Annotated in this window: 44 protein-coding genes and 6 pseudogenes; 26 read left to right on the top strand and 24 right to left on the bottom strand. The window is 65.2% G+C overall.

Going from position 1 to position 41,860, the window contains the following annotated elements:
• The 3 genes and pseudogenes from A5625_RS29700 to A5625_RS20040 all read right to left on the bottom strand — a co-directional run.
• Nucleotides 1-140, bottom strand: a pseudogene (locus tag A5625_RS29700) (alpha-amylase); the annotation flags it as partial.
• A 10-nt stretch (nucleotides 141-150) separates the two neighbouring features.
• Nucleotides 151-687 (bottom strand): alkyl hydroperoxide reductase, encoded by a 537-nt coding sequence (locus tag A5625_RS20045; protein ID WP_066997912.1) that lies wholly within the window; start codon nucleotides 685-687, stop codon nucleotides 151-153.
• 27 nt (nucleotides 688-714) lie between these two features.
• Nucleotides 715-1,302, bottom strand: a complete 588-nt coding sequence (locus tag A5625_RS20040) for a peroxiredoxin (protein ID WP_066997909.1) — start codon at nucleotides 1,300-1,302, stop codon at nucleotides 715-717.
• Between the two features lie 101 nt (nucleotides 1,303-1,403).
• Here A5625_RS20040 and A5625_RS20035 point away from each other — a divergent pair, with 101 nt between their 5' ends.
• From A5625_RS20035 to A5625_RS20020, 4 genes are read left to right on the top strand one after another with little or no spacing between them, the layout of a single operon-like run.
• Nucleotides 1,404-2,339 carry a hydrogen peroxide-inducible genes activator gene (locus A5625_RS20035; protein ID WP_066997907.1) on the top strand — a complete coding sequence of 312 codons (936 nt, stop codon included), beginning with the start codon at nucleotides 1,404-1,406 and terminating at the stop codon, nucleotides 2,337-2,339.
• 36 nt (nucleotides 2,340-2,375) lie between these two features.
• Nucleotides 2,376-3,077, top strand: a complete 702-nt coding sequence (locus tag A5625_RS20030) for an EthD domain-containing protein (protein WP_066997904.1) — start codon at nucleotides 2,376-2,378, stop codon at nucleotides 3,075-3,077.
• Nucleotides 3,078-3,086: 9 nt separating this feature from the next.
• Nucleotides 3,087-3,530, top strand: a complete 444-nt coding sequence (locus A5625_RS20025) for a PPOX class F420-dependent oxidoreductase (protein ID WP_066997902.1) — start codon at nucleotides 3,087-3,089, stop codon at nucleotides 3,528-3,530.
• An 18-nt stretch (nucleotides 3,531-3,548) separates the two neighbouring features.
• A complete protein-coding gene (locus A5625_RS20020) occupies nucleotides 3,549-4,298 on the top strand; it encodes an enoyl-CoA hydratase/isomerase family protein (protein ID WP_066997899.1) in 750 nt (249 codons plus the stop codon).
• A gap of 30 nt (nucleotides 4,299-4,328) precedes the next feature.
• Here A5625_RS20020 and A5625_RS20015 read toward each other — a convergent pair whose 3' ends face one another.
• Nucleotides 4,329-4,514 carry a bacterioferritin-associated ferredoxin gene (locus tag A5625_RS20015; protein ID WP_066997895.1) on the bottom strand — a complete coding sequence of 62 codons (186 nt, stop codon included), beginning with the start codon at nucleotides 4,512-4,514 and terminating at the stop codon, nucleotides 4,329-4,331.
• A 339-nt stretch (nucleotides 4,515-4,853) separates the two neighbouring features.
• On the opposite strand from A5625_RS20015, the gene bfr reads away from it, so the two are divergent.
• From bfr to A5625_RS28555, 8 genes are all read left to right on the top strand, one after another.
• The gene (gene bfr, locus A5625_RS20010) at nucleotides 4,854-5,333 is read left to right on the top strand and encodes a bacterioferritin (protein ID WP_066997892.1); all 480 of its coding nucleotides are present in this window, start codon (nucleotides 4,854-4,856) and stop codon (nucleotides 5,331-5,333) included.
• A gap of 89 nt (nucleotides 5,334-5,422) precedes the next feature.
• Nucleotides 5,423-7,495: an MDR family MFS transporter gene (locus tag A5625_RS20005; protein ID WP_066997889.1), complete on the top strand. Its 2,073-nt coding sequence runs from the start codon at nucleotides 5,423-5,425 to the stop codon at nucleotides 7,493-7,495.
• A 65-nt stretch (nucleotides 7,496-7,560) separates the two neighbouring features.
• Complete coding sequence (locus A5625_RS20000; protein ID WP_066997886.1) at nucleotides 7,561-8,055, top strand: carboxymuconolactone decarboxylase family protein; 495 nt, start codon at nucleotides 7,561-7,563, stop codon at nucleotides 8,053-8,055.
• A 110-nt stretch (nucleotides 8,056-8,165) separates the two neighbouring features.
• Complete coding sequence (locus A5625_RS19995) at nucleotides 8,166-9,047, top strand: TIGR03854 family LLM class F420-dependent oxidoreductase (RefSeq protein ID WP_066997883.1); 882 nt, start codon at nucleotides 8,166-8,168, stop codon at nucleotides 9,045-9,047.
• Between the two features lie 65 nt (nucleotides 9,048-9,112).
• Entirely contained in the window at nucleotides 9,113-10,465 is a 1,353-nt protein-coding gene (locus A5625_RS19990; RefSeq protein ID WP_066997921.1) for a glutamine synthetase family protein, read from the top strand.
• 9 nt (nucleotides 10,466-10,474) lie between these two features.
• A complete protein-coding gene (locus tag A5625_RS19985; protein ID WP_066997880.1) occupies nucleotides 10,475-11,608 on the top strand; it encodes an amidohydrolase family protein in 1,134 nt (377 codons plus the stop codon).
• Nucleotides 11,605-13,659, top strand: coding sequence for an adenylate/guanylate cyclase domain-containing protein (locus A5625_RS29695; RefSeq protein WP_197516165.1), 2,055 nt, complete (start codon nucleotides 11,605-11,607; stop codon nucleotides 13,657-13,659). Before A5625_RS19985 ends, A5625_RS29695 begins: the two co-directional genes overlap by 4 nt.
• Before the next feature lie 122 nt (nucleotides 13,660-13,781).
• Nucleotides 13,782-14,030 carry a DUF3761 domain-containing protein gene (locus A5625_RS28555; RefSeq protein ID WP_082984481.1) on the top strand — a complete coding sequence of 83 codons (249 nt, stop codon included), beginning with the start codon at nucleotides 13,782-13,784 and terminating at the stop codon, nucleotides 14,028-14,030.
• 110 nt (nucleotides 14,031-14,140) lie between these two features.
• Here A5625_RS28555 and A5625_RS19975 read toward each other — a convergent pair whose 3' ends face one another.
• Both A5625_RS19975 and A5625_RS29245 read right to left on the bottom strand, forming a co-directional pair.
• Nucleotides 14,141-14,584 (bottom strand): nuclear transport factor 2 family protein, encoded by a 444-nt coding sequence (locus A5625_RS19975; protein WP_066997918.1) that lies wholly within the window; start codon nucleotides 14,582-14,584, stop codon nucleotides 14,141-14,143.
• A 92-nt stretch (nucleotides 14,585-14,676) separates the two neighbouring features.
• A pseudogene (locus tag A5625_RS29245) lies at nucleotides 14,677-14,778 on the bottom strand (hypothetical protein); the annotation flags it as partial.
• On the opposite strand from A5625_RS29245, the pseudogene A5625_RS30250 reads away from it, so the two are divergent.
• From A5625_RS30250 to A5625_RS19965, 3 genes and pseudogenes are all read left to right on the top strand, one after another.
• Nucleotides 14,770-14,920 (top strand): annotated as a pseudogene (locus A5625_RS30250) (amidohydrolase); the annotation flags it as partial. The pseudogenes A5625_RS29245 and A5625_RS30250 overlap by 9 nt on opposite strands.
• Nucleotides 14,921-14,960: 40 nt before the next feature.
• Nucleotides 14,961-15,794 (top strand): lysophospholipid acyltransferase family protein, encoded by an 834-nt coding sequence (locus A5625_RS19970; protein WP_066997874.1) that lies wholly within the window; start codon nucleotides 14,961-14,963, stop codon nucleotides 15,792-15,794.
• The gene (locus A5625_RS19965; protein WP_066997871.1) at nucleotides 15,794-16,231 is read left to right on the top strand and encodes an SRPBCC family protein; all 438 of its coding nucleotides are present in this window, start codon (nucleotides 15,794-15,796) and stop codon (nucleotides 16,229-16,231) included. The genes A5625_RS19970 and A5625_RS19965 overlap by 1 nt, the downstream gene beginning before the upstream one ends.
• Before the next feature lie 149 nt (nucleotides 16,232-16,380).
• On the opposite strand, the gene A5625_RS19960 is transcribed toward A5625_RS19965, so the two are convergent.
• The 7 genes from A5625_RS19960 to ag85B form a co-directional block, all read right to left on the bottom strand.
• Nucleotides 16,381-17,703, bottom strand: a complete 1,323-nt coding sequence (locus A5625_RS19960; RefSeq protein ID WP_066997867.1) for a cytochrome P450 — start codon at nucleotides 17,701-17,703, stop codon at nucleotides 16,381-16,383.
• Between the two features lie 56 nt (nucleotides 17,704-17,759).
• Nucleotides 17,760-18,182 (bottom strand): lipoprotein LpqH, encoded by a 423-nt coding sequence (locus tag A5625_RS19955; protein ID WP_066997865.1) that lies wholly within the window; start codon nucleotides 18,180-18,182, stop codon nucleotides 17,760-17,762.
• Between the two features lie 12 nt (nucleotides 18,183-18,194).
• Entirely contained in the window at nucleotides 18,195-19,028 is an 834-nt protein-coding gene (locus A5625_RS19950; RefSeq protein ID WP_066997862.1) for an SDR family oxidoreductase, read from the bottom strand.
• Nucleotides 19,025-19,507 (bottom strand): SRPBCC family protein, encoded by a 483-nt coding sequence (locus A5625_RS19945; protein ID WP_197516166.1) that lies wholly within the window; start codon nucleotides 19,505-19,507, stop codon nucleotides 19,025-19,027. The genes A5625_RS19950 and A5625_RS19945 overlap by 4 nt, the downstream gene beginning before the upstream one ends.
• Nucleotides 19,508-19,542: 35 nt before the next feature.
• A complete protein-coding gene (gene rpfC / locus A5625_RS19940; RefSeq protein ID WP_066997857.1) occupies nucleotides 19,543-19,980 on the bottom strand; it encodes a resuscitation-promoting factor RpfC in 438 nt (145 codons plus the stop codon).
• A 105-nt stretch (nucleotides 19,981-20,085) separates the two neighbouring features.
• Nucleotides 20,086-20,667: a chorismate mutase gene (locus A5625_RS19935; protein WP_066997854.1), complete on the bottom strand. Its 582-nt coding sequence runs from the start codon at nucleotides 20,665-20,667 to the stop codon at nucleotides 20,086-20,088.
• An 82-nt stretch (nucleotides 20,668-20,749) separates the two neighbouring features.
• A complete protein-coding gene (gene ag85B, locus A5625_RS19930; RefSeq protein WP_066997851.1) occupies nucleotides 20,750-21,742 on the bottom strand; it encodes a diacylglycerol acyltransferase/mycolyltransferase Ag85B in 993 nt (330 codons plus the stop codon).
• 698 nt (nucleotides 21,743-22,440) lie between these two features.
• Between ag85B and A5625_RS19920 the strand changes: the two genes are divergently transcribed.
• On the top strand, nucleotides 22,441-23,586 hold the full coding sequence (locus tag A5625_RS19920; RefSeq protein ID WP_066997845.1) for a hypothetical protein: 1,146 nt from the start codon (nucleotides 22,441-22,443) through the stop codon (nucleotides 23,584-23,586).
• A gap of 30 nt (nucleotides 23,587-23,616) precedes the next feature.
• Here the strand turns inward: A5625_RS19920 and A5625_RS19915 are convergent, their stop codons facing one another.
• The 3 genes from A5625_RS19915 to A5625_RS19905 are packed head-to-tail and all read right to left on the bottom strand — an operon-like array spanning nucleotide 23,617 to nucleotide 26,514.
• Nucleotides 23,617-24,177, bottom strand: a complete 561-nt coding sequence (locus tag A5625_RS19915; RefSeq protein ID WP_066997841.1) for a YceI family protein — start codon at nucleotides 24,175-24,177, stop codon at nucleotides 23,617-23,619.
• Between the two features lie 12 nt (nucleotides 24,178-24,189).
• A complete protein-coding gene (locus tag A5625_RS19910; protein ID WP_066997838.1) occupies nucleotides 24,190-25,203 on the bottom strand; it encodes an alcohol dehydrogenase in 1,014 nt (337 codons plus the stop codon).
• A 12-nt stretch (nucleotides 25,204-25,215) separates the two neighbouring features.
• Nucleotides 25,216-26,514: a cytochrome P450 gene (locus tag A5625_RS19905; protein WP_066997835.1), complete on the bottom strand. Its 1,299-nt coding sequence runs from the start codon at nucleotides 26,512-26,514 to the stop codon at nucleotides 25,216-25,218.
• A 211-nt stretch (nucleotides 26,515-26,725) separates the two neighbouring features.
• Between A5625_RS19905 and A5625_RS19900 the strand changes: the two genes are divergently transcribed.
• Genes A5625_RS19900 through A5625_RS19890 form a run of 3 tightly spaced genes read left to right on the top strand, consistent with a single transcriptional unit; the run spans nucleotide 26,726 to nucleotide 27,725 of the window.
• Nucleotides 26,726-27,124: a hypothetical protein gene (locus tag A5625_RS19900; RefSeq protein ID WP_066997832.1), complete on the top strand. Its 399-nt coding sequence runs from the start codon at nucleotides 26,726-26,728 to the stop codon at nucleotides 27,122-27,124.
• Between the two features lie 11 nt (nucleotides 27,125-27,135).
• Nucleotides 27,136-27,456, top strand: a complete 321-nt coding sequence (locus A5625_RS19895; RefSeq protein WP_066997829.1) for a hypothetical protein — start codon at nucleotides 27,136-27,138, stop codon at nucleotides 27,454-27,456.
• A 47-nt stretch (nucleotides 27,457-27,503) separates the two neighbouring features.
• Complete coding sequence (locus A5625_RS19890; RefSeq protein WP_066997826.1) at nucleotides 27,504-27,725, top strand: hypothetical protein; 222 nt, start codon at nucleotides 27,504-27,506, stop codon at nucleotides 27,723-27,725.
• Nucleotides 27,726-27,742: 17 nt separating this feature from the next.
• Here the strand turns inward: A5625_RS19890 and A5625_RS19885 are convergent, their stop codons facing one another.
• Nucleotides 27,743-28,873, bottom strand: coding sequence for a nitronate monooxygenase (locus A5625_RS19885; protein WP_066997823.1), 1,131 nt, complete (start codon nucleotides 28,871-28,873; stop codon nucleotides 27,743-27,745).
• 112 nt (nucleotides 28,874-28,985) lie between these two features.
• The gene (locus tag A5625_RS19880) at nucleotides 28,986-29,450 is read right to left on the bottom strand and encodes a hypothetical protein (RefSeq protein ID WP_066997915.1); all 465 of its coding nucleotides are present in this window, start codon (nucleotides 29,448-29,450) and stop codon (nucleotides 28,986-28,988) included.
• Between the two features lie 202 nt (nucleotides 29,451-29,652).
• Here A5625_RS19880 and A5625_RS19875 point away from each other — a divergent pair.
• From A5625_RS19875 to A5625_RS19865, 3 genes and pseudogenes are all read left to right on the top strand, one after another.
• Nucleotides 29,653-31,045: pseudogene (locus A5625_RS19875) on the top strand (HNH endonuclease signature motif containing protein).
• A gap of 93 nt (nucleotides 31,046-31,138) precedes the next feature.
• Nucleotides 31,139-33,088: an NAD(P)/FAD-dependent oxidoreductase gene (locus A5625_RS19870; RefSeq protein WP_066997820.1), complete on the top strand. Its 1,950-nt coding sequence runs from the start codon at nucleotides 31,139-31,141 to the stop codon at nucleotides 33,086-33,088.
• 10 nt (nucleotides 33,089-33,098) lie between these two features.
• Nucleotides 33,099-34,218: pseudogene (locus A5625_RS19865) on the top strand (alcohol dehydrogenase family protein).
• Here the strand turns inward: A5625_RS19865 and A5625_RS19860 are convergent.
• The gene (locus A5625_RS19860) at nucleotides 34,129-35,040 is read right to left on the bottom strand and encodes a class I SAM-dependent methyltransferase (protein ID WP_066997814.1); all 912 of its coding nucleotides are present in this window, start codon (nucleotides 35,038-35,040) and stop codon (nucleotides 34,129-34,131) included. The pseudogene A5625_RS19865 and the gene A5625_RS19860 overlap by 90 nt on opposite strands.
• Nucleotides 35,041-35,110: 70 nt before the next feature.
• Nucleotides 35,111-35,542: a D-aminoacyl-tRNA deacylase gene (gene dtd, locus A5625_RS19855; protein ID WP_066997811.1), complete on the bottom strand. Its 432-nt coding sequence runs from the start codon at nucleotides 35,540-35,542 to the stop codon at nucleotides 35,111-35,113.
• Nucleotides 35,543-35,593: 51 nt separating this feature from the next.
• Between dtd and A5625_RS19850 the strand changes: the two genes are divergently transcribed.
• Nucleotides 35,594-35,899 (top strand): MTH1187 family thiamine-binding protein, encoded by a 306-nt coding sequence (locus A5625_RS19850; protein WP_066997809.1) that lies wholly within the window; start codon nucleotides 35,594-35,596, stop codon nucleotides 35,897-35,899.
• On the opposite strand, the gene A5625_RS19845 is transcribed toward A5625_RS19850, so the two are convergent.
• Nucleotides 35,896-36,390: a macro domain-containing protein gene (locus A5625_RS19845; protein WP_066997806.1), complete on the bottom strand. Its 495-nt coding sequence runs from the start codon at nucleotides 36,388-36,390 to the stop codon at nucleotides 35,896-35,898. The two genes, A5625_RS19850 and A5625_RS19845, sit on opposite strands and share 4 nt — an antisense overlap.
• Before the next feature lie 35 nt (nucleotides 36,391-36,425).
• On the opposite strand from A5625_RS19845, the gene A5625_RS19840 reads away from it, so the two are divergent.
• The gene (locus A5625_RS19840; protein ID WP_066997803.1) at nucleotides 36,426-37,718 is read left to right on the top strand and encodes a competence/damage-inducible protein A; all 1,293 of its coding nucleotides are present in this window, start codon (nucleotides 36,426-36,428) and stop codon (nucleotides 37,716-37,718) included.
• Between the two features lie 2 nt (nucleotides 37,719-37,720).
• Here A5625_RS19840 and A5625_RS19835 read toward each other — a convergent pair whose 3' ends face one another.
• Complete coding sequence (locus A5625_RS19835) at nucleotides 37,721-39,073, bottom strand: MFS transporter (RefSeq protein WP_369830025.1); 1,353 nt, start codon at nucleotides 39,071-39,073, stop codon at nucleotides 37,721-37,723.
• Here A5625_RS19835 and A5625_RS19830 point away from each other — a divergent pair.
• Both A5625_RS19830 and A5625_RS19825 read left to right on the top strand, forming a co-directional pair.
• A complete protein-coding gene (locus A5625_RS19830; RefSeq protein ID WP_066997797.1) occupies nucleotides 39,072-40,139 on the top strand; it encodes an amidohydrolase family protein in 1,068 nt (355 codons plus the stop codon). The two genes, A5625_RS19835 and A5625_RS19830, sit on opposite strands and share 2 nt — an antisense overlap.
• 54 nt (nucleotides 40,140-40,193) lie before the next feature.
• A complete protein-coding gene (locus A5625_RS19825; RefSeq protein WP_066997794.1) occupies nucleotides 40,194-40,583 on the top strand; it encodes a phage holin family protein in 390 nt (129 codons plus the stop codon).
• 2 nt (nucleotides 40,584-40,585) lie between these two features.
• Here the strand turns inward: A5625_RS19825 and A5625_RS19820 are convergent, their stop codons facing one another.
• The gene (locus tag A5625_RS19820; protein WP_066997789.1) at nucleotides 40,586-41,548 is read right to left on the bottom strand and encodes an FAD-dependent oxidoreductase; all 963 of its coding nucleotides are present in this window, start codon (nucleotides 41,546-41,548) and stop codon (nucleotides 40,586-40,588) included.
• 57 nt (nucleotides 41,549-41,605) lie between these two features.
• A pseudogene (locus tag A5625_RS19815) lies at nucleotides 41,606-41,860 on the bottom strand (hypothetical protein); the annotation flags it as partial.

Raw genomic sequence — 41,860 nt, 5'->3', positions numbered from 1 at the left:
AGCCGCCGCAACCGGTGTTCCTCCGGTTGCGGCGGCTCGTTTGACTGCGGTCTGGGGAATGCCCCCACGAATCCCAGCGGGTAGACCTGCCACCAGATGGCGTGCTGGACCCAGGCGGGTCTCGTCACGGCACTGGTCACGGCGGCGCGGTCAGCCGACGGTTGCCAGCGTCTGGGAGGCGACGATCGCTTGCGCCACACCGGAAATGATCGCCGCGGCCTTCAACGCCTCCTGAATGGTTTCCCGGCTGACACCGGCCTCGCGCAGCGTGTGCTCGTGGGCGGCCACGCAGTCCGGACATCCGTTGATCGACGACACCGCGAAGGACCACAGCTCGAAGTTCGCCTTCTCTACGCCGGGATTGGCGATGATGTTCATCCGCAATCCCGCGCGCAGATCGTCGTACTTGCCGTCCAGAAAGCCCCGGCCACGGTAGAACACGTTGTTCATGCCCATGATCGACGCGGCTCCCAGCGCGGCGTTGTACGCCTCGGCGGACAGGATGTCAGCCGCCTCGGCGCCAATCTCGCTGAGCACCTGGGTGTTCCGGGTCGCTGCGGCGCTGGCCAGCAGGGTGCCCCACAGCTGCTCCTCGTTGAGCTCGGTGGTTCGAGTAATCGAGCCCAGGTTGAGCTTGAGGTCCTTGGCGTACTCCGGTAGCGCTTCTTTGAGGTTTTCTACGCTCATCTCGCCTCCTACACCGACCTTAGGGGATCAGGCCGACTGCTTGAGCAGTTCGGTCGCGTCCAGCGTCGGGTCACCCTTGCGCCAGTTGCACGCGCACAACTCGTCGGACTGCAGTGCGTCCAGCACGCGCAGCACTTCTTCGACGTTGCGGCCCACGGAACCCGCGGTGACCGAAACGAACTGGATCTCGTTGTTCGGGTCCACCAGGAAGGTCGCCCGGTCCGCCACGCCCTCGGCGTTGAGCACACCGGTGGCCAGGCTGAGCTCGCGTTTGATGTCCGAGAGCATCGGGAAGGGCAGCTTCTTGAGGTCGTCATGCTGTGCCCGCCAGTTGAAGTGCACGAACTCGCTGTCGATCGAAACACCCAGCACCTGCGCGTCACGGTCTTCGAATTCGTCGTTGAGCTTGCCGAACGCGGCAATCTCGGTCGGGCACACGAAGGTGAAGTCCTTCGGCCAGAAGAACACCACCCGCCACTTGCCGGCGTGGTCCTCGTTGGTGATGGTGGTGAAGTAGTCCCCAGGCTGCTTGGCGTCGACCTTGGACAGATCGCCCGCAATCAATGCAGTCAGCTCATAGGCGGGGAACTGGTCGCCGATGGTCAGCAGAGGCATGTCGCTCCTTATCTGGAATTACTCAAGATTAGCTTTCGTTCACCATGTTGCCGCGTACCCTTGATGAAGTAAAGGTGATATTTCCCACTAGGTTTATAGGTATGACCGATAAGAGTTATCAGCCCACTATCGCCGGCCTGCGGGCGTTTGTCGCGGTCGCGGAGAAGCGCCAATTCAGCAGTGCTGCAGCCGATCTCGGGGTAAGCCAATCGACGTTGTCGCAGGCGCTGGCGGCGCTGGAGGCGGGCTTGGGCACCCAGTTGGTCGAGCGCTCCACTCGGCGAGTCTTCTTGACAGCGGAGGGCATCGAACTGCTGCCGCACGCCCAGGCCGTGGTCGAGGCGGCGGACGCATTCAGTGCCGCGGCGGCGGGCTCATCGGATCCGCTGCGGGCCGGTATCCGGCTGGGACTGATTCCCACGGTGGCGCCCTATGTGCTGCCGACCGTGCTGGCCGGAGTGGCCGAAGAACTCCCAGGGCTGACGTTGCGGGTGACCGAAGACCAGACCGAGCGGCTGCTCGCGGTGCTGCGTGAAGGCGCACTGGATGCGGCCCTGATCGCGCTGCCCGCCGAGGGCACCGGCCTCACCGCGATCCCGATCTACGACGAAGATTTCGTGCTCGCCCTACCGCCCGGCCATCCGCTGGCGGGCAAGCGCCGGGTGCCGGCGACGGCTCTGGCTGACCTGCCGCTGCTGCTCCTGGACGAGGGGCACTGCCTGCGCGATCAAGCACTCGACGTCTGCCATAAGGCGGGGGTACGAGCGGAGTTGGCCAACACCCGGGCGGCCTCCCTGGCGACCGCGGTGCAATGTGTGACCGGCGGTCTGGGCGTGACGCTGATTCCACAGAGCGCGGTACCGGTCGAGGCGGCAAGAAGCCGGCTGGGCCTGGCGCAGTTCGCCGCGCCCCGCCCGGGACGGCGGATCGGTTTGGTTTTCCGCTCATCGAGCGGGCGCGACGAGTCCTATCGCCGGCTGGCCGCGCTGATCGGCACATTGATCAGTAGCCAGCACCAGGTCCGGCTGGTGAAGTAGGCCTGCACCACAACCCGCCACAGGTAAGTTCTGCCTATGGAAAAGGTGATCGTGGTGCTCCGGCGTGCGGAGCCGGATGACGCGTGGTGCGCCCGGCAACGCGGTCATGTCGCTGATGCGCTGCTGCAACTGGGCGTCGCCGGGCTGCAGATGAACGTTCGTGACAGCACCGTGCGTCACTCGCTGATGACATTGACCACCTTGGACCCGCCGGTGGCCGCGGTGGTGAGCCTGTGGACCCAGCAGTGCTACGGCGACCAAACGACGGCGGCATTCAAGTTCCTCGCCCAAGAATGTGAGCAGCTCGCCGCATACCTGGTGACCGAATCGGTTCCACTGTGTCCGCCCGCCGTCCAATTCGGTGCTCGCACACCAGGTTTGGCCAATATCGCGCTACTGCGCCGGCCCCCTGACATGGACCAGGCGACCTGGCTGACCCGCTGGCAGCGTGATCACACCTCGGTGGCCATCGAAACGCAGTCGACGTTCGGCTACACCCAGAACTGGGTGGTGCGGGCCCTCACCCCGGATGCGCCGGGAATCGCGGGCATCGTCGAGGAGTTGTTCCCACAAGAGGCCATCACCGACCTCCACGCTTTTTTCGGAGCCGCCGATGACGACGACCTACAGGATCGGTTGGGCCGAATGGTCGCCAGCACCACTGCTTTTGGTGCCAACGAGAACATCGACACCGTGCCGACGAGCCGGTATGTCTTCGCAACACCGTTCAACTTTTGAGGAACTCAGATGACAACATTGCGCGAAGCCGTGGCGCTGGCCACGGCGGAAAGCGGTCTGGCGGTGGTGTCCACCGTCCGCGCCGACGGCACGGTGCAGGCTTCGCTGGTCAACGTGGGGCTGCTGGCGCACCCGGCGAGTGGTGAAGAAGTTCTCGGTTTCACCACTTACGGCAGGGTCAAGCTGGCCAACCTGCGGGCCCGCCCACAGTTGGCGGTGACCTTCCGCAACGGGTGGCAGTGGGCGACTGTCGAGGGCCACGCGGAGTTGGCCGGCCCGGACGACACCCAGCCCTGGCTCGCGGACGCCGATCAGTTGCGGTTGCTGCTTCGCGACGTGTTCACCGCCGCGGGCGGCACCCACGACAACTGGGACGAGTACGACCGGGTGATGGCCCAGGAGCGACGCGCGGTGGTGCTGATCGCCCCAACCCGCGTCTACAGCAACGGCTGAGCTGGTTAGGCTGCTGGCGTGACGCTGCAGATCGATGACGATAAGCGAGTACGCACCCTCACGCTGAACCGGCCGGAGGCGCTCAACGCGTTCAACGAAGCCCTCTACGACGCCACCGCCGAGGCGCTGCTGGAAGCCGCCGATGATCCCGAGGTCGCGGTGGCGCTGCTGACCGGCGCGGGGCGTGGCTTCAGCGCCGGCACCGACCTGGCCGAGATGCAGGCCCGGATCACCGACCCGGACTTCACCCCGGGAAAGCATGGCTTCATCGGACTGATCAATGCGCTCAGCGCGTTTCCCAAGCCGTTGATCTGTGCGGTCAACGGTGTCGGCGTGGGAATCGGCGCCACCATCCTCGGCTATGCCGATTTGGCGTTCATGTCGTCGACCGCCCGGCTGAAGTGCCCGTTCACCAGTTTGGGTGTGGCACCCGAAGCGGCTTCGTCATACCTGCTGCCCCAGCTGATGGGCCGACAGAACGCGGCCTGGCTGTTGATGTCTTCCGAATGGGTCAGCGCCGAGGAGGCGTTGCGGATGGGACTGGTCTGGCGGGTCTGCGAACCCGACGAACTCTTGGCGCAGGCCCGTCATCACGCCGAAATCCTTGCCTCCCGGCCGATTTCGAGCTTGATGGCCGTCAAGCACACCATGATGGAGCCGGTGCGCCCGGAGATCGCGGCGGCCACCGCTCGGGAGAACGCCCATTTCGCCGAACTGATGGGCGCACAAGCCAACGCCGCGGCCCTGGCCGACTTCAACAAGGGCTGACGCAACAAGGGCTGAGACGGCCGGCCGATATCAGGCCGACGGGGCTGTTTCCATCTTCGCCGAGGCGGCGAGAATGGCTCGCAGCGTGCGCCGGCAACGACCGCAGTCACCGCCTGCTCCACACGCAGCGGCGATTTCCTTCGAGGTCGATGCGCCCTGTGCGACGACGTCGCACACGGTCTGGTTGGTGGCCCCGACACACAGGCACACGTACATCAGCGCACCTCCCGCACGTCGGCGTCCCCTTCGTCGAAAGCTCGGTGTGGCGTCTGCGATCCGTCCCAAATCCGGGCGTCCCGAGTCAACGAACGCCATGGCGATGGGGCTGAATACACATGCCGCATATTAGTGGAGTCTAACCTAAGTTCCTTAGCCCAGTCTAACCTAACCAAGGGGCGACTTAGGTCACTCAGGGACCCAGTGAGTGCAGCCAAACCTTGCTGGAAGATTCGTAATTCGCGTGGCAAAGTGCTGCTACAGCCCAAGAATGGTGCGCTTCAGCCCAGTGCACCACCGCGGCCACACATGACAGCCGCTCACACCATAGGAGTGACTATGCAAGGGGATTCGGAAGTTTTGCGTCTGCTCAATGAGCAGTTGACCAGCGAGCTCACCGCCATCAACCAATACTTCCTGCACTCCAAGATGCAGGACAACTGGGGTTTCACCGAGTTAGCTGAGCACACGCGTGCCGAGTCTTTCGACGAGATGCGACACGCCGAGGCGATCACCGACCGCATCCTGTTGCTGGACGGTTTGCCGAACTACCAGCGGCTCTTCTCGCTGCGCATCGGCCAGACGCTGCGCGAGCAATTCGAAGCCGACCTGGCCATCGAATATGAGGTGATGGATCGGCTCAAGCCCGCCATCATCCTGTGCCGGGAAAAGCAAGATTCCACCACCGCCACCCTTTTCGAGGGCATTGTCGCCGACGAGGAAAAGCACATCGACTACCTCGAGACGCAGCTCGAGTTGATGGACAAGCTGGGCGTGGAGCTGTACTCGGCGCAGTGCGTGTCGCGGCCACCCAGCTGAGACTCGGGCGCCGCCTTGCGCGCGAGGTTTTGGTTGCCACCGGTTGACGGTGGGCACTCATTACCATCGAACGCCGAGAGAAGGTAGGCATGACGAGGGCGACACCAGCAGCGGCTCCGGCCGGCCACGCTTCGAATTCGCAACCCGGCGATGTCGCCGTCGACTCGCAGCGACGCAATTTCATCTTCGTGGCGATCCTGCTCGGCATGCTGATGGCCGCACTGGACCAAACGATCGTAGCGACGGCTTTGCCGACCATCGTCGCCAATCTTGGTGGCGCAGGCCATCAATCGTGGGTCGTCACCAGCTACCTGCTCGCGTCGACGATCATCACCGCCCTGGTAGGCAAATTCGGTGACATGTTCGGCCGCAAGCGCATTTTCCAGGCGGCCGTCGTGTTCTTCGTCGCCGGATCCGTGCTGTGCGGGCTCTCGAGTTCGATGAGCATGCTGGTCGCGTCGCGTGCGCTGCAGGGCATCGGCGGCGGCGGGCTCATGGTCACCGCCATGGCCCTGATCGGCGAGGTGATCCCGCTGCGGGACCGCGGCCGCTACCAAGGGGCGATGGGGGCGGTGTTCGGTGTCACCACCGTGATCGGCCCCTTGCTCGGCGGCTACTTCACCGATCACTTCACCTGGCGGTGGGCCTTCTGGATCAACGTGCCGATCTCGGTCGCGGTCTTCTTCGTGGCGGCCGCCGCCATCCCGGCGCTGACCGAACGCACCAAACCGGTCATCGACTACACCGGAATCCTGTTCGTCGGCCTGGGCGCCGCCGGCCTGACACTGGCCACCAGTTGGGGCGGAACGACCTACCCCTGGGGATCGCCCGTGATCATCGGCCTGTTCGTCGCGTCGGTGATCGCGTTGTGCATCTTCGCGTGGGTAGAGAACCGCGCCGCCGAGCCGATCCTGCCGATCCGGCTGTTTCGGAGTTCGGTATTCACCGTCTGCTGTGTGCTGTCCTTCGTGGTCGGGTTCGCGATGCTGGGCGCCCTGACGTTCCTGCCGACGTACATGCAGTTCGTCGACGGTGTCTCGGCCACCGCATCGGGCCTGCGCACGTTGCCGATGGTGATCGGGATGCTGACCACCTCGATGGGTAGTGGTGTCATCGTCGGCCGCACGGGCAGATACAAAGTCTTCCCGATCGCCGGCACCGCCGTCATGGCGGTGGCGTTCTTTCTGATGTCACGGATGGACCCGTCGACATCAGCTGTCGTCCAATCGTTGTTCCTCGTCATCCTCGGCGCCGGGATCGGGATGTGCATGCAGACCCTGGTTTTGATCGTGCAGAACACGTCGAGCTTCGACGACCTCGGCGTCGCGACCTCCGGCGTGACCTTCTTCCGCACGATCGGCAGCTCGTTCGGAGCCGCCATCTTCGGTTCGCTGTTCACAAACTTTCTGCACAGCCGAATCGGCCCGGCGATGGTGGCCAGCCGCGCGCCCGCCGCGGCCGCCGCGTCGCCGGAGGCGTTGCACCGGCTGCCCCGAGAGGCGGCCGCCCCGATCGTCGCCGCCTACGCCGACTCGCTCACCCAGGTTTTCCTTTGGGCGGTTCCGGTGGCGCTGGTGGGGTTCGTGCTCGCATTGTTCTTGCGCGAGGTCCCGCTGCAGGAATTCCACGACAGCACAGTCGATCTCGGCGATGCGTTCGGGATGCCAACCAGCGAGACACCGGACCAGATGCTGGAGAACGCGATCGCACGGATGATGCGTGGCCAAACCGGCATGCGGTTGCGCAGCATCGCGATGCGGCCCGATTGCCGGCTCGACGTCGCCGGGCTGTGGGGAGTCCTGCGGATCAATCGGTACACGCAGATGTACGGGACCGCCCGGCTCACCGATATGGCCGACTATCTAAGGATACCGTTCGAGGTTCTCGAGCCCACCTTCGCCCGCCTGGTTTCCGGCGGCTACGCGCAGCGCGACGGTGAACAGTTGTGGCTCACCCCGGCCGGGGGGCAGCAAGTCGCCTACGTGCAGTCGCTGCTACTGGCGTGGCTGGTCGACAAGCTCGCCCGGTCACCGGGTTTCGAGGGGCGCCCGGACCGTCGGGCGGTGGAGGCCGCACTGGAACGTGTCGCGCATCGCGTTCTGGCCCAACGTGATTGGCACGACGAGCAACCAACAGTGGCGATTCCGTCGGCCGCTCGCTAGCGGGCACCAATCCGCATTCGCCGACATCCCCGACCGGGGTCCCGCCCCGGGCGTACCATCACGCCATGAGCCGAATCGGAACATTTGCTGACGACGACCTGGCCGGCTGGTTTGCGAAGTCTCCTGACATCGGCGGCGCGCTCGGCGGCTTCAGCCAGGCGGTCTACACCAAGAACCGGTTGCCGTTGCGCACTCGCGAATTGGCCCGCGCGGTGATCGCCCACCGCAACGAATGCGTCGTCTGTGTCAACACCCGCGACGAAGACGGGCCCGCCGCGGGTGTCGACGAAGAGTTGTACGACCACGTCCACGAGTGGCGCACCTGGCCCGGCTACAGCGAACAGGAACGGCTGGCGGCCGAGTTCGCGGATCGCTTCGCCACCGAGCACACCGCCCTGCGCGACGACGAAGACTTCTGGAGCCGTTGCGCTGCGCACTTCTCCGATGAGCTGCTGGCCGATCTGGTGCTGTCCTGCGCATTGTGGGTCGGCATGGGGCGAGTGCTGCGGACCCTCGACATCGGCCAGGCCTGCAAGCTCACCATCCCCAGCCGCGGCTAGCCGGCGCATTTCCCGCTCTCCAACCCGGGCAACCGGCAATGACGGGCGCCCGGGCACAAATGGTGGCACGGCGATGTTGCTGCACGAGTGAGCACTCGGAGGGAAGCAACGTGAAAATTCGTTTCGGCGTCGGCCTGGGCGCCGATACCGCCCCGGACCAGCTCGCCGCCATCGTCGATCAGCTCGAGACCGGCGGGGTGGACTCGCTGTGGTTTTCCGAACTGGTGTATTCCCCGGCGGTCGACCCGGTGGTCGGTATGGCGTATGCGCTGGCGCGCACGACCCGGTTGAAGGTGGGCACCTCGGTGGCCGTGCTTCCGGGGCGGCATCCCGTGCTGGTGGCCAAACAGTTGGCCTCGTTGGCCGCACTCGCGCCCAAGCGTGTGCTACCCGTCTTCGGTCTGCGCTCGGCGATACCCGCCGAACGCGAGGTGTTCGTGGTCCCCGACGGTGAACGGGCGGCGGTGTTCGACGAGGCACTGCGGGTGTTGCGCGCGGCGCTGGTGCAGGATTCGGCGACGTTCACCGGCCGGTTCTTCAGCGTCACGGACGCGGCTGTCGCCCCGAGACCGACACCCCCGCTGGACATTTGGCTGGGTGGCTCGGCGCCGGCGGCGTTTCGGCGCATCGGCGCGCTGGGCGACGGCTGGCTGGGTAGCTTCCTCACCCCGGCGGAAGCGCGCGCGGGGCGCGAGGCGATTGAGCGCGCCGCGGCGCAGGCCGGCCGCAGCATCGAGCCCGATCACTTCGGCATCTCACTGGCCGTCGCGGATCGCGAATTGCCCGCGGAATTGGCCGCGGCGGTGCGCCGCCGCCGCCCGGACCGCGAACCCGGCGAGTTGGTCGCCGCCGGGTGGGATCACCTGCACCGGCAACTCGACGCCTACATCGAGGCGGGCTTGACGAAATTCGTGATCCGGCCGGTGGGCCAGACACCGGTGGACGGGTTCCTCGATCGGTTCGTCACCGAGCTCGTCAGCCGGCAGAACTGATCGGTCATACAGGTGAGGACACGTTTGCCGTACCGGGACAGCGCGAGGTTGGGAGAATGGCAGCCATGACCGGCACGCCCCTTGCCGCCGCAGCGATTGCCCAGTTGGAGGCCGAGGGAGTTGACACGGTCATCGGCACCGTCGTCAATCCCGCCGGTCTCACGTTGGCCAAGGCCGTCCCGATCCGGCAAACGAACACCTTCGCAGACCCCGGTCTGGGCGCCAGCCCCTCCTGGCACGCGTTCGCCATCGACCAGACTGGCATCGCCTTCACCGCCGATGTCGGGGTGGTGGGGGATCAACGTCTTCGTATCGATCTGTCGGCGTTGCGCATCGCCGGTGATGGTCTGGCATGGGCGCCCGCTGCGTTCTTCGAACAGGACGGCTCACCGGTTCCCGCCTGTAGCCGGCAGACGTTGCGGCGGACCGAGGCCGCCCTGGCCGAGGCCGGTATCGAGGCGGCGATCGGACATGAAATCGAATTCCTTCTGGTGGGTCCGGACGGTGGTCGGCTGCCGTCGACAATGTGGGCCCAGTACGGTCTGGCCGGCGTGCTGGAACACGAAGCCTTCATTCGCGATGTGATCGGATCGGCGACGGTGGCCGGCATCTCGATCGAACAGTTTCACCCCGAGTACGGCGCCAACCAGTTCGAGATTTCGCTGTCACCGCAACATCCAGTGGCCGCCGCCGATCAGCTGATCCTGATGCGGCTCATCATCGGCCGCGCGGCACGCCGATACGGGCTTCGGATCAGCTTGTCGCCCGCACCTTTCGCCGATGGCGTGGGATCCGGTGCACACCAACACTTTTCACTGACAACGTCGGATGGACCACTGTTCTCCGGCGGCACGGCAACAGCCGGCATGACGCCGGCAGGCGAGAGCGCGATAGCCGGTGTGGTTCGTGGTCTTCCGGAAGCCCAGGCGGTACTGTGCGGGTCGATTGTTTCCGGATTACGGATGCGGCCCGGCAACTGGGCCGGCGCCTACGCGTGTTGGGGAACCGAAAACCGGGAGGCGGCGGTGCGTTTCATCACCGGCGGGCCCGGAAGTCCGCGCGGCGGCAATGTCGAGGTCAAAATCGTTGATCCATCGGCGAATCCCTACTTGGCGTCGGCGGCGATCCTCGGCCTGGCCCTGGACGGAATCAAGTGTCAGGCGACACTTCCAGCACAGATCACGCTCGACCCGGCGGTGCTATCCGATTCCGAGCGCGACCGCGACGGCATCGTGCGCCTGACCGATTCGCAGACCGAGGCGGTTGCGGCCCTTGATGCTTCGGAGGAGATGCGGCGCATCCTGGGCGATCCGGCGGTCGACATGGTCGTCGCAGTTCGCCGCATGGAGCAGGAGCGCTACGGTGACCTGGGCCCCGAGCAATTGGCGGATAAATTCCGCATGGCCTGGAGTCTGTGACGGCTGATTATGGTCTCCGACATCAGCGCCCTCGCCCAGCACATTGGCGAAGTGGCGCTGATCGATCAGCATGTCCACGGTTGCTGGTTATCGCCCTGCGACCGCCGCCGATTCGAGAATGCACTCAACGAGGCCAACACCGAACCCATCGCTCACTCTGGCTTTGACTCCCAGCTCGGATTCGCGGTGCGAGCGCATTGCGCACCCGTGCTGGGGCTACCCAAACATGCCGAGCCGCAGGACTATTGGGAGCGCCGCTGTCAATTCGACGAGGATGCACTGGCGCGGCTGTTCCTGACGGCCGCCGGCGTGAGCGACTGGCTGGTGGACACCGGCATCGGGAGCGGTGCGGTCGCCGACGTCGAGGACATGGAGCGGCTGTCCGATGGTCATGCGCACGAGGTCGTTCGTCTCGAGCAGGTCGCGGAGCAGGCCGCGCAGGCGACGGGTGATTATGCGACCGCCTTTGCGGACATCCTGCACCGTCGCGCGGCCCACGCGGTCGCTACCAAATCGATTCTCGCTTACCGGGGCGGATTCGATGGCGACCTGAGCAAACCGTCGCCGGCGGAGGTAGCCGAGGCCGCGAGTCGCTGGCGCCAGCAAGGCGGCACCCGGCTGCAAGACCGGGTCCTGCTGCGCTTCGGGCTGCACCAGGCGTTGCGGCTTGGCAAGCCGCTGCAATTCCACGTCGGGTTCGGCGACCGTGAGTGTGATCTGAACAAGGCTAATCCGCTTCTGCTGCTTGACTTTCTGCGGTGCGCGGCGGATGTGCCGATCGTATTGCTGCACTGTTATCCCTACGAGCGTGAGGCCGGTTATCTGGCTCAGGCGTTCAACAACGTCTATGTCGATGGCGGGTTGAGCGTGAACTACCTGGGGGCGCGGTCGCCCAACTTCCTGGCCCGGTTGCTGGAGATGGCACCCTTCGCCAAGATCCTCTATTCGTCCGATGGATTCGGCCCGGCAGAATTGCACTTCCTGGGGACGGTCTTGTGGCGCAGGGGTGTTGATCGCGTGCTGCGCGAATTCGTGGACCGCGGCGACTGGAGCGAAGCCGATGCCATCCGGGTGGTAGATCTCATTGCACGAGAGAACGCCGCGCGTATCTACGACCTGACACCGCGCGGTGGTCAGCCATGACCACCCGTCCGAAGTTGTTGGACTCTTGGCGGGGCAGGCCGAGCGAGCTACGCCGGGGGTCCAGGCTCCGCACGGCGAACTGGCTGATGCACATGGCGCTGCCCATGCTGGCGCTGTGGCTGCTACTGGACAAACCCAAAGTCGATTTGGAATGGGACAACCGGGTCGCCCACTTCATTTTGGTGCTGTCCGCATCGACGGTCAGTGTTGTGTTGGGAGCCCTGATAGCGCGTGCGTCTCGTGCACGCGACGACGCCCGCCTCTGGCTGGTCTCGCTGGTGTTCCTGACCACCGCGGGCTTCTTCGGAGTGCACGCCGTCTTCACCCCCGGCGTGCTGTTCGATACCTCCGATGCGGACTTCATGCTGCCGACACGAATGGGGCTGGTACTGGCCGGGGTTGCGGCGCTGGCCTCGTCCATGACATTCAATCCGGCCAGAAGCGCCCGTCTCTGGTCGCTGCGGCGTGCCTTGGCCGTGTCGTTGGTTGCGCTGATGGCGGCCTGTGCGGTGGTCATCGGGTACGGATTACTCGATCGGTTGGCCGACCAAGAGCTGGTGGAACACTCGGAACAGGCCGCCGCGCTGCTCGGCGCGGCGCTGTTCGCCCTAGCCGCACTTGCTTACCTCCCGATTTACCGGCGCCGCCCGGCCGTGGTCGTCATATCGGTATTGACCGCTTTCGTGTTGCTGTCCGAGGCGGCGGTGGCGCTGGCTTTCGGGATGAGCTGGCATGCCTCCTGGTGGCTGTGGCACGTGCTGATGACGATGGCCTTCTGCTTCATCGCCTACAGCGCGCGAGTCCAGTTCCGCCGCGAGGGCACCGTCAAGGGGCTTTTCGACGCACTCGCCACCCAACAGACGATCGCCGATCTGCGTCGCGATTATGCCGCGGCGTTGGAGGCGATGGTTGACATGCTGCAGCGCCGCGAGCGGGGCGAGAAAGTGTCGCCCGGCACTGCGACCGCCGCCCTCGCCGACCGGTTCGAGCTCACCGAGCAGCAGGTAGCAGTGCTCAAACGCGGTGCGCAAGCCCTGGGCGCCGAACGCGAACGCGTGCGCAAACTAGGCGAGCTGCTCGCCCTGGGCCAGGAAACCAGCGTCATTCAGGACGAGGATGCGTTGCTCGCCCGGGTAATGGCGGCCCTCGCGGAAGCCTTCCCGGACAATGAGTTCCGGCTCGGACTGGTTCGCGCCGGCGAGCTCAGCTTTGGGACCGACTCAGCCGACGGACCCAGCGCCAACACACCGGAACCCGCATGCCTCAAACTTCCACTCATGGTGAAGGGCCAGGTTGCCGGGGTGGTCGAGGCACGCGCACCCGATGGCGGCTTTTCCGACGCCGACGTCGCACTGCTGCGTTCGTTCGCCATGCAGTCGTCGATGGCACTGGAGAACGCCCGGCTCTACCAGAATCTCGACGGACTGTTCCGCAGCTACATGTCGCCCGCGGTCGCCACAGCCCTGGTCGCCGATCCCGATCAGGCGGGGCTCGGCGGCGCGATCACCGACATCACCGTGCTGATGGCCGACCTGCACGGCTTCACCGCTTTCACCGAGGCGACCTCGCCGGCCCAGGTGGTCGGCATGCTCAACGCCTACTACGGTGCGGTCGTTCCGGTCATCCTCGAAGCGGGCGGCACCGTGCTGCCTTTCGCCGGCGATGCGATCGTCGCGATCTGGAATGCTCCGGTCCGCCAGCCCGATCATGCGTTGCGGGCCGCCCGCGCCGGGCTGGCCCTGCATGCCGTCGTCGACGAAGTTGCCGCCGGACGCGAGGACTGGCCGCGCTTCCGGGTGGGGATCAACACCGGTCCCGCGCTGGTGGGCAATGTCGGCGCGGTGCAGGTGCGCAACTTCACCGCGATCGGCGACACGATGAACCTGGCGGCGCGGCTGGAGGGACTGGCCCGGCCGGGTCAGGTGGTCATCGGCCCCAATACCGCGGTAGCGCTTGGTTCGTCCGCACGGATCACCATGCACGGCTGGGCCGCGGTGAAGGGCAAGCGCGACCCCGTCCGGATCCGGGTGTTACATGAGCTAGGGGAGTAGCGAGCGGCTGATCAACCGGTTTCCACAATTTGATGTGGTGTAACCGTTCGCGGGCATAAGCTTCCATCGACGAATCGGGCAAACGTCACCAAACTGATGATCGAAGAAGGAGGTTTGGGCACGTGTTGTCCCGTGCTGCGTTCGTCACCGCAGCAATTGTCACCGCTGCCGCGGCCTTGACCCCATCGGCCTCCGCGTCACCGGGTTGCTACACCGCCAGTTCTGGTGACTGCGTGCCATATCCACAGCAGGGTGGCTCACAGCCACCGGGGGCGACGGCCCAGTGCTCGGATGGAAGTTGGTCGTTCAGCGAGCACCCGCACGCCGGCGGAACCTGCCACGGCCATGGAGGCGTCAAGCAGTACTTGTAGCCATGTGATGGCTGCCGAAGACACCGGGATGGTCAGAGTACGAGGGGTGACCATCCCAGGTGTTTATCGGAACAGGTTCTGCTGAATCTCGGTGTGCGCGAAAAGCGCTGTCAAACCAGCGCTGAGGCGTCGAATACCCAGCTCACATCGCCATTGGCCAAACCCTCGAAGTGGTTCGGGGGAGCGAAGGCCACCAGGCTGTTCATGTCCCAATAGTCTTTCCAGACGGTGATCTTGCCGTCGGCGACCTTGTGGACCGTGACGAATCGCAGCACACCCTGCTCGCCCGTGGCGAAAGTCCATGTCTCCGAGTGCTCGTAGAGCACGTCGGAGCCGTTGGCCACCAGCACACCGGTGTGGTTCTGATAACCCGCCAAGTTTTCGAGCCCCATCTTAAGGCGTTTGACGATGTCTTCGGGACCGCGGGCCGACAGCGCCGGCACCGGCATGTCGACGTACAGGCAGTCGTCGGACAGGAAGGACTTGATCGCTTCCCAATCCCGCCGTGAAAGCGCCTGCCACAGCCCACGTACGACATCCTCGACCGCGATCATAGACACCTCTGTCATAGCGGCAAATAAACTCTGTTGCCGTCCCGCTGTCAACCAGTCGGGTCATACCGGCGGTTTCGCCCGGGCGCGGAGCGCTAACCGTCCACCGCGGCCATCGACCCGGCCGGCCCCAGGGTCACCGGCAACGTCGACCAGCCTCGCAGCGCCCGGGTTTCGCGCCCGCTGCCGGCCGCGCGGAAGTGTACTTCCTCGGTACGGCCCTGTGGCGCACCGGTATTCATCGCGTGTCGGGAATTCGTGATCAATGGGGACTGGAGCGAGAGCGACGCCATCCGGGTCGTCGACCTGATCGCTCACGATAACGCCACCGGTCGCTAGCGCGTTTGCCCCCTGGTGAAGCCGGGGTATACGGGTCGTTATGGCGACCGCGAAGGGCGTCTTGGAGTGGGCCCGCGACAAGGTTGTGTCGTGGGTGCCCAAAGCGGACCTCGACCAGCGCGACCCGGACTACATTCGCGACCAGCTCCCGGGCACCTGGCTGCTCGCGTCGTTCTATTTCCGGGCGGACGTACGGGGCCTCGATCGCATTCCGGCGGAAGGGCCGGTCCTGCTGGTCGGCAACCACAGTGGCGGCAATGTGCCACCCGACACCTTCGTGTTCACGCTGGCCTTCTGCTCCTACTTCGGCGTCGAGCGACCCTTCTACCAGTTGGCCCACAACCTCGTGGTGTCCGCACCGCCGCTGGGCTGGCTGCGTAAATTCGGCACCGTCGCCGCCAATCCCGAAAACGCCCGTCTCGCACTGGATTCCGGCGCCGCGCTGCTGGTCTATCCGGGCGGCGACTACGAGGTGTTCCGGCCCTCGTGGGAACGCCACAAGGTCGACTTCGGCGGGCGCATGGGCTACGTGAAGCTGGCCCGCGAGGCCGGGGTGCCGATTGTCCCCGTCGCCAGCGTCGGCGGTCAGGAAAGCGCGTTGTTCCTCAACCGCGGGCAGTGGCTGGCCAAGCTACTGATGGCCGACAAGCTGCTCCGCCTCAAAAGCATCCCGATATCGCTGGCGCTGCCCTGGGGCCTCAACATCAGCGACCTGGCGGGCCACATTCCGTTGCCCACCAAGATCGTGATCGAGGTCCAGCACCCGATCGACGTGGATGGCGACGACCAGGCGGTGCACGACAAGGTGATGGCCAGCCTGCAGGGCGGCGTCGACCGGCTGGCCGCCGAACGGCGATTCCCGGTGATCGGCTGATGCGCGTCGAACGCCGTTGCGTCATCAAGGCCGACCGGTCCACGGTGTGGAAGATCGTCAGCGACCCGGACTGCTACCCGTCGTTCATGACCAGCCTGGAGCGCTGGGAATCCTCGAACGACCAGCCGGCCGGCGTCGGCGCGCGCTACACCGTGCACTGGAAGATCGGTTCCGTCCCCGTCGGCGGCCTCATCGAGGTGGTCGAGTTCGACGACGACCGCGACATCGCGTGGGTGGGGATCACCGGGGTCACGCTGCGGGGCCGGATCCGGCTGCGCGATTGTGACAACGATGGTCGCACGAGGGTGACGTTCCGGCTTTCCTATCAGGCGCCCGGGGGACTGTTCGGGTACATCGCCGACCGGATCGCGGTGCGTCAGGTCGGGCGCAACGTGAGCCAAACCCTCAAGCGCCTCAAGAGGCTGGCCGAGTCCTAGCGTCAACCGGGGTTGTCGCCAGTGGGTCGAGGGCCACGGCTGTAAACGGTGCACGACGACTGGTGGGCGAAAAACCGTGGCTGCGTTGCCAGAACCGCTGCCGGCGTAATCATCGTCGGGCTCCTAGCGTTTCGGAGGCGCGCAGACTCCTAGCCGTCGACACGAGCCATCGACCGGGCCGGCCCCAGGGTCACCGGCAACGTCGACCACCCTCGCAGCACCCGGGTTTCGCGCCTGCTGCCGGCGCCCGCGGCGCGCACCTGGGGGAATCGGTCGAAGAACGTGCGCAGTCCGACTTCTCCCTCCGCACGGGCGAGGGCCGCGCCCAGGCAAAAGTGTCGGCCGCCGGAGAAGGCCAGATGCCTTCCGGCGTTTGACCTTTCGATATCAAAACGGTGCGGATCGGGAAACACGGCCGGATCCCGGTTGGCGGCAGCCAGATACACCAGCACCAGATCGCCCCGTTCCAGCTGCCTCCCGGCTACCTCGACATCACCCCGCGCCATCCGCGCGGTCAACTGCACCGGCGATTCCAGCCGCAGGATCTCTTCGACGGCATTGGGCCACAATTCGGGACGTCGCCGCAGAGTCTCGAGGTGCCAGGGCGCATCGAGCAGCATGCGAATCCCGTTGCCGAGCAAGTTCACCGTGGTCTCGAAGCCGGCGGCCAGCACCAGTCCGGCGATCGCCTGGAGCTCGTGTTCATCGAGATAGGTTTCGGCAGAACCGCTTTCGGCGGTCTGGATCAGCTGGCTCATCAAGTTGTCGCTGGGGGAGACTCGCAACTGCTGCAAATGCTCGGCCAGCCAGCAGCTGAAGCCGGCGATCCCTTCCTGCACGCTGCGGTACTGCCGCCACGGCAACCCGATGTCAAGACTCGGCGCGGCCAGTTCACCGAATTCTAAGACGCGCCGCCGCTCCGACTCGGGCACACCGAGGATGTCGCTGATGATCGAGACCGGGAGTTGGGCGCAATACCGCCCGACGATATCCACCACACCCGATTCGCCGGCCAGCCGATCCAATAACTCACCGGCGGTCTGCTGCACCCGATCTCGCAGCGCGGCAACCGCTCTGGGGGTGAACACCGCCGAAACGGTTTTGCGGTAGCGGGTGTGGTCGGGCGGCTCGACGGCCAGTAGCGACGGTGCACGCAGTGGGTGCAGGAAGTCGTCGCGGGTCCGGCGTTCGAGCCATCGCAACGGCGTCGGCAGATTCGATCCGAAGATCAGCACCCGGAAATCATCGGACCGCAGCAGCTCATGAGCGAGTGGGTGGTCGGCGGTCAGGTAGGCGACGCGGCCTTTCACCAGCTTGCCGCGGGCACGCACTTCGTCGTAGTAGCGCACTGGGTCGGCGGCCACCGACGGATCGGCGATCAGCCTGGCCTGGACGTCACCGCGGCGGGCTCCCAGCGCCGCGGCGCCCCGGATGAACCCATGCATCGCGAACCAGTGCAATCGTTCCTTCACCGGCCCCTCCCTCGCTCGGGTGTCGGTTCGAGCCTAGGCCCCGACCACCTCGGGAGTCAGCACTGAGCGACGATTTTGAAGTCGGTGGTCACCACTTTGTTGGGGTTGCTGTTGTTGATCCCGTACGCGCTGCCGGCGATGGTGTACGCGTCGTTGGTGAGATCGACGTGCGCGTCGCCCACCCCGCCTTGCCAGAAGCTGCCGGTGAATCCGTCGACATTGCGAATCTTCACCCACTGCGGCATAACTCGGTAGCCGCTGAGCAACACCACCGCTTCGACCCCGCCATCGCGCTCGCCGATGGTGATGGTGCGATACATCTGGTCTTGCCGGCACGACGGCGGACGCGTCGTGTGAGTGGCGCCGTCAATGGTCAGCCGGGCCGCACGGCGAGACGTCGTCTGCGGCGAACTGCACCCTGGGACGCTGACGATAATCGCCGTCAACACCAAAGCGACTGTGAGCAAACGCTTTTGCACCAGCCGACCTCCTTACTGCCGCTTCGGCATGAGCGCGGGTAGGGACTTGACAATGCTGCGTCGCACGAACTCCGGGCTCAGGCCCTTGAACAAGTCGATCAGCCGAATGCTCTTGGGTACATACCAGTGCAACCGCTTTTGATTGTGGTAAGCCTGCCACGCCGTCTCGGCCACGCTGCTGGCCGGCATCAGCCGGAGCATGCCCTTCTTGGGCGCGGTGGCCCGCAGTTGCTCAGCCGTCATGGGCGCGCGGCCGTCGTCGGAGTGGTTGGTGGTCGTCGTGAGGATGGCGGTGTCGATCAGACCGGGCAACACATCGGCGACGCGTACGCCATGTCGCTGCCACTCCACGCTGAGCGCCTCGGTCAGACCTTTGACCGCGTGCTTGGTCGACGAATAGACGGCGAGGCGGGGCATGCCGTAGGTCCCCGAAGACGACGACGTCGAGAACATCAGGCTGCCAGGGGACTTTTTGAGATAGGGCAATGACGCGTACGCGCCGTTCAGCACCGCTTTGTAATTGACCTCGACGACACGCATCGCGGCGTCATAGGGCACGTCCTCGAACCAACCGGATTCGCCGATGCCGGCGTTGTTCCACATCATGTCGAGACCGCCACCGGGATTGCCGGCGCAGAAGTCGGCCAGGGCACTGTCCAGGGCGGCCTTATCGGTCACGTCGACGGCGCGGGTCCACAGCCGATCGCCGCCGAGTTCGTCGTTCAGTGTGGCCAAGCCGTCGTCGTTGCGGTCAATCGCACCGACCCGCCAACCGTTGGCATGGAACAGCTTTGCTCCCTCGCGGCCCATACCGCTGCCCGCGCCGGTGATGAAGACCGATTTCACGGCGTGTCAGCCGCCTCGACCACGTCTTTGATGCGGTTCAGTGTCTTAGTCATGTCGCGGATGTTGCGGCGCTTACGCAGAAACCCACCGAACAACCAGTACACGCCCAGCCAGGGTGCCGGGTTGAGCCGAAACGACTCGGTGACATCGGTTCCGCCACCGCTGGGAGCCAAGCGATAGTGCCAGTTGTTGACCGGCCTGTCACCGAGGAGCACCGTGAAGCCGAATTCGCGACCCGGTTCGCACGCGGTGACCTTGCACGTCGTCCAATACACCGGCCCCATCTCGTTGCGCTTGACGTGACCGCGGAATTTCGCGCCGAGGGCCGGGCCGGTCGCGCCGCCCAGCCACTCGGCTTCGAAAACTTCCGGAGAGAACTTTCCGGTGTTGCGGACGTCTGCGATGAGATCCCAGATCTTGGCCGCAGGCGCCGCCATATGAACAGTCGCCGAACCTTCCATGGCCTGATCCAAACACAGCCGGGCGCTTGGTCATAGACCGCAGGTGCGTTTCATCAGCGCGGGACGGCCGCCTGGATGAGCCCGTTGATGATCTGCTTGATGCCCTGGGCGGGGTGGGAGTACCAACCGATCGGAAGACCCGATTGCGCGCCGCACTTCGGCCAGGCCTCCACGCCCTCTTCGGCGAAAACGCGGTTGGCCACCGCGATTTGCTGCTCTCTGGATGCGGCCGCCGGGTTGCCCACGCCGCCGTAGCGGGCCCACGTGCTCGGTTTGAATTGCAGTCCACCGTAATTGCCGTTCCCGGTGTTGGCGTGCCAGTTGCCACCGGATTCGCACTGAGCGATCGCGTCCCAGTTGGGAGCGGGGTCTGCGCTCACCACACCTGCGGACGAAGTCATCGATGCTGCAACGAACCCGCCGACCACCATGGACTTGACGAGAAGCTTGCAGAGATATTTCATGTCCAGCATTTCGGCTGGCGTAGCCAAAGCGTTACCTATTCGAAAATGGCGCGAGATATGCCATCTATCAGCGGAAATCGCCTTATTAGCAGGGCGAATGAAACCGTTAGAAAATGGTGAGGAAAAAGTAAATTATCGCTGGCAGTATGACTGCGTCGCTGACGATAAGGCCTGTTGATAAAGGCCGTCGAGCTGACGGCCCTGGACGACACCGGCCCGCGCGGCATCCAGTTGCGCGGCGCAGGCGGGCGAATGCAGCAGGTCCCAGTTGGACAAAACTTGAGTCAGCATTGTCTGGTTGAGGGCGTCGATCGCTGACCGCGACGACGAAAGGTCCGGCGACGCAGCCGGAGCGCTCGACGGATTGAGCTTCCAGTCCGCGAATCGGCGGTATTCGATGGCCTCGGTCGCACTGATCTGGTCGCCGAAAACCCGGGTGACGTAGTCGCGGTCGATGTTTTCGGCGGCGGCCTCGTCGCCCAGCTTGGCCAGCTCTTCCTGCGCCCGCGCCGGGTCTTCAACGGCGCCATGCCTATTCCATTTGAAGGCGGCGACCGGTTCGGCAACCTGCAGCCGTTGCGCAGCGGCCTCGACCAAAGCGGTTAGCGGAGTGGCGGTGTCGGCGCGGGCCGGCGCCACAAGCACCGCCCAGCTTCCGATAACCACACACCAGGCAGCAGCGGCCAGACGACGCTGGTACCGGCGGCGGTGCATGACGACGATTATCAACCCCTATAACGCACTACTGCGCCAGACGGAGTCGTCAGGCGCAGTAGTGACCGAGCGGGCGAATAGGTTATCCGCCGCCGCCCGGTGAAGCGCCCAGCGTGCCCTGCAGATCGGGCTTCATGGCGTTGAGCTGGGCACCCCAGTACTCCCAGCTGTGCGTGCCGTTGGCGTCGAAGTTGAACACCGCGTTGTGACCACCGGCCGCGTTGTAAGCATCCCGGAACTTCAAGTTGCTGCTGCGCACGAAGTTCTCCAGGAACTCGGCGGGCATGTTGGCCCCACCCAGCTCCGACGGTGTGCCGTTGCCGCAGTAGACCCAGAGCCGGGTGTTGTTCCCGGCCAGCGCCCCGACCTGAAGCGTCGGGTCGTTGCGCTGCCACGCCGGATCGCTCGACGGGCCCCACATGGCGTCGGGCTTGTAGCCGCCGGCGTCTCCCATCGCCAAGCCGATCAGTGACGGACCCATGCCTTGCGACGGGTCCATCAAGGCCGACAACGATCCCGCGTAGATGAACTGTCCCGGATGGTTCACCGCCAAGATCAGCGCGGAGGAACCGGACATGGAGATACCGACCGCGGCGCTGCCGTTCGACTTGACGCTCTTGTTGGAGGCCAGATACCCGGGCAGTTCGCTGGTCAGGAAGGTCTCCCACTTGTAGGTCTGGCAGCCGGCCTTACCGCAAGCCGGGCCGTACCAGTCGGCGTAGAAGCTGGACTGACCACCGACCGGCATGACGATCGACAGCCCCGACTTGTAGTACCACTCGAACGCGGGGGTGTTGATGTCCCAGCCGTTGTAGTCGTCTTGAGCTCGCAGCCCGTCGAGCAGGTAGACCGCGGGTGAGCCGCTGCCGCCGCTCTGGAACTGGACCTTGATGTCTCGGCCCATTCCCGCGGACGGCACCTGCAGATACTCGACGGGCAGGCCCGGACGGGAAAACGCGTTCGCAGTCGCCGCACCGCCGGCAAGACCGATCAGGCCCGGCAAGGTGGCAGCCGCCGCTGCACCGACTAAAAGCCGGCGCCCCCAGGCCCGGACCTTCTCGCTCAGATCTGTCATACCTGCCCCTTGTCGGATGTGGTCAGTGTGATCATGGTCTCAGGCGAATTTACCGTGTGAATCCGTCAAATGTCGATTGGGACGCGATCGCGTCTCGGTTTGGCATCGCTTTTCACTTCACAATGTCGCCGCCCGGGCCGACTGGGCGGCGACTGAGCACGACTACCCGCTCAACGACAGTCAAACTCATCGGGTTGGACAAAACGCGAGGCAGCGGCGCTGCCCAGGTCAGGGCAGCGCCGTTAGCCACGTTATGGAAAACGCCCGAAATGAACTCCGGAACCGATTTGGCGAGGACCGACGAATCGACAGCGCGGTTTGACGGTTTGACGACGCCGTCGGCGCGTCGCGGCACCGTATTTATTTACGTGGTTGACGAAAGTACCGGGTTTCGCGCTCGCCGAACTGCCGCCAAATCGGTCTCCACTTCACGGCACTTCGGCCGCCTACGCGATCGGAGAGCTGATCGTCACGCTGGCCCGACGTCGCCGGGCGCCCTGTTCATCTGGCGATTCTCGGGCGATGTCTGACCGGGCAAGCCGGACTTGCACCGAGCGCGTAGGCTCTCTCGAAGCAAGCCGATGAAGACCACGCTATCCCGGGTCGGTTCCGGCTCTCACGAACCAACGCACCTGCTGCTTGATGGTGCGCGCCGGTGCGGCTGAGGGCGGAGGCGCGGGACCGATTGGGGCATAGATTTGGACACCGTTCTTGGCCTATCAGTGACGCCGACCACGGTTGGGTGGGTCCTCGCTGAAGGACACGGCGCGGACGGCACCATCCTGGATCACCAGGAGCTGACGTTGCATGCAGGCCATGGCGTCCGCGCCGTGAGTACCGCGGAGCAGATAGTCGACGAGGTGTTGGGAGTCGAGACCGCGGCGGCTGCGAACGAAAACCGTGTGCGTGTCATCGGAGTGACCTGGAACGACGAGGCCGCCGCACAAGCCGCGCTGGTATTGGAGGCGTTGACCGACGCCGGGCTCGACAACGTTGTGCCGATCCGGTTCCTCGATGCCATCGAGACTTTGGCCCAGGCGATCGCGCCGGTCATCGGTTACGAGCAGACCGCGGTTTGCATCCTCGACCATGACTGGACGACCGTCGTCATGGTCGACACGCACGATGGGGAGACCCAGACGGCGACCAAGCAGGTGCGCGGCGGCTTCGACGGTCTGACCCGCTGGCTGACCGGCATGTTCGAACGCAACGGGTGGCAGCCGGGCGGCGTTGTGGTGGTCGGCGCCCACAGCGATATCGATGGGCTCTCCTGGCAACTCGAAAAAACCTTGCCGGTACCGGTTTTCGTGCAATCGATGGCCCAGGTGACCGTCGCTCGGGGAGCGGCGCTGTCCGCGGCTCGCAGCACCGAGTTCACCGACGAGCAGCTGGTGGAGCGCATCAGCGAACCCGTTCCGGCACCCGCTCGCCAGCGGCAGTTGTCCTACGCCGGAGCCGTGACGGCATTGGCGGCCGGTGCGATCACCTTCGTCGGCTCGGTATCACTCGCGGTGGGAATTCACGTTGGTCCGGCCAGCGCCGCCGCACCGAAGCACACCACCCACCCGCCCACTCCACAGATCGCCGAGGCGGTCACGGCCGTCGCACCGCTGCCGGCGGCCCCACCGGCCAAGCCGCCGACCCCGCAGGCGAAACCGACTGCTGGTGAACCGGTTTCGGAGCCGAGGGCTCCGGAAGATGAACCGGGCGCTGGTGGCGATCGAGGGTCAGACGGCGATAGCCGACAGCCCTACTTGACCCGGGTGCTCGAGCACATTCCCGGCGACACCGGCGAACCGGCGGTCGACTCAGCCCCGCATGCGGCCACCGAACCCCAGCCCTGAGTTCGCCCGCCGGCCGACGGCCGGCCGCATTCAATTGCCTCGTGCGTGGACCGCGGAAAACGACAGCGCCACGTCATCGGCGACTTGGACCGATCCCATCAACAGCGAATAGGGCTCGATGCCGTAATCGGACTGACGGACGGTGGATTCGACGGACATCCGCCATGCGTGCCCGAGATCTTCGGTGTGCAACTCGATTACGTGTTCTCGCGAAACCCCGCGGATTTTCAGCGCACCGGTCAGGCGGTACCCGTCGTCAGCCTTCTCGATGGCGTCTGCGGAATAGCTAATTTCGGGAAATCGACTGGCCGCCAATGACTTCAGGGCGTTAGACCGTACCAATGCCTTCTCGGCCCCGGACAGTCCCTTGACACCGCCCTCACTGCGCAACACGTCGAACGAATCGGTCTCGACCGCAAGCACCGCGCTGACCGGACGGGAGTCGGCCCAGGTTACGGTGGCGCGCCAGCGCGTCATCGCGATGGCAAGCCGATGGCCCATCCGTGCCGCCCTGCCGGCAACGCCGGTGTGCAACAACAATTCGCCGTCGGCCGGACCGATCGTCCAGACTGCGCCCTGATCGGAAGTCACCGACCGACTGTGTCACATGGTCAAAACGGTGCGGTAATGCGCCCGACCCTCTTCCAGCGCCGCGTAACCCTGCGCGGCTTGCGACAGCGGGAGTTCCTCGATCCACGCCCGCACACCGGACAAGACGGCGAAATGCATTGTGTCCTCGACGTCCTTCGACGTGCCGGACGGGTGGCCGACAATGCTGATGCCCGGCGTTATCAGCTGCACCGGGCTGATCGGCAGCGGCTCGGGCGTGACCCCGATGGTAACCAGTTCACCCTGGGGCAGGATGCCGCCGACCGTGGCGGCCATGGCCTTCGAATTGCCCGCGGTGGCCAGCACGACCGTCGCACCGCCCAAGGCCTTCAGCGCTTCGGCGGGATCGTTGGCCGTGGAGTCGATGTAATGATGAGCGCCCAGTTTCCGCGCGTCGTCGGCTTTGCCGGTACCCCGGTTGATCGCGATGGTCTCGAAGCCCATCGCCCGGGCGAACTGCACCCCAAGGTGCCCCAGCCCGCCGACACCGAGTATCGCCACCCGATCGCCGGGGAACGCCTTGGTGTGTCGTAAAGCGTTGTAGGTGGTCACACCGGCACATCCCATCGGGGCGGCTTCGGCGTCGGAAAGCTCGGCTGGTATTCGGGCCAGCGCACTGACCGGCACGGTCACCGACTCGGCGTATCCACCGGGATACTGCCAACTAGGCACCTTGCCGTTCTCGCAGTGAATGAAAAGCCCTTTGCGGCATTGATCGCATCGGTTGCAGCAGCCGCCGAACCAGCCGACCGCGACCCGATCACCGACAGCGAAATCCTGGACACCGTCACCGATTTCGGCGATCTTGCCGGCGATTTCATGTCCGGGGGTCAGCGGCCACGACATGCCCGGAAACCCGCCGTTGACGAAGTGCGCGTCGGTGCCACACACACCGCAGGCGGCGACCGTCAGTCGTACCTCACCGCGGCCCGGCGGCGTGGTTTCGGCATCGACCAGCTCCAAAGCTGCGCCGGCGGACGGGACATGGACAGCTCGGTGCGTGGGCATGTTGGTAGCTTGTCAGCCCTGAGCCTGATGCGCGACCGGACATTTCTGCGCACCGTTGGTGTGATAGTCGACCTGCCAGTGCTTGATTCCGTTGAGCCAGCCCGATCGTAGCCGCTCGGGTTTGCCGGCCGATTCCAGATCGGGCATGGCATCGGCGATCGCGTTGAACATCAGGTCGATGGTCATCCGCGCCAGATTGGCCCCGATGCAGTAGTGCGCGCCGGTGCCGCCGAAGCCCACGTGGGGATTGGGATCGCGCAGGATGTTGAACGTGAACGGGTCGTCGAACACTTCTTCGTCGAAATTCGCTGAGCGGTAGACCATTACGACGCGCTGCCCTTTTTTGATCTGCACGCCGGACAGTTCGTAGTCCTCCAGGGCGGTCCGCTGGAACGACGTGACGGGGGTGGCCCACCGGACGATCTCGTCGGCCGTGGTGGCGGGACGCTCTCGCTTGTACAGCTCCCACTGGTCGGGGAAGTCGGTGAAGGCCATCATGCCCTGCGTGATGGAGTTGCGGGTGGTCTCGTTGCCGGCCACCGCCAGCAGGATGACGAAGAAGCCGAACTCGTCGTCGGAGAGCTTGTGCCCGTCGACGTCAGCCTCGATCAACTTGGTGACGATGTCTTCGCCCGGGTTCTGCGCCCGCTCGGCGGCCATCTGCATGGCGTAGGTGATCAGTTCGATCGAGGCGCCCATCGCATCATTGCGGGCGAATTCGGGATCCTGGTCGCCCACCATTTCATTCGACCAATGGAAGAGCTTCATGCGATCTTCCTGCGGCACTCCCAGCAGGCCGGCAATGGCCTGCAGCGGCAGCTCGCACGAAACCTGCTGGACAAAGTCGCCGGCGCCTTGGGCGGCGGCGGCCGCGACGATCTGCCGGGCGCGCTCGTTCAGGTCATCGCGCAGTCGCTCGACGGCACGGGGGGTGAAGCCACGGGAGATGATCTTGCGGAGGTGGGTGTGCTGCGGGGCGTCCATATTGAGTAACACGAACTTGCCGGTCTCCCGCTGTTCCCGCACCGTTCCCTCTTTGTAGCGGGGCAGGGCGGTGTTCTCCAGACTGGAGAACACATCGCTGCGCCGCGAAATCTCTTTGACGTCCTTGTGCTTGGACACCACCCAGAAGCCGCCGTCGTCGAATCCGCCCACGCCGTTGGGCTGCTCGTTCCACCAGATCGGCGCGGTCCGGCGCAATTCCGCCAGCTCTTCCACGGGTAGCCGTTCGGCGTGGATGTCGGGGTCGGTGAAGTCGAACCCGGGAGGCAGATTGGGGACCGGCTTGGCAGTTGGCTCGACGGTTGGCATTGCCCGCTCCTCGATGACGAAGTGGTCTAGTCGTCTTTGTGCAAATAAACCATTGCCGCACCACGGTTGGGAAGCGTTGACACAAGATCGCCGAGGACAAATTGAAACGTGTTCCTCGTTCTGGGGCCCCGCGGCCGATACGGTCTTGTGGCTGACCGCCCGACCGATATGCTTTGGTGCAGGTCATCGGCGACGACAGGCGGGGTAGCACATGATTCGGCAACTGCTCAGCGCCGCTTCGATAGCGGGCATCACGATCGGCTTGGCACCGTGCGCGGCTGCCGGTTACGACGGCGACGTGCCGGGCATGAACTATCAGGCGTCACTGGGCGCGCCGTGCGACAACTACGAGCGCTTCATCTTCGGACGAGGCCCGAGCGGCCAGGCCGAGGCCTGTCACTTCCCGCCGCCGAATCAGTTCCCGGCGGCCACCACCGGATATTGGGTGGCGTCTTACCCGCTGTACGGCGTACAGCAGACCGGTGCCAAATGCCCTGGCTCGCAAGCTGCGGCGCAGACTCCGGACGGGCTTCCCATGTTGTGTTTGGGAGCCCAGGGGTGGCAACCCGGATGGTTCACCGGGGCAGGGTTTTTCCCGCCCAGCGGATAAGCGGTGCAGTCATGAAACGTAGTGAGCCCGCCGAACTTCCCGTTCCCCGCTGGCTACGTTTCGTGCTGGCCTCCGATCGCGCCGGGTCGGCGTGGTACATCGGCAGCGGATTTTTCTTCGCGCCGGTGCTCGCCGTGCTCTCACCATGGCCCACGGTCACCGCCGTGCTGTGGGGCGTCATCGCACTGGCCGGGTTATGGCTGGGGTTGCTGGGCATTGCGATGGCCATCGGCCTGGCCCGAATAATGCGCTCCGGGACCGAAATTCCCGAGGACTACTGGCGTTCCCTGGTTCACTACCAGAACACAATGCCGACGAGAAATGGCCACTGAGGCCGTCTAGAGTCAAAGCGACCGCCTGCAACAAAAGGAGACTCGAGATGGCCTTCAATGCCAGGGATGCAGTCGACGCGGTGAGGGACATCGCGACCAACGCCGTCGAGAAAGCCTCCGACATCGTCGAACACGCCGGTGACATCATTCGCGGCGACATCGCCGGTGGTGCCAGCGGCATCGTTCAGAATTCGATCGACATCGGCACCTACGCGGTGGACCGGACCAAGGAAGTGTTCACCGGCCACGACGAGGTCGACGACGTCTAGACGCGACGCCTCGGCAGTTAAACCGAGGCAGCCTCGTTGAGCTCGTCCAGCCGGTTGGTGGCTTCCAGGTACTCCTGCACCCAGCGCTCGATGACCGTTGAGGTCTTCTCCACCTTGGTGAACTGGCCGACCACCTGACCGACCGGGTTGAACGCCACGTCGACGGATTCATTGGGGTACCTGTTGGTGGCCCGCACGGCCATGCCGGAAACCATGTACTGCAACGGCATTCCGAGTGGCTTCGGGTTGTCCGGCGCCTCCCATGCCTCGGTCCAGTCGTTGCGCAGCATGCGGGCCGGCTTGCCGGTGAACGAGCGGCTGCGGACGGTGTCGCGGCTGCCGGCTTTGACGTAGGCCTGCTGCTGGACCGGTGTGTTCGAAGATTCCTCGACCATCAACCACTGCGATCCGGTCCACGCGCCTTGCGCACCGAGCGCCAGTGCGGCGGCGATCTGCTCGCCGCTGCCGATACCGCCGGCGGCCAGCACCGGAATCGGGGCGACCTCCTTGACGACCTGCGGCCACAGCACGATGGAGCCCACCTCGCCGCAGTGTCCACCGGCCTCGCCGCCCTGGGCGATGATGATGTCGACGCCCGCGTCGGCGTGCTTGCGAGCCTGCGAGGGGGAGCCACACAGCGCGGCGACCTTGAGCCCGGCGTCGTGGATGTGCTTGATCATGTCGGCCGGCGGGGTGCCCAGCGCGTTGGCGATCATCTTCACTTTCGGGTGCTTGAGCGCCACCTCGACCTGGGGTGTGGCCGTCGCCTCGGTCCAGCCGAGGAGCTGCAGGCTGTCACTGTCGCTGTCCTCGACCGGCACACCGTGATCGGCGAGGATCTTCTTGCCGAAGTCGAGATGCTCTTGCGGCACCATCTTGCGCAGCGTGTCTGCCAGCTCCTCCGCGGACAGGTGGGAGTCCATGCCTTCGTACTTGTTCGGGATCACGATGTCGACGCCGTAGGGGTGGTCGCCGATATTCTCGTCAATCCAGTTGAGTTCGATCTCCAGCTGCTCGGGCGTGAAGCCGACCGCTCCGAGCACGCCGAACCCCCCGGCCTTGCTGACCGCCACGACGACGTCGCGGCAGTGGGTGAAGGCGAAGATCGGGAACTCGATACCGAGTTCGTCGCAGATAGGGGTGTGCATTACAACTCCTGGGAGCTCGCCGAATTGGAACGTGTTCTAGTTTAGTACGGAGCGCACTGACGTGGCCAGCGGGTCCTGACCTGCACTTCCTCACTACGACCCGTCACCGAAGTCAGATGGCGGTGCTATTCGCCACCCAGAGGACGAGAAACACGAGTATGCAGGCGGCGCCCAGCAGATGATCGCGGCAGACCGACCGCGCCAGGCGCGTTTGCTCGGATGGACTGTCCGCGCGATGGCCAAGTCTCACCGCATCGGGAACCGTGTGCGTCAACGCCAGCATGGTCGGGATGCCCACCAGCGGGGCCGAGGTCACCAAGAGCCAGCCCGGGTCGTGTCCGCGGGCCGCCTGCAGTACCAGCGTTCCCAATAGGGTGAGCATGACGAGCGCGATCAGGCGGCCCATCGGCCGAGACGTGGTGGTCGCGCGGTGGTAGTACGCCGCGATGGAGGCGAGCACCGTCTCAGGCAATTCAGGCGTGGCCTTCCGGTAACGCAGAACTTGGACGTCGAAGATCAAGTCCATCCACAAGACGGCGAACAGGAACCCGCCGCAGGCCATGAGCAACGAGGCCATGGCACTCACCCACCTCTGAGTCATCCCGGGCACCGCGCCGAGCGCCGTTGCCACTTGGACCCATTGTTCTCGGCGACGCAATAGGCGGCCGGCCGCCGGTGACCGCCGCCGCGCGGCCCTTGGCTGAAATCACTTGTGCCACTTTAGTTTCAGTGGTCTCGGTGGGATGCTTCTTGTCGGCGGCGGGGCATAGTATTCGAACATGCATTCGATCGATCGTGAGGAGTTGCAGGACACGTCGACGCGTTGCGTGCCGCCGTCTCCCGCTTCTGCGCGCGTTCGTATGCGACTCTGACCAACCCGGAGCGGTTGCAGATGCTGGAGATATTCGAGTGCGAGATGCGCCGACTGCAAAGGCCAAGTCATGAACTGATCAATCAGCTCGGCGAGCAAGCGGATGCGACCGAGTTAGGCGGCAAGTTGTCCTGGGCGTTGGCCGAACGGCTGCACATCACTCTCGCGCCGACGCCGGTCGCCGCATCGCCGAGGCGGCCGATCTGGGGCCGCGTCGAGCGTTGACCGGCGAACCGTTGCCGCCGCTGTTGTCGGCCACCGCGGCGGCCCAGCAGGACGGGGCGATCGGGACTGATCACGTGGCGGTGATCCGGCGGTTCTTCCACCAGTTGCGCGAGTCCGTCGACGTCGAGACCTGTGCGCACGCCGAACAGCATCTGGCGATCAAGGCGACCGAGTTTCGGCCAGAGCAGTTCGCCAAGCTAGCCCGGCGTCTGATGGATTGCCTCAACCCCGATGGCAGCTACACCGATGCCGATCGGGCGCGAATGCGCGGGCTGGTGCTCGGCACCCAGCAGGCCGACGGCATGTCGCGGCTGAGTGGGTGGTTGACGCCAGAGGCGCGTGCCGGCTGGGAGGCAGTGCTGGCCAAGCTCGCCGCCCCCGGCATGTGCAACCCCGCCGACGAGCAGCCGGTCATCGACGGCGCCCCGTCCGAAGACGCGGTGCACCGCGACACCCGCAGCGCCGCCCAGCGCAACCACGACGGCCTCAACGCCGCGCTGCGCGCGATACTGGCCAGCGGACAACTGGGCCAGCACAACGGCTTACCGGCATCCATCATCGTCACCACCACGCTGCGCGATCTCGAACGCACCACCGGCAAGGGCCTCACCGGCGGCGGCACCGTGCTACCGATGCCGGATGTGATCCGGCTGGCCCGCCACGCCCATCATTACCTGGCCATCTTCAACAAGGGCAAAGCGCTGGCGTTGTATCACACCAGGCGCCTGGCCTCACCCGGGCAGCGAATTGTGTTGTACGCCAAGGACCGCGGGTGTACCGCACCAGGTTGCGACGTGTCGGGTTACTACTGCGAAGTCCACCACGTCCAAGACTGGGCGCACACCCACCGCACCGACATCGACCAACTCACTCTGGCCTGTGGACCCGACCACCGACTCCTCGACAAAGGTTGGACCACTCGAAAACGCGCCAACGGCGACACCGACTGGATCCCGCCACCACACCTCGACCGCGGGCAAACCCGCGTGAACACCTTCCACCACCCCGAAAAACTCCTGGCGGACGAAGCCGACGAAGACGACGGGCCGCCGATGACCGAGCGGCCGATCTCTTGATCCGGTGCCGAACCAACGGGTACCGTGGTGCTGCCAATTACGAAACGGATCGTAGCGTAATTGGTTTCCAAACCATCGAGAGGAATCGGCTTGATGCGCAGCCGCTACGCCGGCGATCCCTTCACCACATCCAACTCCGAGATCGCCGCCGCGCTAGAGGATGTCAGCATTCCCACGCTGTTGCTCTCACTCGTCCACATCACCGGCGACCCACGTTTCATCCGCGACTTCAAGCAGATGGGCATCTTCCTCAACGAGGTCCAGGGGTTCATGTCGGAGGAGGACAAGGCGCGAGCCCGCGCCGAGGCCTTGTCGGTGATCACCGAGTATCGAGACCGCGGCTGCCCAGAACCGCCGCCGCTGAGCCCGGAACTGATCAGGGAAATGATCGACTGGGCGGCGTGTGAACACGTTCCCGACGACTACCTGCCGCTGGTTTCTGAAGAACTCGATCTCGACGGCGTCGATCCCCGACGCCCCGCGGCGTTGCCGGCGCAGCGCGCCGCCGAACTTCCGGTGTTGGTCATCGGCTGCGGCGAATCGGGCATCCTCGCCGGCATCCGGCTCAAGCAGGCCAACGTCCCGTTCACCATCATCGAGAAGAACGCGGGACCCGGCGGAACCTGGTGGGAGAACAGGTATCCCGGCGCGCGAGTGGATGTGGCAAACCACTTCTACTGCTACAGCTTCGAACCCAACAACGACTGGACGCATTTCTTCGCCGAGCAATACGAGCTGCAGGACTACTTCACCAAGGTCATCGACAAACACCACCTGGCCGAGCATGTGCAGTGGCAGACAGAGGTTCTCGCGGCCGAATGGAACGACGACGACGGCACGTGGAGCGTTTCACTGCGCTCGACGCACGGCCAGACGACCACCACGCGCGCCCGAGCGATCATCACCGCGGTGGGCCAGTTGAACCGACCCCTGCTTCCCGCCTTCGACGGAGCGGACACCTTCGAAGGACCGTCGTTCCACTCGGCGGCTTGGGATCACACCGTCGACCTGAAAGGCAAGCGGGTTGCTATGGTCGGCGCCGGTGCCAGTGGCTTCCAGATCGCCCCCGCCATCGCCGAGGACGTGGACCGACTCACGGTGTTCCAGCGGACCGCGCAGTGGATGTTCCCCAATCCGATGTATCACGACGAGGTCGGTGACGGCGTGCGCTGGGCGATGCGCCATCTTCCGTTCTACGGCAGGTGGTACCGCTTCCTGGTGCTGTGGCCCGGCTCGGACAAAGGGCTGGACGCCGCCGAAGGCGACCCGAACTACGCCGACCAGGATCACGCGGTCAGCGACATCAACGCCGCCGCCCACATGATGTTTTCCCAATGGATCACCAGCCAGGTCAGCGAGGATTCCGAGTTGTTGGCCAAGGTGATGCCCGACTATCCGGCATGCGGCAAGCGGACCCTGCAGGACAACGGCAGTTGGTTGCGAACCCTGCAGCGCGACAATGTCGAGTTGGTGCGCACGCCTATCGAGAAGATCACACCACACGGCATCGTCACCGACGACGGCGTGACTCATGACGCGGATGTCATCGTTTATGCCACCGGTTTTCGGCACACCGACGTGCTATGGCCGATGAAAGTCACCGGCCGAAACGGAACCGATCTGCATGAAATGTGGGGGAGCCGGCCTTATGCGTACCTCGGCATCACCGTTCCGGAATTCCCGAATTTCTTCATCGTCTACGGGCCCGGGACTCACCTGGCCCACGGCGGCAGCCTGATCTTCCAGTCCGAGCTGCAGATGCGCTACGTCGACCAGTGTCTGGCGCGACTGACCGAGGCCAACGTGCATTCGATCGAGCCGAAACCCGAAGCCGCCACCGATTGGCACCGGCGGACGCAGACGCAGATCAAGAAGATGGTGTGGTCGCATCCGGCGGTCAAGCACTCGTATTTCAAGAACGCCGACGGGGAAATCCACACCGTAAGCCCGTGGCGTCTCAACGAATATTGGTCGGCGGTGCGCGAGCCGGACTGGTCACAGTTTTTAGTGCGAACGAAAGATCCAGCGCAACAAGGAAAGTGAGCACGCCACTATGCGCACCGTAGTCGTCGATGGGCCCCGCAGCATCCGGGTCGACACCCGTCCCGACCCAGCCCTTCCCGGGCCGGACGGGGCGATCGTCGAGGTGAGCGCCGCCGGTATCTGCGGATCCGACTTGCACTTCTACGAGGCCGATTTTCCGATGCTGGATCCGATCGCGCTCGGCCACGAAGCCATCGGCACCGTGGTCGAAGCCGGGCCGCAGGTGCGCAATATCAAAGTCGGCGATCAGGTCATGGTGTCGTCGGTGACCGGATGCGGCGCCTGCGCGGGATGCGCCACTCGCGATCCGGTGATGTGTCACTCCGGCTTTCAGATCTTCGGCGGCGGCGTGCTCGGCGGCGCGCAGGCCGACCTGCTCGCGGTGCCCGCCGCCGATTTTCAGCTGCTGAAGATGCCCGAAGGAATCAGCACCGAGCAGGCGCTGCTGCTCACCGACAACCTGGCCACCGGCTGGGCCGCGGCGCAGCGGGCCGACATCCCCTTCGGCGGCACGGTGGCGGTCATCGGCCTGGGTGCGGTTGGCTTGTGCTCGCTACGCAGCGCTCTTTTTCAGGGTGCGGCAACGGTTTTCGCTGTCGACCAGGTCGAGGGCCGGTTGGAGCGGGCCGCCCGCTGGGGAGCGACGCCCATCAAAGCGCCCGCGCTCGAGGCCATCCTCGCCGCCACCGACGGCCGCGGCGCCGATGCGGTGATCGACGCCGTCGCCACCGATGCCTCCCTGACCGAGGCGCTCAACGCCGTACGGCCCGGCGGCACCGTCTCCGTTGTGGGCGTGCATGATATGAATCCGTTTCCCCTCAACGCACTGGGTTGCCTGATTCGCAGCATCACGCTGCGGATGACCACCGCCCCGGTGCAGCGCACCTGGCCGGAATTGATCCCGCTGCTGCAGTCGGGCCGGCTTGACGTGGACGGCATCTTCACCAGCACAATGCCTTTGGACCAGGCGGCCCAAGGTTACGCGACCGCGGAGTCACGGTCGGGCGACGACGTGAAGGTCCTGCTGAAGCCCTAGGTCGTCACCGGGTGGCGGTGATGTATTGGGACCGCATGAAGCTGTCGATCTTCACGTCGACCTCCGGTGGGGTCATGCCGTAGCCCGCTTGTAGATCCAGTGTGTTGCGGACGGGTTCAACGGCCCATCCGTGGGCGGTCAGCCACTCCGCGGGATCGGACTGCGGCTCATAGGTCAGCGCCGAAAAGTCCACATTGCCGGACACATTGACGCCCGGGTGATTGGCCTCTAAGGCGTTGAGCTGGTCGTGATCGAGTCGCGATCCCAGCGCGCCGATGGCGATCCGGCTGCCCGGTGCACTGAGCCCGCTGATCCGGGTGAACAGCGCGTGTTGGGCCTCATCGGTCAGGTAGGGCAGTAGCCCCTCGACCGACCAGGCGCTGGGGCTCTCCACATCAAACCCGGCCGCTTCCAACGGACGCGACCAGTCGGTGCGCAGATCGGCGGCGACCTCGATGCGGCTAGCCTTCGGGGCAGCGCCCCGATCTGCGAGCACCCGGGCCTTGAATTCGAGAACCTTCGGCAGATCGACTTCGAAGACCCTTGTGCCTTCAGGCCATTGGAGCCGATACGCGCGCGAGTCCAGGCCGGCGGCGACGATCACCGCCTGCCGGATGCCCGCGGAGACCGCAGCTTCGAAGAAGTCGTCGAAGAAGCGGGTCTGCACACCGTACAGCCGCGGGAAGGCCATCTCATCGTCGGAGGAACCCGGGTTGGCAAGCACGCCCGCCAAATACGGGTCTTGCGAGGCGGCGATGAAGTCCTTCGCGAATTCGTCGCGGACCAACGGTTGCGGGCTCACCGCATGCAGCGCCCGCCACCCGGCCACCAGCAGCGCGGTATACCCGACGCTGCTGGCGATGTCCCAGTTGTCGTCGTCGGAACGGAGCGATCCGAATTCGGGTGTCGTGCTCATGCCTGCCTACCCCTCCCGTCGACATCGACCATCACCAGCCGACATTCCACGGTACCTCCCGGTGCTGGCCTCAAAGTTCCAAGAACACCGTGACAGGACCGTCGTTCACCAGCTCGACCTGCATGTTCGTCCCGAACACACCGGTCTGCACCTGCGCACCGAGCCGCTGCAAGGTGTCGGCGAACTCCGTTACCAGCGGCTCGGCGAGCGACCCCGGAGCGGCCGCATTCCAGGACGGGCGCCGGCCCTTGGCGGTGTCGGCGTACAGGGTGAACTGACTGACCACCAGGATGGGGGCGTCGACGTCGGCCGCCGAGCGTTCGTCGGCGAGAATCCTTAGATTCCAGAGCTTCTCAGCGAGTCGCCGTGCCTTGTCTTCGTCGTCGCTGTGGGTGACGCCGACGAATGCCAACAGGCCCTGGCCGTCCGGATCGATTGCGCCGACCACTGTGCCCTGCACCGAAACCGTCGCCGACGAGACCCGTTGCACCAACACCCGCATGGGCCTCGATGGTGCCAGACCGGCTCCGGGGTGGTTGGGTACGCTCGTTGAGTGTCTGTACTCGTCGCGTTTTCCGTCACCCCGATGGGGGTGGGCGAAGGTGTCGGGGAGATTGTCGCCGAAGCGGTCCGGGTGGTTCGCGAATCCGGGCTGCCCAACAAGACGGACTCGATGTTCACCGTGATCGAAGGCGAAACCTGGGCCGAAGTCATGGCCGTGGTGCAGCGCGCGGTTGAGGCCGTGGCGGCCCGGGCACCCAGGGTCAGCACGGTGATCAAGGCGGACTGGCGGGCCGGGACCAGCGACGCGATGACGCAGAAGGTCGCCACCGTCGAGCGTTACCTCGCCGAAAGCTAGCCGGCCACCGCGCGGTGAAACGCCCGCTCGGCCGCATCGCCGTGCACGGCGAACACCACCTTGCGCAGCGAACTCGGTTGGTGCTGCCGAACGGCATCGACCATCAGCCGCGCCGCCTCGTCAAGTGGGAAGCCGCCCACGCCGGTGCCGAAGGCCACCAGCCCGAGCGAGCGGCAGCCGAGTTCGTCGGCCTTGCGCAGCGTCGAGGCCGTGGCGGCTGCGATGATGTCGGCCGAAGTCGGCCCGCCGAGTTCCATGGTCGCCGCGTGGATGACGTAACGCGCCGGCATCTGGCCCGCCGTGGTCTCGACCGCTTCGCCGAGCCCGATCGGCGCCTTATGCGTGGATTCGCGCTGCACTTCCGGCCCGCCCGCACGTGAGATGGCCGCAGCGACACCGCCGCCGTGGCGCAACTGCGTGTTGGCGGCGTTGGTGATCGCGTCGAGTTCGAGCCTGGTGACGTCAGCCTGAATCACTTCTAACTCGATCATCGCCTCATTGTCCCCGTATCCCCATGCGTAGGCTCATGGCGGTGAGCGCACGCGCAGGCATCGTTGTCACCGGAACCGAAGTTCTCACCGGACGAATCCAAGATGCGAACGGTCCTTGGATCGCCGATCGTCTCCTGGAGCTGGGGGTCGAGCTGGCCCACATCACGATCTGCGGTGACCGTCCGGCCGACATCGAAGCGCAGCTCCGATTCCTGGCCGATCAGGGGGTGGACCTGATCGTCACCAGCGGCGGCTTAGGGCCGACGGCCGACGATATGACCGTCGAGGTGGTGGCACGCTTCTGTGAACGCGAGCTGGTGCTGGATGCCGAGGTCGAGGAGAAGATCGCCAACATTCTCAAGAAGCTGATGGCACGCAACCCCGCATTCCAATCCGCCTTGGATCCGGGCACTTTCGAATCGCTGCGAGCCGCCAATCGCAAGCAGGCGATGATCCCCGCGGGAGCGCAGGTGCTCGACCCGGTCGGTACCGCGCCCGGTGTCGTCGTGCCGGGCAAGCCCACGGTGATCGTGCTGCCTGGGCCGCCACGCGAGTTGCAGCCGATGTGGCACACGGCCATCGAGACACCTGCGGCGCAGCAGGCGATCGCCGGCCGCACCGTCTACCGACAGGAGATGCTGCGCATGTTCGGACTGCCGGAGTCGGGGCTGGCCGAAACATTGCGCGACGCGGAACAGGCCGTCCCCGGCTTCGGGGAACTCGAAATCACCACCTGCCTGCGGCGCGGGGAGATCGAGATGGTCACCCGCTACGAGCCGGACGCCGCCGACGCCTACGCCCAGCTTGTCAAGCTGCTGCGGGAGAAGCACGGACATCAGCTGTACTCCGACGACGGCTCGCGCGTCGATGACCTCGTTGCGCAACTGTTGGCCGGCCACCGGATCGCGACGGCTGAGTCCTGCACGGCGGGGCTGCTGGCAGCGCGGCTGACCGACCGGCCCGGATCGTCGGATTACGTGGCCGGCGGTGTGGTGTCCTATTCGAACGAGGCAAAGGTGGAGCTGCTCGGGGTCGACCCGGCGCTGATCGAGGCGCACGGCGCGGTCTCCGAACCGGTGGCCGAGGCGATGGCCGCGGGTGCGCTGTCGCGCTTTTCGGCCGACGTCGCCGTCGCGATCACCGGCGTCGCCGGCCCGGGTGGCGGTACCGAAGAAAAGCCGGTGGGCACAGTCTGTTTCAGCGTGGTGGCCGACGGCCGCACGGACACCCGCACCCTGCGACTTCCCGGTAACCGCTCGGACATCCGGGAACGCTCGACCACAGTGGCCATGCATCTGCTACGGCGCCTCTTGGGCGACGCCGACTAGCGTCACGTCATTTCGGTTGCAAGGAAAGCGGTTTCGGTGGTGCCGAACCGGACCCCGGTGGCGTCCTTGCCGATCAGTGTCAGCACCGTGACCGTGATCAACACCGGCACGATGGTCGCCGCCAACGCAAACGGGTAGCCGTGCGACTCGGCGAGACGTTCCTGGATCGGCAAATTGAACGCCGCCAACAGGTTACCCAGTTGGTAGGTCACGCCGGGGTAGAAGCCTCGGATGGCGTCCGGGGACATCTCGGTGAGGTGGGCGGGAATCACGCCCCACGCGCCCTGCACGAAGAGCTGCATCAGGAACGAACCCAGACACAGCATCGCCGCGCTGCGCGAGTAAGCGAACAACGGGACGATCGGCAGCGCCAGAACCGCACAGAAGGCCACCGTGTAGCGGCGGCCGAATCGCTGCGACAAGGTGCCGAAGACCAGGCCGCCGATGATGGCACCGACGTTGTAGACCACCACGATCCACTTGACCGTCGTGCTGGACAGGGCGGCGCCGTGGTTGGTGTGCGCCCCCAGGAAGGTGGGATAGACATCCTGCGTGCCGTGGCTCATCCAGTTGAAGGCCGTCATCAGCAACACCAGGTAGATGAACCGTCGGATGATCGCGCCACTGCGCAGCACGTCGCGGATTCGGGTGCTGGTGAGTTTCATCTGGTCCTGCGCGGCTTCCCAGACTTCGGATTCCTGCACCCGATACCGGATGACCAGGCTGATCAGGGCGGGGATGATGCTCAGACCGAACAACCACCGCCACGACAGCCCCAGCCAATCGATCACCACCAACGAGGCGACACTCGCCAGCAGGTAGCCGAACGCGTAACCCTCCTGCAGCAGCCCGGAAAAGAACCCGCGTCGCTCCACCGGAACCTTCTCCATGGCCAGTGCGGCACCGAGTCCCCATTCACCGCCCATGCCGATGCCGTAGAGCAGTCGCAGGATGACCAGCACGGTGAAGTTCGGCGCGAACGCGCACAGGAAACCCACCACGGAATAGAACATGACGTCGACCATCAGCGGCAGCCGCCTGCCGACCCGGTCGGCCCAGAGCCCGAAGAGCAGTGCGCCGACGGGACGCATGATCAGGGTGGCCGTGGTGACGAATGCGACCTCCGCCTTGCTGATGTGAAACGTCTTGGCGATGTCGGCGTAGACGAGCACCACGATGAAGTAATCGAAGGCGTCCATCGTCCAGCCCAGTAGTGCCGCGATGAAGGAGTTCCGCTGATCGGAGGTCAACCTCTTTTGAGGACTTTGAGTGGTCACGTCAGCATCGTGGCCTATGCAACGCGATGGCGCGACCTGTTCCGCCGTCCGCGCGCCGGGAGTAAGTTCCGGATACATGCGGATCATCGACGCCGACGGGCACGTGGCCGAGAATTCCTCGCTGGCAGTCGAAGCGATCAAACGATGGCCGGAGCATGTCAAACCCAGCGCGGATGGCCGGTTGGGGTTGACGCTCGAAGGCCGCAACTATCCCGAGGACACGGGTCCTGGTGCGGGTTGCCCACCCGAGCATGGGATCAGCAAGGCTCCCGACATCAATTGCCGCTCACCCGAGGGCGTGCTGGGGGATGCGGATCGCGATCACATCGACACGATGGTGCTGTATCCGAGCATGGGGCTGTGCGCCCCGAGCCTCGAGGATCCCGACTTCGCCGCGGGGTTCTCTCGGCTGTACAACCAGTGGATCGCTGACTACTGCGCCTCGTCCGGTGGCCGGTTGCGCGGAGTCGCCGTCACCCCGATCGAGCACGGCCGAGCGGCCATCGACGTGATGACCGAAGCCAAAGAGCTTGGGCTGGTTGCTGTTTTGGTGCCGCCGGCGCTCAAGAGCCGCAACCTCGATCACCCCGACCTCGACCCGTTCTACGCCGCGGCCGTCGACCTCGGCATGCCACTGGGCGTGCACGGCGCCCCGGGCATCCATCTGCCCAAGATCGGTGTGGACCGTTTCACGAATTACATTCAGGTGCACTGCATCAGTTTTCCCTTTGATCAGATGACCGCGATGACCGCGATGGTCTCCGGCGGCGTGTTCGAGCGCCACCCACAGTTACGGGTCGCCTTCCTCGAAGCGGGCGCGGGCTGGGTCCCGTTCTTCATCGATCGACTGCACGAGCATTACGAAAAGCGCGGCGACTGGGTGGAGCGCGGCTGGCGGCGCGATCCGCACGACTATCTGGCCGCGGGCAATATCTGGGTGACGTGCGAGCCGGAAGAACCCATCCTGCCCGGCGTAATCGACGTGCTGGGCGACGATTTCATCATGTTCGCCAGTGACTACCCGCACTGGGACGGCGAGTGGCCGGAGAGCACCAAGCACCTGCGGACCCGAACCGATATCAGCGAGGGCAGCCGGGAAAAGATCGGCGGGCTGAACGCGCAGCGCTTCTACAACCTGAATTGAGAGTGACTTTTACCCCTTACCTCCTCGGGTGACGAAGTGGCAGGATTTTCGGGCATGGGCCCATTTTTGCTACGCGCCGCGTTGACCGGACTGGCGTTGTGGATCGTCACCCTTTTCGTGCACGGCCTGAGGTTCGTGGGCGGCGACACGAAGCTGGAGCGGGTCGGCATCATCTTCGTCGTCGCGGTGATTTTCGGTTTGGTCAACGCGTTCATCAAGCCGGTCGTGCAGATCTTGGCGATCCCGCTCTACATCCTGACGCTGGGCCTGTTCCACATCGTCATCAATGCGCTGATGCTGTGGCTCACGGCGTGGATCACCGAGCACACCACGCACTGGGGACTGCAGATCGACCATTTCTGGTGGACGGCGATTTGGGCGGCGATCGTACTTTCGATCGTTAGTTGGTTGCTGTCCTTGGTGATTCGGCGTGCCGGCGCCTGACGTCAGTCCCCGCCGACCAGGCTCACCACATCACGCGCGCAACCCCAGGACAAGGTGACACCGTTGCCGCCGTGGCCGTAATTGTGGATGCAGCGGGCTTGCCCCAGTGGCTCGGCTTCCACCCGCACCGACGGCCGGTCGGGACGCAGTCCGGTGATGACCTCGATCACCTCGGCGTCGTGAAGTCGCGGCTCGACGCGGCGGCAGCGTTGCAGGATGCGCTCGGTCACCTCGGGGTCAGCCGTGGTGTCCCAGCGGTCGGGGATGCTGATGCCGCCGCAGACCACCCGTTGTGGGTGGGGAAAGTAACAGGTCCATTCCGGGCCGCTGTTCAGTTCTAGGAATAGTTGTTGCAGACCGGGATTGGACAGCACGACGTGCTGGCCGAATAACGGCCGCACGCTGTGGTCACCGGTCAGCGCGCCCGCGGCGAGGCCGGCGCAGTTCACCACGATCGGCGCGTCGTCGGCGGCCTCGTCCAGGGATCGCACGGGGCGCTCCTCGATTTCGCAGCCGGCCGCCATCAGCCGGCGGGTCAGGTAACCGAGATAGTGCGGCATGTCGATCATCGGCACTGTCGCACGAAATCCGCTTCCGAATCCGTCGGGCAGGTCGGCCGGATCGGCCGGCCGCAACTCGGGGATCAGCGCCGCCGCCGACGACATCGCCTCTGCCGCGGTCAGCTCACCGACGGCCAGCGCGGGCGCCAAAAGCACACCCGAATCCGGATCCTGGGCGAGGTCGGTGAACACGTGGAGCGAGTGCGCGGTCCAACCGAGTGTCTCGGCCGCGCGTTCAGCGGGCCGCGGGGGAGTCCAGACAGCGCCCGCCACCGCCGAGGTGGTCTGCTTCATCGTCGCCGCCGCCCAGACCCGTACCGGCCAGCCCGCCTCCGCCAGGCAGATGGCCGAGGTCAATCCGCTGACGCCGGCGCCGATGACGACAATCTGCTGCTTGCGTGCCACGGCGCCACCGTAGCGAAAAGCAGCCGGCCGTGGGTGCGACGGGCGCCTAGGCGCCGATCAGGAATGCGCCGCCTGCGGGGCCGGCGGAGCCGCCGGCGGCTGGGAAGGCGGCGAGGCCGGTCGTGGGTTGTTGCCGCCCATCAACCCATTGAGGATGCCGAGTGTGCCCTGCACACCCGCGGGCGGCGCCGACGGCGGCAGAGCAGCGTCGGGAGTCAGCTGCCACGGCTGACAGCCCGAGGTCTTGAACGCTTTGTCGCCAGGATCGATCTGCACCACCTGGGGTTTTTTGGACATGGCGTTGTCAATGAT

Source organism: Mycobacterium sp. 1465703.0 (assembly GCF_001672975.1).
GTDB lineage: Bacteria > Actinomycetota > Actinomycetes > Mycobacteriales > Mycobacteriaceae > Mycobacterium.
The sequence above is the reverse complement of the archived record's forward strand: the minus strand, read 5'-3'. Positions and strand labels throughout refer to the sequence as shown.

Bases quoted from the DNA above. Each gene is read 5' to 3' on its own strand.
- A5625_RS20045 (WP_066997912.1), bottom strand. From the start codon at position 687: ATGAGCGTAGAAAACCTCAAAGAAGCGCTACCGGAGTACGCCAAGGAC.
- A5625_RS20040 (WP_066997909.1), bottom strand. From the start codon at position 1,302: ATGCCTCTGCTGACCATCGGCGACCAGTTCCCCGCCTATGAGCTGACT.
- A5625_RS20035 (WP_066997907.1), top strand. From the start codon at position 1,404: ATGACCGATAAGAGTTATCAGCCCACTATCGCCGGCCTGCGGGCGTTT.
- A5625_RS20030 (WP_066997904.1), top strand. From the start codon at position 2,376: ATGGAAAAGGTGATCGTGGTGCTCCGGCGTGCGGAGCCGGATGACGCG.
- A5625_RS20025 (WP_066997902.1), top strand. From the start codon at position 3,087: ATGACAACATTGCGCGAAGCCGTGGCGCTGGCCACGGCGGAAAGCGGT.
- A5625_RS20015 (WP_066997895.1), bottom strand. From the start codon at position 4,514: ATGTACGTGTGCCTGTGTGTCGGGGCCACCAACCAGACCGTGTGCGAC.
- bfr (WP_066997892.1), top strand. From the start codon at position 4,854: ATGCAAGGGGATTCGGAAGTTTTGCGTCTGCTCAATGAGCAGTTGACC.
- A5625_RS20005 (WP_066997889.1), top strand. From the start codon at position 5,423: ATGACGAGGGCGACACCAGCAGCGGCTCCGGCCGGCCACGCTTCGAAT.
- A5625_RS20000 (WP_066997886.1), top strand. From the start codon at position 7,561: ATGAGCCGAATCGGAACATTTGCTGACGACGACCTGGCCGGCTGGTTT.
- A5625_RS19990 (WP_066997921.1), top strand. From the start codon at position 9,113: ATGACCGGCACGCCCCTTGCCGCCGCAGCGATTGCCCAGTTGGAGGCC.
- A5625_RS19985 (WP_066997880.1), top strand. From the start codon at position 10,475: ATGGTCTCCGACATCAGCGCCCTCGCCCAGCACATTGGCGAAGTGGCG.
- A5625_RS29695 (WP_197516165.1), top strand. From the start codon at position 11,605: ATGACCACCCGTCCGAAGTTGTTGGACTCTTGGCGGGGCAGGCCGAGC.
- A5625_RS19975 (WP_066997918.1), bottom strand. From the start codon at position 14,584: ATGATCGCGGTCGAGGATGTCGTACGTGGGCTGTGGCAGGCGCTTTCA.
- A5625_RS19970 (WP_066997874.1), top strand. From the start codon at position 14,961: ATGGCGACCGCGAAGGGCGTCTTGGAGTGGGCCCGCGACAAGGTTGTG.
- A5625_RS19965 (WP_066997871.1), top strand. From the start codon at position 15,794: ATGCGCGTCGAACGCCGTTGCGTCATCAAGGCCGACCGGTCCACGGTG.
- A5625_RS19935 (WP_066997854.1), bottom strand. From the start codon at position 20,667: ATGCACCGCCGCCGGTACCAGCGTCGTCTGGCCGCTGCTGCCTGGTGT.
- ag85B (WP_066997851.1), bottom strand. From the start codon at position 21,742: ATGACAGATCTGAGCGAGAAGGTCCGGGCCTGGGGGCGCCGGCTTTTA.
- A5625_RS19910 (WP_066997838.1), bottom strand. From the start codon at position 25,203: ATGCCCACGCACCGAGCTGTCCATGTCCCGTCCGCCGGCGCAGCTTTG.
- A5625_RS19905 (WP_066997835.1), bottom strand. From the start codon at position 26,514: ATGCCAACCGTCGAGCCAACTGCCAAGCCGGTCCCCAATCTGCCTCCC.
- A5625_RS19900 (WP_066997832.1), top strand. From the start codon at position 26,726: ATGATTCGGCAACTGCTCAGCGCCGCTTCGATAGCGGGCATCACGATC.
- A5625_RS19895 (WP_066997829.1), top strand. From the start codon at position 27,136: ATGAAACGTAGTGAGCCCGCCGAACTTCCCGTTCCCCGCTGGCTACGT.
- A5625_RS19890 (WP_066997826.1), top strand. From the start codon at position 27,504: ATGGCCTTCAATGCCAGGGATGCAGTCGACGCGGTGAGGGACATCGCG.
- A5625_RS19885 (WP_066997823.1), bottom strand. From the start codon at position 28,873: ATGCACACCCCTATCTGCGACGAACTCGGTATCGAGTTCCCGATCTTC.
- A5625_RS19880 (WP_066997915.1), bottom strand. From the start codon at position 29,450: ATGGCCTCGTTGCTCATGGCCTGCGGCGGGTTCCTGTTCGCCGTCTTG.
- A5625_RS19870 (WP_066997820.1), top strand. From the start codon at position 31,139: ATGCGCAGCCGCTACGCCGGCGATCCCTTCACCACATCCAACTCCGAG.
- A5625_RS19860 (WP_066997814.1), bottom strand. From the start codon at position 35,040: ATGAGCACGACACCCGAATTCGGATCGCTCCGTTCCGACGACGACAAC.
- dtd (WP_066997811.1), bottom strand. From the start codon at position 35,542: ATGCGGGTGTTGGTGCAACGGGTCTCGTCGGCGACGGTTTCGGTGCAG.
- A5625_RS19845 (WP_066997806.1), bottom strand. From the start codon at position 36,390: ATGATCGAGTTAGAAGTGATTCAGGCTGACGTCACCAGGCTCGAACTC.
- A5625_RS19840 (WP_066997803.1), top strand. From the start codon at position 36,426: ATGGCGGTGAGCGCACGCGCAGGCATCGTTGTCACCGGAACCGAAGTT.
- A5625_RS19830 (WP_066997797.1), top strand. From the start codon at position 39,072: ATGCGGATCATCGACGCCGACGGGCACGTGGCCGAGAATTCCTCGCTG.
- A5625_RS19835 (WP_369830025.1), bottom strand. From the start codon at position 39,073: ATGTATCCGGAACTTACTCCCGGCGCGCGGACGGCGGAACAGGTCGCG.
- A5625_RS19825 (WP_066997794.1), top strand. From the start codon at position 40,194: ATGGGCCCATTTTTGCTACGCGCCGCGTTGACCGGACTGGCGTTGTGG.